Raw genomic sequence first — 57671 nt, 5'->3', positions numbered from 1 at the left:
CTTTACTCTGGACTATCTTACAGCCCCTCTGCCAACCCTTTGCGACAAGTGTTAGATGCAATTGGTTCTGAATTACCATGCGTAACCTACGATACTTGGGGTTGTTGTGTACCAGAAGGTGATTTTGATACGTCGGTTGGTGCCGAGCAATTTTGTGAAGTGCTGATGAGATTCTGTGGTGATGATGCTGTTACTGAATGGCAAGAACTCCAGCGCATTATGGAACCATTTGCTAGTGCAGCAACTTCCATACCACCAGCCGCATTACGCTTTGATTTTGGTGCAGCTAGAACTGTGGGCCCATTTATCCCATCTCTGACAAAAAATCTGGCGAATATAATTAAGCTGACGGGCCCCTTCAGCCGGATTATGGATGGGGTTGTTAAAGATCCTTTTACCCGAAACTGGCTGAATTTGCTGTGTTTCCTACTTTCTGGATTACCCGCAGATGGCACTAGTGCAGCAGAGGTAGGATTTATGTTTGCAGACTGGTATCGCCCAGATGCAATACTTGAATATCCCATTGGTGGTAGTGGTGCTTTAGTTGACACCCTTGTACAAGGATTAGAGCGTCACGGGGGGAAGTTGATTCTAGGCGCTCATGTGGAAGAAGTGGTTGTAGAAGGTAATCGCGCGGTGGGTGTGCGTCTTGGCGATCGCTCCGAAATTCGAGCGCGGCGGGCAGTGATTTCTAATGCATCGGTTTGGGACACACTGAAGTTACTACCAGAAAAGGCAATACCCAAAAAGTACCGCAGCAAACGACAGGCGACACCTGAGTGTGATAGCTTTATGCATCTACATTTGGGCATTGATGCTCAAGGATTACAATCAAATTTGCGGTGTCATTACATCGTGGTTAATAACTGGGAATTGGGCATAACAGCACCTCAGAATGTTGTAGTGATCTCCATCCCTTCAGTTCTCGATCCATCCTTAGCACCAGCAGGTAAGCACGTGATTCATGTGTATACACCTGGTAATGAGCCGTATGCTATCTGGCAGGGAATGGATAGAAGGAGTCAGGAATATGCCGAACAAAAGCGATCGCGTGCAGAAGTAATGTGGCAAGCGCTACAACGGATCATTCCAGATATTCGCTCTCGTTGCGAAGTCACGCTTGTTGGTACACCGTTAACGCACGAGCGTTATCTCCGCCGTCACCAGGGTTCCTATGGCCCGGCAATTCAGGCTGGAAGTGGTATGTTTCCTGGCCCCGGCACACCTCTACCAGGGCTGATGTGCTGTGGAGACTCGACATTTCCCGGTATTGGTTTACCAGCAGTCGCCGCCAGTGGGCTGATTGCTGCGAATACCCTTGCACCGGTTGATAAGCATTTAGCCATGCTTCAAGATATCAAGTGTATTTAATTTTTCGAGGATAAAATCTAGTTGCCAAGAGAGCCGCACCCACTGCCAAAACTGCTAGCACACTATCAGATTCGGGTACGGCAGCAACTTGAGCATCAATTCGTGCAGTTCCAGCAAATAAACCTGTCAAGTCCGGGTTTCCTAGTATTTTGGCAAACTCTGGAGAAACCAGCAATTTAACATCAGGGATAGTTAAATTTTTACCATCAAATGCCACAGGTTCTGAAAGACTCAAATCAAACAAAATTGTATCTAAAGAAAATGTGTCTCTTAAAACAAATCCGCTAGCATCTTTGATAGTACGTCCCGGAGCAAAACCTATTGAAAACTCACCAACAGTAATTTGATTATTGAAAGTAACAGTACCAGTTTGCTCGATTGTACCTGAAAGCGGAGTAAAACCGCCCTGATCACTGAACGTGAAGTTGGTGGCTGAGTCGATGTTGAAGCCAACCAAATAATTGCTAGGAATTGGTGCGACTGTATGATTACTGCCTGTCAAGGTTAGCCCGATATTTCTAAGAATATCCTCGTGATCGTGATCAATACTGGTGACTCCGAATATTACTTTAAAAGTTGCAGCTTCTACCTCTATGGGTGCAATTAATATAAAAGCTGCTGTTGTACAATCAAGAATCCCTGCAAATTTAGAAAACCGCATAGATACCCCTTATATTTTTAGTTTATTTTATCGAAAGAATGCTCTTTATTAATTTAAAAGCTAAGTATTACCACTAAAGAAATACTCTCAAAACATAAAAGAATACTTTTTAAATTTTATATTTAGCAAAAGCTAAGTTAATAGCAAAACTTAAATTGTCTAGTTACAAAGACAAATTTAAGTAGATGGGTAAAAATAAAGATCACTGCTTATGATAGAGCAGAAAATATGAGGCATAAGGCATTAAACATAAAACACGAGAAAAATATAGTTACGTTTAATTATGTCCAATGCTAAAACCTCGTTTCCAACCTCTGGCTATAAATGCTACTCATTGGCTGCTGCCGCTAGTCTTGAGGCGGCAGTTCCCCCATTAGGGACTTGCATTATTCCAAATTATTTGTACATTTTTAGGGGGCGTACAGCTAGCTGTACGCCCCTACTGAAAAGTTGTTGCTTTACAAGCTTGTTCTAATCCACCAGCTTATTTTCTCCAAATTAGGATCTATTTCCTGCCAAAAGCTGGCTGATGAGTCTGCTTCTCTTGCGGCTGCCAGTATTTGATTTATACTGTCGAAGTTTTTTTGAATTAAATGCTTATCTAATTTAGGAATATCTAATTTAAAATATTTTAGACGATTGGGTAACTCTACTTTTTCTTTTGGCGGCAAGTGAGAAATCCGATCAACTTGTTCTATAATTTTGTCTATTGATGCAATTACTTCTTTCAGGCTCGGCTTTTTAGTTTGTAATTGTAAATCTTTTTCTTCAAAGGCTTCTTCTTGATTACCTAACTTTACTATCACTATTTTGACAAAGAAAATATTGTAATCAACTTCAATAACTTCACCCACTTGATTATAATATTTTCCAGTTTTATTTATAAGTACTATGTCACCTTTCTCAATTTTGTCTTTCATAATTTATACAGCGCTGAATTAAATTGCTAAATAATCTCCTCTACAGAAAATACTACTCTAAAGCCACAAACCCTCAGTCCACCGTCTGACTCATTCCAGCTACGGCTAGCGCTGCGACACAGTTCTGCATTGAAACTCCAAGAACCACCGCGTAACACTCGGCGATTAATATCACCGCCAACTTCCCAGGCTGTTCCATCTGAGGGTGCGTCGCTGTAATTGTTGTGCCACGAATCAGCGCACCATTCCCAAACTAGCCCGTGCATATCATACAATCCAAAGGCGTTGGCAACTTCAAAACTACCGACGTTTGTTGTTTCTTTACGAAATTTGCTTTTTGGTTCGATAGTGCAACTGACTAACTCAGAGGTAATGGCTTCACCAAAGTGGAAAGATGTTGTTGTTCCAGCCCGACAAGCATATTCCCATTCAGCTTCACTCGGTAAACGATATTCGCGCCCAGTTTTTTCTGATATTCTAAGACAGAATTCTACAGCTTCATGCCAGGATACATTTTCTACTGGTCTATCTAAACCTTTGAATTTTGATGGATTGGGATTTAAAGCTTGTTTGACTTTGGGTAAAGCGGCTACTATTCTCCACTGTGCTTGAGTTACGGGAAACTTGCCCATAAAAAATGGTTCGACGGTAACTTTGTGTCGAGGGCGTTCGTCAGCATCTCCTTCAAACTCTGGTGAACCCATCATGTAAGTACCACCAGGAATCGATACCATTTCTAATGTGACAGATTTACCCAATTCTTCGGCAAAGAAGTTTGCATTACAACTCATGCGGTTTACTTCTCTACCACTTGTGTCTACTGTTACTACGTCAAATTCAAAGGTTTCTAACGGCGGTAATGGTACTATTACTTTTTGTGGTAGCGGCGGTAATATGGGTTGAGACATCGAAACAATTTTAAGGGCAACAGGTTCAATGTTCAATGTTGCAAACTTCAAATCATTAATAACTTCTACTGCTGTTTGATATCTTTCACTCGCTAGATGTTTTAATAATTTATCTAAAATTTTTCCTAAGTCGTCGCTGATAGTAATACCTTTTTCTTGTAAACGTTCACGCCACAACCACTTAGCATTCATGGCATCATAAATAGGATCAGTAATCTGTCCAGAAGCATCCTGCAATGGCAAACATCGAGTTAAAAGACGCACACAAGTTACACCTAAAGCATACAAATCACTGCCGTGACAAGCAAATCCAGCCATTTGTTCTGTTGGAGCATAACCAAGGGTATAAATTACTGTCGCTTGTCTTCCTAAACTAGTTTGTGTTACCTGTTTAGCACCGCCAAAGTCAATTAATACGGGTTTTTCATCACTTGCACGGCGGATAATATTTTCTGGTTTAATATCCCGATGAATGACATTATGAGTATGAATGAATTGCAGTACTGGTAATAAATCAGTTAAAAGTTTCCAAATTTGTTTTTCACTATATATTTGTTGTTGAACTTCCTGTAAGAGAGTTTTTCCTTGAATAAATTCTTGTACGAGATATAAACTAGCACCTTGTTCAAAATAAGCTAGTAATCTGGGAATTTGGGTATGATTTTCTCCCAGTTCATACAACCGAAAAGCCTCTTCTTTGAAAAACTCCGCTGCTTTGGTACGTTGTCCTGTTCCCTGAAACTGCGGGAAAAATTGCTTGATGACGCAAGGCGCGTTTAGTCTGTCTACATCTTCTGTAGCATAGGTTCTACTAAATCCACCTTCACCTAGAAGTCTCAATACACGGTAACGGTTTCTTAGAAGTTTGCCAAAGTTGCTTTGTCCGCAACTCACGCAAAATCTATTGCTATCAGAGTTGAATGGATTTGAGCAATTGGGATTTTGGCAGATTTGCATAATGAGGTGAAAATAGCATCTTCTCCAAAGTTAGCCCCAATATTATCTAATTGAAAACAGTTATGTAGAGAAGCGAACACGGAAGTTTATTTATGTGCTTAAATTTCCTTCCATAGGAAGGTAGAAATATAAATAAATCCTAATATTGTGGCGTTTTAAAATATTAGTAAATATGAATACATCAGTACAACAGATGTAGAGGCGTTACATCGCAACGTCTCTTTTAATATAGCTTTTGTTTCTCACCTAAAAAGTTCATGGAGAACCAACTGGTTCATAATGTTTATTACTAATTGCGATTTTTATTTTCAGCTTTTATTCTCTCCAGAAAGGCGAATTAATTCAGCTACAAGAGCCGCGATCGCAGATACTGTAATCAACATTACACTTAATGCGTTAATATCCGGCTTGACTCCTGTTCTAATGCGGCTAAAAATCTCCATTGGCAAGGTGTTAGAACCGCTACCAGCAGTAAAACTGGCAATGAGAAAGTCATCTAAGCTGAGAACAAAGGCTAAAAGACAACCAGCTACAATCCCAGGCATCAATTGAGGTAATAATACTTCAATGAAAGCTTGCATTGGTGTAGCACCTAAATCTAGTGCTGCTTCTTCTAAGTGAGGATCTAAATTGGTAAGCCGTGAACTAACTACAAGTCCAACATAAGCAAGACAAAATACGATATGGGCTGCAACTATCGTCCATAAACTCAAAGGGATGGCAAAGGCTGCTAGACATACTAGGGTAGCGACTGCGATCGCAATATCGGGAATAATCAATGGTAGGTAAGCAACACCCCGATACAATTTCTTACCAGGAAATTGGTAACGCGCCAACCCAACCGCCATCAAAGTTCCCAGCACTGCTGAAATCCCGACTGCACAACCAGCAACTATCATACTGTTTTGCAAAGCTGATAAAATGCGATCGTCACTGAATAACTTGCGATACCAATCGAGAGTAAAGCCTTGCCAAGTTGCACTGTAAGGTGATTGATTAAAGCTATAAAAGCTAAGTACTAGTATGGGCAGGTACATGAACACAAACATGAGCAGTGAGAAAACCGCCTGCCATGAGACACGCGGTTTTTTGATAGATGGAGAGATATTCACGTTTATATATTGATTTTTATCTGATAGCAACAAAACATATCATATTTAATGTAATAAGTCAATAACTTGAAGGCGGCAGATCAAAAGAGGTAAGGGGGCGGGGGCAGGGGAAAAAAGATAGTCGTCAAGTCACTCAAAGTCGCAGTTAATGTTTTCTTGGGTAGCGATCGCCTCTATAGTGTTAATTGCTGTTGTATGACTTTGAGCAATATGTTTTGCACCTTCTTTACCGTGCATTTGCTCCAGTTCGTGGTAACGATAACTTAGCACATTCGATACGTGTGCTGTTGTTCTGGCTGTTTGACCACCACCAATGAGACCATCATCCAGTACGATCACTGATTTACCTGCACGGGTTAACATATAGGCAGTTGACATCCCTGCTATCCCAGCACCAATAACGCAGACATCTGCATAAGTATTTTCGGTAAGCACGAGTTTATCTGGGACTTCTGCCGTTGTCATCCAAATAGAAATTGTTTTACCAGAGTCGTTTTGCATATTTTTTTAGAGTCTCAAGCCAAATTTAGCTGCTGGAACAAATGATTTAGAACTGTTATATAGCAACAACTTGTGCATTACAAAAACCACTTTTGGTAATAAATATCTACTAATTTTTTACCCAACATCTAGCGAAAGAAAGAGTTTAAGGCTGAATATCTCTGTAATCATGAATGCGGACAATTTTTGAGCCACTTAATAACTGATATGCCGCAATATTTCGGAAAACTACCCACTACTAACCAACCTTGGACAACCATCGGCAACGTAAAATCTGTAACGTGGGACAATAATATTATTAATTTCGACTGTGACAACTCACGCCTTACTATCAGCGTACTTGCTCCCAATTTAATCCGGGTGCGTTTTGCACTAACTGGGCAATTTATGCCCCGCCGTTCTTGGGCAGTGACGCTAGATGATGCAGAATGGGTAACAACACCTTTTACAGTACAGGAAACTGAAGCAACGGTAGAAATTGAAACAGCACAGATTCGGGTGTGCGTCCAGCGAGAAAAGTGTCGCATTGCTTGTTTTGACAAAAATAATCGTCCGTTCGCCCAAGATGCAGAGATGGGTATAGGTTGGCGGATGGGCGCAACTGCAGGGTGGAAAGAAATTGTCGCCGACGAACATTTCTATGGCTTTGGTGAACGTACAGGTTTTCTGGATAAACTCAGCGAGGTAAAAACCAACTGGACAACGGATGCCTTAGATTATGATGCACTTACTGATGAAATGTACCAAGCAATTCCATTCTTTATGGCTTTGCGCCCAGAGTTAGGCTATGGCATCTTTTTCAACACTACTTTTTGGAGTCAGTTCGATATTGGTGCTGAACAACCAGGTATTTGGAAGATGGAGACTCGTGGCGGTGAATTGGATTATTACATTATCTATGGCCCCGAACCTGCCCAAATTTTGGAGACTTACACCCAGCTAACTGGGAGAATGCCATTACCGCCGAAATGGGCGCTAGGTTATCATCAATGTCGCTGGAGTTATCAATCAGAAACCGTTGTGCGGGAACTGGCACAACAATTTCGTCAGCGTCGCATTCCTTGTGATGTTATTCACTTGGATATTGACTATATGCAGGGTTATCGAGTGTTTACTTGGAGTAAACAGCGCTTCTCCAATTCGGCAAAACTTATTAGTGATTTAGCAAAGGATGGTTTCAAAACAGTTACAATCATTGATCCTGGCGTGAAGTATGAACCAGAAGGCAATTATGATGTTTTTGACCAAGGAATAGAAAACGACTATTTTGTGCGGAAAGCTGATGGTACGTTGTTCCACGGCTACGTTTGGCCTGAGAAAGCCGTTTTTCCTGACTTTTTACGTCCTGATGTGTGTAACTGGTGGGCTGATTTACACAAGAGCCTAACTGATATTGGGGTGGCAGGCATTTGGAATGATATGAATGAACCTGCCATAAACGATCGCCCTTTCGGCGATGAAGGTGAAAAGATTTGGTTTCCGCTTGATGCACCGCAGGGGGGAGGGGAGGCAGGGAGCAGGGAGCAGGGAGCAGAGGGGAATGTTCCTGTGTCCTCTTCTACTCATACGGAAGTGCATAATTTGTATGGGTTGATGATGGCTAAAGCTTGTTATGAGGGGTTGGAACGGCATCGAGGTTCAGAGCGATCATTTGTGTTAACGCGATCGGGTTATGCTGGTGTGCAACGCTGGTCTTCGGTATGGATGGGAGATAACCAATCGTTGTGGGAGCATTTAGAAATGTCTCTGCCGATGCTTTGTAACATGGGACTTTCGGGCGTGGCGTTTGTAGGTTGCGATATTGGCGGGTTTGCTGGTAACGCTACAGGTGAATTATTCGCTCGGTGGATGCAGGTAGGAATGCTCTACCCATTAATGCGCGGTCACTCGGCCATGTCTACTGCTCGTCATGAACCTTGGGTATTTGGCGATCGCGTTGAAAATATCTGTAGAGAATATATTAATTTACGCTACCAATTACTTCCCTACATCTATAATCTTTTTTGGGAAGCGGTAACAACAGGCGCACCAATTTTAAGACCATTATTGTACCATTTCCCTAATGATCCGAAAACTTATAGCCTCTACGATCAAGTATTACTAGGTGCGTCGCTGATGGCTGCGCCAATTTATCGCCCTGGAGTTGAGCATCGAGCTGTCTACTTACCTGCTGGCACTTGGTATGATTGGTGGAGTGGTGAGAGTTATGAAGGCCCGATTCACATTCTTGCTCATGCACCACTGGAAAGAATGCCATTGTATGTCCGTAGCGGTGCGATCGTTCCCATGCAACCTGTCAGGCAATATGTTGATCAAGCCCCACTCGACGAGATGAAATTACGGATTTGGCCTGGTAATAAGGAATATCAGCTATTTGAAGATGATGGGCACACAAACGATCAAGATAAACATTTCTCGCTAACAAATATAAGCGTATTTACAGAGGCAAACCAAACAATAGTGGAAATTGGAGCGAGAGTTGGGGAATGGACACCTTCACCACGTGAAGTGATTGTAGAACTTGTTGGTGTTGGAGAGCAACGTTTCCAAGATGATGGTAAGCAACGTAGCCTGCAATTCTGAAATATTCACAAAGATGGTTTTTTAACCAACATGATTTCTAATTCTCAATTCTGCAACACAAAATATGCATAAAGATAGATGAGAAGTAAGTCAATGCGAAACATACAATACGAAAGATAGAGATGATTAAATCGTAAAAAAACCGTAGTTGAATACGCTAGATAGATGCGGTTAGAGAACGCTTAATGTTAAATATTAACCGCTTGCGGCTGCAAGATATATTTAAAATCCCTACAAATTCACTTGTGGCAAAAGTCGCAGGTGTGATCGCTGTTTTTGTTGGCAGCTTGGTACTAGTTGGTTGGTGTTTTGGCATTGAAGTTCTTAAGCGCGGCTTCCCTGATAGCCTTGCCACAATGAAAGTCAACACAGCGCTGTGTTTTGTGCTGTGTGGTATATCGCTGTGGCTGTTTTCAACAATTCAAAATGACGTTCCCGAACTCGCTTTAAGCGTTGGCGCAGCCTCTCGTAGACAAGCCATGTCATTGGCAAAGACTCTCTTAGAGAAGGCTTACGCCGCGCTAACAAAATTATTCCCCGACTTTCCCACTCTTTTAATCTCTAGGGTCTGTGCAATAGCTGTCACTACAATTGCTGCGCTCACACTCTGTCAATATCTGTTTGGCTGGAATCTGGGTATTGACGAGCTAATTTTTCGTGATTCGCCAACTAGTATGGCGACAGCGCATCCGGGGCGAATGGGGGTGAACACAGCACTGAACTTTGTGCTGGTTAGCGTCGCCTTACAACTTCTGGTTCATCCAAAAAACCACCGCAGTTATTGGTATGCTCAGATTATCGTACTGATCGCTACTTTAATTTCCTTTCAAGCGCTCATGGGCTATGCCTACAAAGTGAAAGCTCTCTACGGGCTTGCCCCGTATACAACATCAATGGCTTTACATACAGCTATGTTGTTCAGCTTACTAAATATAGGAATTCTGTGGGCGCGGGCAGAACAAGGGTTAATGAGGGTAATTACAAGTGATACCTACGGCGGGTTACTTGCTCGTCGTTTATTAATTGCCGCGATCGCAGTACCTTTTGTATTGGGGTGGATAATCGTTGAAGGTCAACGAGCAGAAAAATACAGCCCGGCGTTTGCAGTGTCGCTGTTTGCGATCATCGTGATTGTGATTTTTACGATTTTGATTTGGCAAAGTGCCAGGGTTATTGAACGCCTCAGCGAACAGCGCGATCTTGCCCAGGAAGCACTTAGAACTCAGGAAGCTAAACTGGGAAGTTTTGTAGATTCTAACGAAGCAGAACAGCAAAAATTAGTATCGCTGGTAGAAAATAGCTCTGATTTTATCGGCATCGCTACCCTTGAGGGTCAATTACTCTACATAAATGATGCAGGTCAAAAGCTGGTAGGCTTTGCAAGCCTTGATGAAGTGAGGCAAAAAGCAGTACTAGATTACGCCATGCCCAAAGACAAACCCTATTTTCAAGAATATATACTGCCGACTGTGCTATTACAAGGGCGCTGGCAGGGAGAATTCTGCTTTCGGCATCTTCAAACAGGTCAACCAATACCAGTTGATTACAATATCTTCACTGTTACCGACAACAACACAGGTCAGCCAATTGCCTTAGCAACTGTAACTCGCAACATCAGCGAACAAAAACTGGCTAAGGAAAAAATCTTACAACTAAACAAGGATCTACAGCGCCGCATTACTGAGTTACAAACATTGTTGGAGGTAATTCCCATTGGAATAGGCATTGCCGAAGATCCAGAATGCCAAAATATCAAGGTTAACCCTGCTTTTGCCAAGCAGTTAGGGATATTACCAGATACAAATGCCTCCCTCAGTGCTCCCTTGGACGAAAAACCGACAAGCTTTAAAGTCTACCGCCACGGAAGAGAACTGTCAGCAGAAGAACTCCCAATGCAATATTCTGCTGCTCATGGTGCCGAAGTTCTAGATTGTGAACTGGAGGTTATCCATGAAAATGGAAAAATTGTCAATCTGTTGGAGTATGTTGCACCCTTGTTTGATGAAGAGGGTAAAACTAGAGGAAGCGTTGGTGCATTTTTAGATATTACGGAGCGCAAACAAACAGAGGAAGCACTCTTGAATCAGCAAAAATGGCTGGAGGATGTGTTAAATCTGATGCCAAGACCATTGCTGTTTATCGAACCAGGAACGGCGCGGGTAACTTTTGCCAATCGCTCTGCTAACGAATTAGCTGGGGGCGAATTTCCCAAAGGTGTGCCAGCCGAGGAGTATCACACAGTTTATCATTATACAGATGCGGCTGGCGATCGCATCCCCAATGAACAAATGCCAGGAGTGCGGGTTGCCCTTGGCGAACGCCTGAATGGATTGGAGGTAGACTGGCACACTCCATCTGGTGTGCGCTCTCTACTCATATTTGCTGATACCTTACCAGCAATACACGGTCATCCGGCTACCTGTATCTTGGTGTTCCAAGAGATTAGCAACCTCAAACAGGCAGAAAAAGCCCTCTCGTTAGGTTACAAAAGGCTAAAGCTACTATTTGACACAGCCAACGATTTACTATCAAGCCAGGAACCAGTACTGCTAATCGATAGCGTCTACCGAAAACTAAGAGAGCAAATAGGAATAGAAGTTTATTTGAACTATCTGGTTGAGCATAACTCTCAAGTAATGCGGTTGGGGTCTTCCAGTGGTATTTCTCCAGAGGTGGCAAAGGAAATTGAGTCGTTGGCATTTGGTCAAGGGGTTTCTGGTAATGTAGCGCTCTCACGCCATTCCATAGCTCTAGAGAATGTGCAACAATCCACTGACTCACACACAGAATTCATTCGCTCTTTAGGCATTACTGCTTATTATGCCTACCCATTGATCGCCCAAGGGCGCTTGCTAGGTACTCTTTCTTTTGGCAGTCGCACTCGGTTAAGCTTCACCGAGAATCAAAAGGGGATGATGCAAGCAGTATGCGACCAAATAGCGATCGCAATGGAACGAGCTAGTTTAATTGCTTCTTTGCAACAACAAACCGAGCAGTTGCAAGAAGCTAACCGCATGAAAGATGAGTTTCTGGGAATATTGTCTCACGAATTGCGATCGCCCCTCAATGCCATCCTTGGCTGGGCGCAGTTAATGAAACGAAGCAAGCTTAGTGAAACCCAAATGGCTAGGGCTACGGAGACAATTGAGCGCAATGTTAAGCTGCAAACCCAGCTAATTGAAGACCTACTGGATATATCGCGGATGATGAGAGGCAAGTTACACCTTAATGTCCGTACTTGTCATTTGGTTCCGATGATTGAGTCAGCTATTGAAACTGTTAGCCTCGCCGCCCAATCTAAAGAAATCGATTTAAGATTTTCCCTGATTCCTTCCAAAGAAACGCGAAATGCGCCACCGGGGATACTCCCCGTGGTCACTTTCGCGCAAAATTCAGATTTGGGATTAGAAATCAATCACGAAAAGATAGAATCTCCAGAAGTAAAATCCCAAACTAGTCAGCACTCAGAGGACAATTTGCTTGGTGGAAATTCTCAATTCTTAGTTTCCGGGGATTTCGAGCGCTTGCAACAAATAATCTGGAATCTGCTATCCAATGCCATCAAATTCACACCCAGAGGAGGACGGGTAGAGGTGCAATTGTCTGTAGTGACTGACCAAGAAAAACAACAGACAACCGATAAATATGCTCAAATTCAGGTAATTGACACAGGCATTGGTATCAGCCCTGATTTCCTTCCTTATGTCTTTGATCGCTTTCGTCAAGCTGATAGTTCTAGCACTAGAACCTATGGTGGATTAGGACTAGGATTAGCGATCGTGCGTAATTTAGTAGAATTACATGGCGGTACTATCCACGCAAATAGTCCAGGTAAAGAGCAAGGAGCAACGTTTACAGTCAAGCTACCACTTTTGAAAAGTCCTCCCCTCCCAGCCTTGCAGCCTCTCCCCCTGCCCTCTCCTCTTCCCTCCCTATCCCTCCTTGGCGTGCGCGTACTGGTTGTAGATGACCAAACCGATACCCGTGACTTCATCACTACAGTCCTCGAACAGTGCCAAGCCGAAGTTCAGGCTGTAGCATCAGTTCAAGAGGCATTGCAGGTAATTACACAGTGGAAACCAGATGTTCTAGTCAGTGACATCGCTATGCCCGATGAGGATGGTTATTCTTTAATCCGCAAAGTGCGATCGCAACCACCAGAACTAGGAGGAAATATTCCAGCCGCAGCGTTAACAGCCTATGCTAGGGCAGAGGATCGGATGCGAGCTATACAAGAAGGTTATCAGCTACATTTACCTAAACCTATTGAGGCAGCTGAGTTAACTACAGTAGTTGCCAGACTTGCTGGACGGACTTAGAGAAAATGGGGCATGGGGCATTGTCCTTTTTCCTAATATCAAAATTTATACAAAATTCCCATTGTTTCCTAATTACTAAAAAGCAGTTTTTCTTTGTAATTTAGCGTAGTTGGTGGATACCTGCATTGTCAAAATACTTAGGTGTATATTTTTATTTCAGCATGAATAATTGTTGTCTTTTGGAGCGATCGCTATTTAGTAGAAGTGGCTTCAATAAGCAAGATAATGGCTTCACCTTAAAAAAGCCCGCTCTTTTCCTCCTTTAATCCATGTTAACGGTATCAAGAGTACAGGCGGAAATAAGCAGACCATCGAAAATCCATAAATAGCTTATTCCATAATACTTTTGAATTTTGAATTTTGACTTTCGCCTTGCGGTACTAGAGGGGATAACTTATTTAAAGCTGATTGGAAGTAAATTCCGAAATAGGCAATTGTAGAGTTGTATTTAAATTATGTAATTTAATTTAATCCAAATAAACTACATAAATGGCAAATTGAGTATTTCAAAGAAAAAGTCTTAACAACAGTTGTAGTTGCTGCCATTAGCATGATTTATCTTTAATATTCAGCCAATTTATTTAGATAATCATGCAAAAAATAGATAGTGCATTTTTCAAACGCCATAAAGCTAACTAATAAACAGTATTTTATACATTACAGTTTTTATTATGATCGCTATAAACAAGACATTATTAAAAACATTAGCTGAACCACAAAAGCTAGAAAGTATTGACTTATATGAATCGAAGCGAGCTGATTTTTTACAAGAAGTAATTGAAGGTTTAGAAGACGGTATATTAATTTTAAACCACACTGGTGAAGTAGTTCATGCTAATGCATCTGCTCGTCGCCTTTGTTGTAAATTTAATCAAGGCAACTTCAACCAAAATTTTGTACCACCAGCCATCTGGAAGCTTTGTGAATCATTGTTCAATAACCGAGATTTGTTCTCTGACAAATTACTAATTTTGTCGGATGAGATTGTGCTTGATAAGTCAAATATTTTCCGGATTAGGGTGAGACTGCTAGATTTAGATGGGTTTGAAGTACCTTGTTTATTGGTGACTATAGAAAATCAATATGAATCTGTGCAAAATGTAGCACTCACTGAAGTTAAAAAATTTGATCTGACACCGCGAGAAGCTGAAATTTGGTTTCTCTATAGAAGCAACTACAGCTACAAAGAAATTGCCACTAAGCTTTACATCACCATAAACACTGTAAAAAAGCACATGAAAAATATTCACACCAAGCGCCAAGCAAATATGTCTTATGATTGAATGGTAGTATGGTATCGAAAAATTCAGAATCAATGAGTGAGAAATTCAAAAGAGCTACTCACTCATTGAATACCACTAAATATGCATCTTTAGTGGTGGTTTTAAAGCCCTGGTTCAGACGTTTTCTTGTTCAAAATTCATCGTTTTATTCTTCCTTGATAAAATTCATTTGTAAAATGCAATAAATTATTAGTCATTAACCTAATATTCAAAAACAAGTATTTTATGAATCAATACTCACAACGTTTGGTAAAAAAGCAATACTACACCTACTATCTCTTCTTTTAATGCAAGTGGTTTTAGGCCATTTTTACTACGGAGATTCAGGACTTTTTTGTAGACGTAATAAGGTATTGTAAACCTGCCGTTTTAAGATATCGTTATTTTGTAATTCTATAGTAATTTTGTTGAACTGCTCAAATTTCAACCCATTAACTTGGACAATTTCTTGAGCGTGCTTACAGTAATTAACTGCGATATCTTGAGCCTTCTTTGGAAGACCACTTATGCTGTTAGGATCGTTACAAACAATCTGGGGAATTTCTCCATTGCCAATAAGTTTTTTAATTTCTTCAAAGGCGTTTTGGCGAGCTGGCTCCATTGCTAGCACGGCTTGAGCATAGCTGTCGATTTCAGTATTGTTAACTATTGGTGGTGGAGTTTGACCATAAGCTTTTGAACTCAATGAAAACGCGTTAGAAATTACACTCACAGTCGCGATCGCGCCGAAAAAGAATGATTGGGAAAGGATTCGTTTTCGGCTATATCGGGGAAACAAATCAGAATTTTTTTTCATATAGTGTGTGACAGAGAACTACATCAGGGATATTATAAGGACTTTGAATTATTTTCGGAGTTGGAAGTTCCAGCAACTGTTCAATTCATCAAGCTTTTATATTTGATTGTCAGCTTCCTCGGCAAACTTGGCAAAGTTCAATTACTTTAGTCTGGAGTGTTAGCATTTCTGATGCTCCTTGCTTGAGACTGACTTCTAACTCCAGTAGTAGGGGTAAGCAAGAAATTAACTGTTGCACAGAAAGAAGCTTGATTTCTTGCTGTAAAAAGTAGATCCGTTTGGGATTACCGATATCAGCAGCAATAGCGATCGCTTGTTGATTGCGCTCACCACTTTCTATCATAATCTTCACCCAGAGCCAGGTGCGAAATTGTCCAATCAGCGTGGCAACTATCCGTAATCCCGGCTCGGAAGCATTGTTCAGATCCGCCAAGGTTGTCAAAGCTTTAGCTGTATCTCCTGTTCTAATTGCTGCTGCTAATTGTAAACTATTTTGAGTAGTATTTCTTACTAACTTCGTAACAGTATCTGGATCTAAAGGTTTGTTACTACCTTGGGCATATAGCCGCAGTTTTTCTAACTCATTATAAAGAAGACGTGTATCATTTCCTACAGATTCTGCTAATAAGTGGGCAGTATTGGCAGTTAGTTTCACGCCCACAGTCTGAGCTGCTTGATTAACAGATTGCACTAGCAATTCGGTTTTCCAAGGCGGAATGAGGGGAAATTCTCGGAATTCGGTGGCAAATTGTTTTAACAATTTCGTGGATTTGAGGCGTTCATCTGGCTTATTGCGGCTGGTGAGCAATAAAAATGAGTTTTCGGGAATGACTGGTAGCGATCGCCCCAGTTCCGCTAAAACATTCTCTGGACAGTGCTGGCACAAGGTAGTATTTATCAGCCATACCAAGCGTCCACCAGCCCCAAAAGTGGGTGTCATGACCTGATTTAACCCCTGGATAGCAGCATCAGCTTGATCTGGCGTGAATGAAGTGTAATTAAAACTTATCCAGTCGGGATCGAGAACGCGATCGCGCAGCATAGCGATCGCCTTTTCCATAGCAAAATCATCCTCACCCCAGTAAACATAAATTGGCATAGACTAACCTCGTATATTAGGAAATGGGGCATTGGACATCGGGCATTGGGCATTAGTTATTCTTCTTGTCTCCCTCATCTCCCCCTGCCTCCCCTGCTCCCTCATCTCCCCCTGCTCCCTGCTCCCCTGCCTCTTCCCCACTCCCAAAAATTAAATACTTTTGAAATCATTCTGTTAATCAAGGTAATTTTCCCTAAAATCTATCAAGTGAGAGCATGAGGCTATGAAGATTGGACGACAACTATCAAACTTACTTAAATCGGTTAGCAAGGCTGACGCTGCCAGAAGCCTACAGATCCCAAGTCCAGCATATCCAGGAATCTTCTAAATTTCAGCCGCATTCTGGGTTGAGACAAGCAGTGTCCTTTCCTGGCTATACGCTAATTACCCCGCCGGCAGAAGAAGAATCACAAAACTCTGCTTTCTATGCCAAATTACAGGCTTACCAACAGGAACTTTTACAGTTGCCTGTAAACCGTGATTTGATTGTGCCTCTAACTCCTGCGAGCTTTCATCTGACTTTAGCAGATTTAATTTGGGATAATGCTTATCTTGATGCCTGCGAAAAAAATCCCAAATTTGACGAGGAGTTACACTCTTGTTTAGCTGGAATGTTTCAGCAATATCAACAATTGATGACAAATAGGAGTCATCCGATTAAATGGCAAATGCTGGGACTGATACTGATGCCAAGAGCTATAGCCGTTTGTTTAGTACCTCAAGATGAACGCTGCTACGAGGAAATTATTAAATTTCGGCGAACAATTTATCAAAATCCCAAGTTGATTGCTTTGGGTATTGAGCAGCATTATCATTTTACAGCCCATGTTACATTAGCCTACTTTGGGGAGGTTTCATCTGACTTAGACCGCACAAGTTTTAGCACGATGCTTTCTCAGTTGAATGAACAATGGCTGTTAAATTTGCCAGAATTTTTGATCAATCGCGTTGAATTGCGAAAGTTCGACAATATGACACGCTATTATCGTGAACCAGACTGGCCGATTTTAGATTTTTAATTCATTAGTTAGTAGTCAGTAGTCAGTAGTTTTCACTCGCTGACCACTGACTACTGATTATTAATTATGTCTGTGGTAATGTATTGCAGCCGCAAGGAAGCATAAAAAGACGAACAACGGCAGTAAGTTTTTATTTCAACGCATATTTTAGCGAGGTTAAATATATCAAAGTATGTATATTAGCTAGCTATAGAAAAGGGTATTCACTAAAAAATATAAGCAGGAAAAAGTGGTTTTTGTACTTTTATAGCTTGTCAATTTTCATCATAATAACCTTTAAGAGGAGCTTTAAATCGGTCAAATAACAGCGTATAAAAAGTATTTAAATTGGGTTTTATCGCCAAAAATAACGTTTTAACTCATAATTATTTACTCTAGCGATAGCTGCCTTATCTTATAAATTATAAATTTTTAATTCCTGTTCGCTCCATAGTAACAGTTTGAATATTTTATAAATTTAATACATTGATAATTGCTATTTAGATAGCTCCGTACTACTATTATTTTGGCTAAGAAATTTATCAATTTTAATTAATCTATAATTAACTTTTAATTAACCTTTGATTAACTTATTCACTAACTGCCAAGGTTATATTCTTGACTATGGACAACCGGGTTATTCACTAGATTTTTAACTTGAAAAATAGTTATTTTTTGAGGCGAATTAGCGGAAATTTAATGTCCAATCAACTAGTAATCTTTTTATGAACAAGATGAACTTTAAGCTTAATAGCCTGACAGTATTAGGTATAGTCTCATTGGTAGCCGCCTCCTTTGGTATATCAATATCTGCGGTTCATTCCCAAAGCGTCAGCACAGTTACGGTTGATGGTTCTAGCACCGTTTTCCCAATTACGGAAGCAGCAGCAGAAGACTTTCAAAAGGCGCAAAGAGGCAAAGTTAGAGTTACAGTAGGCGTTTCTGGTACTGGCGGCGGCTTCAAAAAGTTCTGTCGTGGCGAGACAGATATCTCTGGTGCATCTCGTCCCATCCTACAAAAAGAAATCGATGCTTGCAAAGCTGCTGGCATTCGTTATGTCGAACTACCAGTAGCTTATGATGCTTTAACAGTAGTAGTTCACCCCCAAAACTCCTGGGCGAAAAATCTCACAGTTGCCGAATTGAAGAAAATTTGGGAGCCTGGAGCACAAGGTAAGGTCAATAACTGGAATCAGGTTCGTAATGGATTCCCCAATGCACCTCTGAAATTGTTTGGCCCTGGTGCAAACTCTGGAACTTTCGACTACTTTACTGAGGCTGTTGTTGGCAAATCGAAGTCTAGCCGGGGTGACTTTACTGCAAGCGAAGATGACAACGTACTTGTACAAGGTGTTAGCCGTAATAAGAACGCCCTTGGTTACTTCGGTTATGCCTATTATGCAGAAAACAAAAATAAATTGAAGGCAGTGCCAATCAACGGCGTATTGCCCTCAGAAGCAACAGTTAAAAATGGCTCTTACAATCCACTATCTCGCCCCATTTTTATCTATGTCAGTTCCAAGTCTATTGACAAACCAGAAGTAAAGCAGTTTGTGCAATTTTACTTGCAGAATGCAGCTAAATTTTCTCAAGAAGTAAAATACATTGCCCTGCCAGCATCAGCATACACTACCGCTCAGAATCACTTCAATAAGAAGAGATATGGCACTATTTTTGGTGGTCAAGAATCAGTTGGACTGAAGATTGAAGAATTATTAAGCCGTGAAGCTAGAGAATAAGCCTAATTGTGAATTTTGAATTAGTTCAAAATCTGCAATTTATCAAAGGGAGGTGTACCACCTCTCTTTGTCTATTTAAATTCATCATCTCAGGAGCGATCGCATTTCAGCATGAGTAGTGCAAAACAAACTCAAATTTCTCGAAAGCTAGCGCGTGATTTGCAAGAACGGGCTATTGAGTCTGTCTTATTTCTAGCAGCACTCTCTTCTGTGGCAACTACAATAGCCATTCTCGGTATTTTAGTTTACGAGTCTATAATATTTTTTCAAAAAGTATCTTTATGGGAATTCCTTACAGATACACAGTGGACACCTTTATTTGACGATAAGCATTACGGAATTTTACCGTTGGTAACAGGAACATTAGTTACTACATTAGTTGCTTTATTAGTAGCAGTACCGCTAGGTACGATTATTGCTATTTACCTGAGTGAATTTGCTTTACCCATCGTTCGGGAAATTGTCAAGCCAGCTTTAGAATTGCTGGCGGGTATCCCTACAGTAGTTTACGGTTATTTTGCCCTCTTATTTATCACACCCCTATTGCAGGTAATTCTGCCAGATTTACCTGGTTTTAATATGTTAAGTGCGGGGCTAGTCATCGGTATTATGATTATTCCTTATGTCAGTTCCCTGAGCGAAGATGCCATGCGTACAGTACCCGCACATTTACGCGAGGCTTCTTATGCAATGGGGGCTACCCGCTTCCAGACAGCTTTGCGAGTTATATTACCAGCTTCTATTTCTGGTATTTCTGCCGCTTACATTTTGGGAATTTCTCGTGCGATCGGTGAAACGATGATAGTAGCTATTGCTGCGGGTGGCCAACCAAACCTGACCCTTAACCCGATGGAACCAGCCGCTACAATGACAGCCTACATTGTATCGGTAAGTCTCGGTGACCTGCCTCATGGCAGCCTGGAATATCAGACTATCTTTGCAGTTGGACTCACGTTAGTGCTAATGACTTTAGTCTTCAACATCATTGGTTATTTTCTCATCAAGCGCTATCGAGAAATTTATTGATATGACAACTCTCAATATTCAAGAAGTCCGTAAGACTATTAACCGCAATAAGCGATCGCAACATATTTTCAACGTTATAGGACTGTTGTCAATGCTGATTGGCATTGTCACATTGCTGGCACTATTATTGGATCTAATTACCGATGGTTTCCCACGTCTTTCATGGCAATTTTTGACTTCGTTTCCCAGTCGTAGGGCAGAAGAAGCGGGCATCCTCTCAGGTTGGGTGGGAACGCTTTTGGTTATGTTTGTAACGTCTTTAGTAGCTATACCGATGGGTATAGCTTCAGGGATTTACTTAGAAGAGTATGCCCGAAAAAATTGGTTGTCTGATTTAATCGAAATTAATGTCACCAATTTAGCTGGCGTTCCCTCGATTATTTACGGACTTTTGGCTTTGGGTGTGTTTGTTTATGGATTAAACCTTGGTCGAAGCATTATTACTGCTGGGTTTACCTTGGCGTTATTAGTTTTACCAGTGGTGATCGTTTCTACCCGTGAGGCTCTGCGTGCTATACCAAATAGCATCCGTGAAGCTGCTTATGCGGCAGGGGCTTCTAAGTGGCAAATGATTTGGGATCATATTCTGCCTTACTCAACAGGCACAATTCTCACTGGTATTATTGTTGCCTTAGCACGAGCTATTGGTGAAACTGCACCTCTAATTACCATTGGTGCGCTTACCTTTATAGCCTTCTTACCAGAACCACCAATTACTGAGCAGTTTCCCTATATATCCTTATCTTGGTTACTTGCTCCGTTCACAGTTATGCCCATTCAAATGTTTGATTGGGTATCTCGTCCCCAAGCTGAGTTTCAGGTGAACGCAGCAGCAGCAGGTATTGTTCTAATTGCCATTACTTTGGCCATGAACGCTGTGGCAATTTATATCCGCTATCGTTTACGCAAAAAAATCAAATGGTAGAAATTGCATCATCAACCTTAGAAAAATCGATTAAAGCTTCGGTTAATTACTTGAATTTCTACTACGGTGGAACAGTTCACGCTCTCAAAGACATTAATATGTCAGTGGGTGACAAACAAGTAACGGCGCTGATTGGCCCTTCTGGATGTGGTAAAACCACCCTGTTACGTTGTTTTAATCGAATGCACGACCTCTACCCCGGAAATAGCTATAAAGGGGAAATCACCCTCAAACCAGATGGGATAAACCTCCTCGGTAATAAAGTTGACCCAATTGAGGTACGGATGCGGATTAGTATGGTGTTTCAAAGACCCAATCCTTTTCCTAAGTCAATTTATGAAAATGTGGCTTATGGTCTGAAGGTACGGGGTGAATCAAAACGTGCAGTCCTTGATGAGAAAGTAGAGAAAGCTTTGCATGATGCAGCTTTGTGGAATGAAGTAAAAGATCGCCTAAATGACTTAGCTTTTAACCTTTCTGGTGGTCAACAGCAGAGGTTGTGCATCGCCCGCGCTTTGGCGACTGACCCTGAAATTGTTCTATTTGATGAGCCAACATCAGCCTTAGACCCGATAGCTACCGCCAGCATTGAAGAGTTAATTAATCAATTGAAAGAAACGGTGACGATTTTGATTGTGACTCACAATATGCAGCAGGCAGCTCGTGTTTCTGATTACACGGCGTTTATGTATTTAGGTGAATTGATAGAATTTGATCAGACAAAAAAGATTTTTAATCACCCCTCAAAGCAACAGACAGCAGACTATGTGAATGGTCGTTTTGGATAAGAATATTTTCTATAAAAGTAAAAAACTTGCTATATCTGGTTTCCCGGATGCTTGTCACTCCTTCAGGCGATGCCTACGACGGGCAAAGCCAACGCGTTTTGCGAAAATAGAAGAAGTTTAGCTAAGAATGATAATCATTTAAAAGTTGAGAAAAAGCGCTTGTCGATAGCAAGCGCTTTATTTTTTATTTTTGTAGTAAATTTAATAATTATTAGAGTTTTTAGGTATTTAGAGGTTGTTTGAAAAGTAGCTAGCTGTAATTTTAGGTGCTTGTTGATCCCCCCTAACCCCCCTTAAAAAGGGGGGAACCGGAATTAAAGTCCCCCTTTTTAAGGGGGATTTAGGGGGATCTAGAACGTTTTGCTACCAACAAGAGGACTTTTCAAACATCCTCTTAGTGAGTCTGTAGTGTTGAAGATATAACAAAAACTTAAAACATAAACTCTAGAAGCATTTTCAACCCATATTCCCTACCTTAAACTGGTACACTGTAGAGAAAGTTTGCCTTACCTGTATTTACCTATCAGATTTTGCCAGTTCGGAGACTTACTTTAACCCAGACATACCTTCCAAAAACTATAAATAGTTATTAAATTTTACATATTGTTATACAATTCTTTTTAATAAAAAAGCACAAAACTTCAATTCAATAAGTTATCCTAGCTAAATACAAGATTCTTATCGACATACTAAAGTTAATATTGTAGTAACTATATTGAACGATAAAAATATCCACTTAGCTCTTTTTAAAATATTTTCAATAATTCTATAAAGTTAAATCTAAACTATAAATGACAATGTACCAATGCGATTAAAACATAGATTTAAGAGTCGTGAGGCATTGATTTTAACAACTAATGTTTTTAATGAGGATATACTAATGTAACGATCAAATAAAGCAGGCTTACAAAGTATATATAACAACTACAAAAATGAGATAAAACTTTGCTTTTTAAAATACCCTTGATCTTTACCGATAATCTTTTTATGAATTTGTTCAGAAAGCTTAAGGCATAAAGACAGGATAAGTAAGGGTAAAAAATTTTCTACTTTCTCTCTTAATCCAAAGTTATTAGTCAATGTAAGTAAAATGAGTAGAGAAAGGTTGTAAAAAATGAATTTTGGGACACAACCTTATATAAAAATATAGTAACTGTTTATTTGCTGCATGGCTACTACGTAACTATGTAATTTATATGAACATCTACTTTTCAGATTAACATAGTGAAACAGCGTTGCTGATTTGTACTGTTTTACTGAATCAAGTTTTGTTTCACACGTTTTAGGAATATGAGTAAACTAATTCCAGCCATCAGAGTCAAAAACTTCAGCTTCTCTTACGACGCTCAAAAGATAGTTGAAGGCGTGTCAATGGATATTTACCAAAACCAAGTCACGGCAATTATTGGTTCTAGTGGTTGTGGCAAGTCTACTTTTCTTAAATCGTTAAATCGCATGAGTGAATTAGAAGGAGATGTGAAGGTTGAAGGAAAAGTAGAATTTTTTGGGCAGAGTATTTATGAGCGTCGTGTCAACATCAATCGTTTACGCCGCCAAGTCAGTATGGTTTTTCCCAAGCCGAATCTTTTTCCCATGAGCGTTTACGATAACGTTGCTTATGGAGTGAAATTAGTTGGATGGCATCCGAAAGTAGAATTAGATGGAATCGTTGAATCTGCCATCAAAGCTGCCGAACTTTGGGATGAAGTCAAAAATAAGCTGCACAAATCTGCTTTAGAACTTTCTGGTGGTCAACAACAAAGATTATGTATTGCTCGTGCTTTAGCAGTCAAACCTAATGTTTTGTTGATGGATGAACCTTGTTCAGGTCTTGATCCTGTTGGTAGCATGAAAGTTGAGCATCTAATCCATAACTTGCGCTCTGAGTTGACAATTGTGATTGTTACTCACAATATGCAGCAAGTTACTCGCCTATCTGATTTTACGGCTTTTTTTCATAATAATGAAAATCGTATTACTCAAATGGTTGAATTTGGTACTACAAGTAAAATCTTTACTAACCCTGTGGATTCTCGCACCCGTGACTACGTTTTTGCCCGCGTTAGTTGAAGTGTTTCTAAAATTCTAGCTACTCAGAGGGTTGCTAGATAGTCTTGCGGAAATTAGGGATTAAATTTAATTTCCGCTTGTTTTGAGTTTTTCCTGTGTTGGGCAATGCAGACTGACATTGACAGTCTTTTTTTATACTATATACTTAAAGAAAAGTATCTGCCTAGACCACCTGAATCATAAGATGAAATGTCCTCTGTGCGAATCTACTTCATATTATAAAAATGGTCGTCGCAATGACCAGCAGAATTACCTCTGCAAAAATTGTGGCAAACAATTCCTTGAGACTGCATTACCTGATTCCCTGGAAGGGGACTTGCTAGCTAACAGCAATGGACATACTAAACTATCTATGACTGATGCGGCGGAACTTTCTTTAGTAAAAAACCTGCCAGAAGAAAAAATCACAGAGAAAGGTCTTGGCTCTTTTAATTTTAAATTAGCTGAAGAACTGTTGCAAATGATATTATCGCCTGATTGGTTAGAATCTTCTGTATTCAGCCAATTACTCTTGAAAATTCAGCAAAACAATGAAATTAACCATAAGTTAGAAACAGGAATATCTCTTCTGATTTTGGATGCAGAAAACTTAAAATTAGATATTAATTCAGAATTATTTTTAGCCAGCATTTGTGAATATTCACTCCAAGGTAAAATTGCATTTGCTAACTGGAAAAATCCCAGTATTGGGAAGCAAGATATTGAACTATATAATCGTGGTTATCAACTTCTCCATGTCCCTGAAGGTAAAAATAGTGCTGATGCAAAAATGATTGCATTCGGTGCTTGTGTATTACGCTCTTATCTAGCCCTGTCAAGGTGACTTTTTTGTCTGGGTTAAAAGCTTGGCAGTCGAGATATGTGGATGACGAGGGTCATACTGAGGGACTCTTTCCATAAGCCCTCGCATCATCACACTCAACGGACTTTCTTCGACAAATCGCTCAAAAATTGTACCCAGCATTTTCATATTCCTCCGATGCAACAACTGAGTATCCATGTGTCCGCTCATTTGGACAGCGATCGCACTCCGATAATTATCCGGCTATTTGTCACCTTGACAGGGCTACGCTCTTATCCAACACTGAAAGAAATATTTGTCTGTTCTAACGATGGAATTTTAAACCATCTTTGTAACGAACTCCAAAATCAAGGATTAATTGTCTATTGGGTACGTAGACAAGGACAAAATTTGCATATAGACAACCGGAATACTGGCAAATCAACTCATTATTCTTTGCCAATGGCAACAAAAGTTACATCTTTTGAAAAAGTGATTGATTCACTTCAAGATTTAATTAAAACTGAAGAAGAATCAATCAATGCTAAATTAAACACTTTAGTAGATGTTGCAACTTTATTTCAAGAAAGATGCGAGATTAATATTAAACATAATTTAAATCAACCAGAAAAAGACAAATCAATAGCTGTTGTAGATAACTCATTTACTGAATCTATTAAAGACCAAGAAAATTTGACGGAAATCTCTAATGGAAAAATATTAGATAAATTATTATTGAAAATTATTCAAGATATACAAAATAAGTCTCCTAAAAATAAATTATCTGTGTCCACATTAGGGACAGAGATACGGAAAATTACCGGAGAATCTCCTAATTCAATTATTGAAAAATTAAACTTAGGTTCTAGTTTTCTTAAATATCTAAAATCATCTCCCACATTTACATTAAAGCCGAATGGCAAAGAATACGAGGTAACAGCACTATTCTGCGAGTAAATACTTGCTGAATGTTTACGTACAACCTGAGCTTGTAATTCAGTATTATGTAAAAAGATATAAAGAAATGTAAATATTATAATGCAGTATAAAGTCGTTGTTATTGTCGGTGCTACTGGTGGTATTGGTTCAGCGTTAACACACAAACTTGCGTCTACTGGAGTTCGGTTGGTACTGGCTGCCAGAGATGCGGTTCGTTTAACAACATTGGCAAATGATTTACCAGGTCAAGTTTTGAGCGTTCCCACCGATATTACTGACCCACAACAGGTAGATACTTTGATAGAAAAGACGATCGCTGAGTTTGGTCAAATCGATATTTTAGTAAATGCCGCCGGTGTCGGTATACTCAAGCCTTACAACAGCCTGGAACCTGCTGATTTAGACAAGATGTTAGATGTCAACTTGAAAGGCAGCTTTTACACCACTCAAGCGGCTGCTGAAGAGATGCAAAAACGCAAGTCTGGTCACATCTGTAACGTGGTTGGAATTCTGGGCAAGCATTCGATGGGAATGGCAGCAGCTTATTCTGCTTCTAAGTTTGGTGTTGTCGGTTTCAGCAAATGCATGGCAGAGGAACTCAAGCGTTTTGGTATCAAGTTCACGCTATTCTACTTTGGTGGGGTAGATTCTCCTTTCTAGGATAACGTCAACCTAAAAGTAGACCGGAAAAAAATGCTTAGTGCTGAAACTGCTGCCAATGCGATTTTCTTTGCCCTTTCTGCTGAACCGCAAGCTGTGCCAATGGAAATTAACATTCAGCCTGATAGTCATTTGTTTTTTTAAAGTGGGAGTCAGCCTACATATCTCTTGCCTGGGAAAGACCTGAAAATTTAGCAAAAAAGGCAAAATTTACAGAGATATAAGCTGTTATGCTGGATTTTCAGTATCTATGAAAATTGATCACGTTCATTTCTATGTAGAAGACGCGAAAGTATGGCGGGATTGGTTTGTACACCATCTTGGTTTTCAACCAGTAACCGATCGCATTAGTTCATTTCACACTTGTACAGAAGTGGTGAAAAGTGGTGCTGTTTGCTTTTTTCTGTCTTCACCACTGTTACCTACAAGTCCAGTAGCTGAGTTTTTGCGTCAATATCCACCTGGTGTGGCAGATGTCGCTTTTGCTGTAGAAGATGTAGAAAGCGCGATCGCACTAGCTCAAAAACACGGTGCTACAATCCTCCAACCTACCCAAGAACGCCAGGTGGGTACAGCATTCCTCAAGTGTGGCAAAATTGCCGCCTGGGGTGGACTAACTCATACATTAATCGAAAGGTCATTGGTCATTTGTCCGTCGTCATTTGTAACTAACACCAATGACAAAAGACAAATGACAAATGACAACACTTTTACCGCCATTGATCACATAGTGTTAAACGTGGCAGTTGGTGAATTGGAAAATGCTGTGGCTTGGTATGAAAATATCCTAGATTTTCAGCCCCAGCAAGCTTTTAAAATTAAAACCAATCGTTCTGCTTTACACAGTCAAGTGATGGTTTCGCACAATGGCAGTGTCCAATTGCCAATTAATGAACCAGCTTCCAAAAATTCCCAAATTCAGGAATTTTTAGATGTCAATCGCGGGCCGGGAATTCAACATATTGCCTTACGAACGACTAATCTTGTAAGTGCGATCGCTAAATTCCGTGCCAGTGGTTTATCCTTACTCTCAGTTCCCCAAAGCTATTACTCGCAGCTAAAACAGCGTCCAAGACTGCCTTTATCACTTTTAGAACTAGAAGCGATCGCTCAACAAGAAATTCTCGTAGACTGGCAAGAATATAGTCCCGTAGAGTCATCACACGCCGCACCGCTACTACTGCAAATTTTCACACAGCCGATTTTTGAACAGCCAACATTTTTCTTTGAGTTTATTGAACGCCGTTACCAAGCTCAAGGTTTTGGTGAAGGTAACTTTCGCGCCTTATTTGAAGCTATTGAAAGCGAACAAATCAAACGCGGTACGCTGCAATAAAATGCTGATACTAAATTTATCTCTCAAAAAATAGCCATACATCTGAGATAAACTTAATAAAAATTAACTTTTACCGCCGATGCTAAGACTTATTACTGACTTCGACGGCCCAATTATTGATGTTTCCGATCGGTACTACCGTGCTTATCAATTCTGTTTAGAGAAAACTCGCCGCCCAGATCAAGTAGTGCAAGAACTTCCGAAAGCGGAATTTTGGCAGTTAAAGCGATCGCGCGTTCCCGAAAAACAAATTGCCTTGAATTCTGGGTTAGACGAAGCCCAAGCCCAAGAATTTGCCCAGTTGCGGCGGCAAACTGTGCATACAGAACCCTACTTTGACTATGACACCCTCGCGCCTGGTGCTGTGGATGCACTGTTAAAAATTCAACAAGCTGGAATTGATTTGGCAGTAATGACCATGCGCCGAGTTGAGGAACTAGATTATGCCTTCAAAAAACACGATTTAGGAAGATTTTTCCCAGAAAACCGTTGTTATTGCTTGAGTAATGACTACGTCAAAACTCGTGATATTGAAGATAAGCCCTTGTTGATGGCTAGGGCATTAAAAGAACTGCCCCCGGCTACTGATACCTGGATGGTGGGAGATACGGAAGCCGACATCACCGCAGCTAAAAATTATGGGATTAAGGTGATGGCTGTGGAATCTGGCATCCGCGATCGCACCCAATTGGAACTTTACCACCCCGATTTAATCGTTAAGGATTTCAGCACTGCTGTAGATTTAGTCTTAAAACCTAAACAATTTGTCTAGAAAAGCTTTCTAGCTGCAACAAATTGAATTAATCGGTATTCGGGCTGCCAATTAAAATAGGAGCCAGAATAACTATTCTGACTCCTGACTCTCAAATTTTAAGAAGAACACACATAAACCATGTCTTCTTTTATAGAAACTTAGTTGCGGGCAGGGTTTACCGTAGAAAACTACTAACCAACCACAACAATATAAACGTTAGTACACTAGAAAACTGATTCGATGACAAATTGAGAAACGATATTTGTGGTAAGAGCCAGCTAGCAACTAGTCCCCCAGCAATTAACCCAATGATTAAACTGACCAGGGTGAACAAAACTGCTCGGCCAAATTTGTTTTCCTTGCGATTAAGGAAGTAAATACTGGTGCCTACCCCAACTACCAATGCTAACTGCAAAACCTGATCGCCTCCCTCTGGGTAAAACACACTGATAGAACTCAAACCAAGAAACCAAGCTCCTGGTAATAGTATATCGGCAGGTGAAGGCTTATCCAGCATCCGTTGCAGCCATGCAGGTGACTGCTCACGAGGGGTTGGACTTTCTTTAGGAAGCGATTGCACTCGCAACTCTGGAAACCGGATACGTTCAGGGACTTTAATTTTACCTTCCTGGCGCATCCGTAAGCGATCCATTAAAATCGCATCGTAAGCCGCTTCAATTACTTCTAAATGCTTGGCATCACCATTATGTTGCTCGAATAGGCGATTACGAGCATCCTGAATTTCATCGAAGGTAGCTTCTTCTGATACCCCAAGTTTTTCGTAGGGATTTTGATCGCTCATGGGAGTTTGTTACTTCAGCCTCAGTCAGCGGCAGTCTTTTGTCAAATAAAAAACAGCTTTAGGTTTTATTTTAATCGAAACTAAAGTTTCGACCTATTTTGTGCCCTAACAGGATAGTAGCACGGCTTAGTTTAATCGACTTTGTAATTTCAACTATAGTAACTTTAACATATCGCCAGAACTCCGTGTATACCCTCATGTCGTTGCTTAATTCTGGCTCTAATCTAGAATTTGACCAGGGAGTACTGAAAACACATAGTTTTTATGAAAAAATCAACTTTACTGTTTCAAATTTGGCAACTTACTGTGCCCTAATAGAGTTTTTTTTAATTATACTGAATAATCGCTTGTGGTATATATCCGCATATCGATTTAAAATTGAAACGTTTTAAGTTACCACCTAACTGGGATCAAGAACGTGTCTTGGTGTCAAGAACTATTGCGGCTAAAGTCAGAGCGCCTATATACTATGGCTAACATAAGTTTAGCGTTCTCGTTTCCCACAATCCTGATTAGAGTATTTATTTTGGAATAATCAGGAATCTTATACCGTAGCCATGTAGATTCTTAGTTAGTCCCTAAGTGGCAACTGCGTTTTTACGCAACCCTCATGTTAATCTTACGAATTTTTGTGCAAAGAAATGGTCATGGCTCCTGCCAAGATTCTTGTAGTTGACGACGATCCTGCAGTTCGGAATTTAATCCAACGCTTTCTGATTAAGCAGAACTATCAGGTAGAGGCTGCCGAAGATGGAAAGACAGCCTTAACTCTATTTGAGCAATTTAACCCTGATTTGGTAATTCTAGATGTGAATTTACCAGATGTAACTGGGTTTAACCTCTGCCAAGAGATGCAAAGTCGTAATGGTGTTTTTGTTCTGATGTTGACTAGCCGTGCTGACGAAGCTGACAAAATTCGCGGCTTTGCTAAAGGTGCTGATGACTATCTCACCAAGCCTTTTGGGCTGGGAGAGTTAGAAGTCAGAGTCGGAGCTATTTTAAGGCGTCAACGAGTGATCACTACTGCCGAGCAGAAACGCTTGGTATTTGAAAAACTGATGATTGATCCAGTGCGACGGGAGGTGGCACTTAATAACCAATCAGTACCTTTAACTGCTCTGGAATTTGATTTGTTGCATTTTTTAGCCAGTCATCCAGGTCGAGTTTGGCGGCGTGCGGAGCTAATCCAAGAGGTATGGGACTATGAATATGTCGGCGACCAACGGGTTGTAGATGTCCATATCGGTCAAATCCGCAAGAAGATTGAAATTGATGCTAGTCAGCCAGCATTAATTCAAACTGTACGTGGCGTAGGGTATAAGTTTGAATCTCCTGCTCACCCCCAGCAATTGGAAGCCAAATCCTAAGTTTATAGTCTAGAGTTTTTTAACTCTTGACTATTGACTCTTGGGGGAGCCATCAGTGAATTTATTTGGCTTTAGTAAAAGACAAATTAAGACAATTAAAATAGATAAATTTTCCTCAAATACAGACCAAGCAGTTATTTGAGATATTTATCCTTTTAAGTCAGTGGACAGGGGAGAGAGTTCGCTGGAAAATATTTTTGCATCAGACTATTTTGTTAAATACAACGCTGCTTAGGTTGGAGTTCATAGAGGCGTATATCTGTGCGCCTCTATGAACGTGTTTGGTATTTGTATCCAAAAGAAAACCGTTATACAACAAGTATTAACGGTTAGCCAATATATTCAAATTTTGCCTCAATTCTAAATCTTGCGCTATTACCAACTAGTTTTGGCAACAAGAAAAATTATTGAAACCTTTTTAAGGATCAGAATTTACTGATCTTTTTTGTTGTAATATTGCCCCGATATGGCCGATCACTTTAGATCAAAATTCCATTGATGGGGCACGGTTTGCCGTGCCCATATTAAGGCATGATCCAAAGTAACGCCGTTCATACCAGTACCTATGGGGTGTCTAGTAGATTAGCTGTTGCGGGTGAATCAATGCTGGGCATTTTTACTGTGGAGTGGTGGAACAAAGTCTCTAGATAGACTCGGGCAGCGCGGCGATCGCTATCTCCATTTTGGAGTAAAAACAATGATAGTGCCGCCGTTAATACCCTATTTTCATCCCAATCGGGATGGGTTTCTAAGTAGTTTTTTAAGGATTCGTGGAGTGTTTCGGGAATTTCTGTAAAGATGCTAACCGTTGATTTCATGAGATTTTCCTCCTATGAGGATAATCAAGAGGGACAAGTTGCTTGCGGTAAAGCGGCTTAGAGCTACTTCACACGCTCTTTCACGAGTCCGCCAATCTGCGCCCACATCTGTTGGTAATATATTTTACACATTTGATGCCAACGGTTGAACGAACTACAAAAGCAAGCCGAATCATTGTGCGCCAAGAGGGGGTGGGTTTGTCAATGCTGCGAAATGTTAAAAACGAGTGTATAAAAAATAAATGCGAACGGAATAATCAGTGTTTGATGCTATTTTTCGTTACTTTACTTTACAAGAACTCAGTCCATTAACTTCCTTTCCACTGTTAATCAATAATCCCCAACAAGAGAGTAAGAAGCTCATTAGCTCGTAGAGCGTCTGTGGAAAACTGCTAAAATCCCTGTGGAAACCCTGTGGAATGAGTCAGGAAAATAGCAGCCAATAATAAGAATTACAAAAATGTCATCAAGTCATGACATTTAACCTCATGAAATTAGCTTCTCAATCTCCTGTATCATCGTGGCTGCCCTCAATACATCCCCAAGTCTGGATTTTCGCAATTGGTAGATTTCTTTCGGAAGTCGGCACAGGCTTTACCTTGTTTTACGCCCCGATCTTTTTTGTCAATCAACTCGGTTTATCTGCAACCAGTGTTGGGGTAGCCTTCGGTAGCGCCTCGATTTCCGGCATTGTGGGGAGGATTGTAGGTGGTTCTTTGGCTGATTCTGAACATTGGGGTCGCCGCCGCACTTTGTTGCTTGCCACGGCGATTTCAGCAAGTGGTTCTCTAGTGTTAGCTGCAACCAATAATTTTACTATTTTGGTAATTGGTAGCTTGATTAGCGGCTTAGGGATAGGTTTCTATTGGCCGGCGGCTGAATCTGTTGTTGCTGATGCTAGCCAAATTGACAATCGCCGCGAAACTTTTGCAATCGCCCGACTAGCTGATAATCTTGGGTTAGCGATCGGAATTGTGCTTGCTGGGTTTTTGATTGCGATAATTGGAAGTTATCGGTGGCTATTTGTCATTGATGCCATCTCCTTTCTCGTATTTTTTGGAGTTGTCTATGTGGGAATTAGTAAAACCGAACAACAGCAGATAAAGGAATCTGAAAAGACAGCATATATTGCTTCTTGGATAGCAGTATTAAGCGATAGGCGTTTCCTGGTGTACGTAGCAGTTAATATATTTTTCACAATTTATATTTCTCAAATCCACAGCACCCTGCCGCTTTACTTCAAAAACTTTGTCTTTGTAGAAAGTACTGCCAAGGGATTTACTGAAACTACCATTAGCGGACTATTTGCTTGGCATCTGGTGTTCGCAATTATTTGTCAGTTGCCTGTCACCAGCATTTTAAAACGCTGCTCACACACACTGGCGCTCACTGTTTCCGCTATTTTCTGGGCAATTGGTTTTGCTGTGATTTGGGTAAGCGGCACAGCTCCATCTCACCATCTAGTTTGGGTAGTTTTGGCATTGGGAATATTTGCTGTGGCGATTGTCTCCTATACCCCATCTGCTGCCTCTTTAGTCACTGAGTTAGCCCCGGAAAATCAACGCGGCGTTTATTTCTCCATCAATGCTTTGTGCTGGGCTGTTGGCTCTTTTATTGGTCATCCCTTGGGTGGCTGGGCATTAGACCAACCACAAACTGTTACCAATAGTTTATGGCTAGGCTTTATTTTGAGTGTGGCGATCGCTGTAGCCATTTTACAGTACCTCAATCGAATTTTGACTGATTAACTACCAAAATGGTATTATGCTTATATTTAACAATTTTTTAGGGAGTTAAATCACAGTGGTACGTTGATACAACAAACAAATCATTATAAGTCGCTGCGATCGGGCTAAAAGTCCGATAATTTTTGATTTTTTGTTTGTTGTGATTGCGTTAGGATTTACTGTGAATATTCCTTCCTCGTATCTCGAAAAAATTCGTACTGTCTATCCCAATATCTCAATTGAGCATCTTGACTTTAATCAAGATGGAATGGTTAACGATATAGTAATTGTTAATCATGAGCTTGTATGCCGCTTTGCCAAAGATGACTGGGCAAAACAGGTGCTTTCTCATGAAGCTAAGGTGTTGGAAGTAGTGCAAAATTATGTTGAACTGCGAGTTCCGCACTTTGAACACCTGGAAGAAGGTTTTGCTAGCTACAGATTTATTAGAGGTGAACCGCTATCTCGTAACACCTTGCTGAAACTTAGTGATGTATCACAAGTGCATATCATCTCCCAATTAGCCAGATTTCATCAGCAATTGCACAGCATTCCAAATGAAGTTTTAGTTAATGCTGGGGTGTCTTCTTCTGGTGCAGAGCGTTCTCGTGAAGATTGGTTACAATTGTATGAACAAGTTCAGGAAACCCTTTTTCCTCACCTATGGCGTCATCAGCAAACTTGGATACACGAACTTTTTGCGCCCGTAGTTACAGGTGAACTTGACCTCACCTATACACCCGTACTGATCGACGGCGATAAGCCAGTGTATCACATTCTGTTTGACCCGATCTCAGAAAGTATTAGTGGTCTGATTGATTTTGGCACGGCTGGTTTGGGAGATGCAGCTTGTGATATCGCCGTGCAACTTGGTAATTACGGAGAAAGTATTGTGCGCCGTATGGAAAGCGACTATCCTTTGTTACCGGATGTCATCGACAGGGCGCGTTTCTGGGTAGGGACACTTGAACTTCAGTGGGCTTTGGCTGGAGTAAAGTTTAATCATATCTCATTGTCGTTGGCACATATTGGTTTAGCCAGAGAGGTTCAACCTTTAGGTACAGGGTTAAGTTAACCTGTCATAGCCAATAACAAAGGGAACGCTATTTTAGTCTGGCAATTGGCAAAGCTGGTGAATCAAGTGTTTTTATTGCCGCCGTTCTTGGAGCTTGCGATATACAGATTTCAAATCAACTTTATGATGAGCTAAGGCAACCAAAGTATGATATAGCAGATCGGCTACTTCACCTGCGATCGCATCTGCTTCATCATCCTTAAAAGCCATTACCACCTCGGCAGTTTCCTCACCAATCTTTTTCAAAATTTTATTATCGCCACCTGCGAATAGTTTACAGGTGTAGGAGCTTTCTGTCGGATTATCGCGGCGATCGCATATTATTTGAAACAATTGCGACAATGTATCCCCTGGTGGTGGGGCAATTTTTCCTTCTATTTGGTGAAAGCAACTACGTTCTCCAGTGTGACAGGCAATATCTCCTAATTGCTCTACACCTATGAGTAGCGCATCACTATCACAGTCATAACGGATACTCTGCACTTTTTGAATATGCCCAGAAGTCGCCCCCTTGTGCCAAAACTTTTGCCGGGAACGGCTCCAAAACCAAGTTTCTTCAGTTTCTAAAGTTTTTTGTAATGACTCCTGATTCATCCACGCCATCATTAGGACAGTACCATCCAAATAATCTTGGACTATTGCAGGCACTAAACCCCGTTCATCGTAGCGAATTTCCTCAACAGGGATGGCGTAATGCAGTGAGCGTGAATCGTTAGAAGACATACCAGCTAGTTTGCTCTAATAAGAATAATTCATGGATTCACGATACCATTCTGAATAGGGCCGCTGGCATATTTTTTGAATTTAACTATCTTATTTACCTCTAAACAAGAACATTCCGTTCCATAGCAGACTGCATCTTTACAGCACTCAAAGCGACTTTGTGAGCTTTTGAGGCTTCACCATACCAATGGATCGCCGAATTAAAAGCTGCTCGGTAAAGATCCTGGTATGCTTCAGATAATCGAGTTTGAATATCTAGAGGCAAGTCTTTATTCGAGTTGTATAACATATTATTATTTTTTGGTTCAGCTATTTATATAGGATAGAAATTCTAAGTAATTTTTGACACTATCCTAAGATAGAGCTTTTTATTGCCCACTGTTAGGAGAGAACCTTGGTAAATACCACAATTAAAACAACAAAATCACAAGAAGTCTTCGCTGCTGCTCAAAACCTCATGCCCGGAGGAGTCAGTTCTCCGGTTCGTGCCTTTAAATCTGTGGGTGGACAACCCATCGTTTTTGATCGTGTAAAAGGCGCATATATTTGGGATGTAGATGGCAATCAATACATAGACTATGTAGGTACTTGGGGCCCAGCTATTTGCGGTCATGCTCATCCAGAAGTAATTGCAGCCTTGCATGAAGCTTTAGAAAAAGGCACGAGTTTCGGCGCTCCCTCAGTATTAGAAAATGTTTTGGCAGAAATGGTTATTGATGCCGTTCCTAGCATTGAAATGGTCAGATTTGTCAACTCTGGAACTGAAGCCTGTATGGGAGTTTTGCGGCTGATGCGGGCTTTCACAAAACGAGATAAAATTATCAAGTTTGAAGGCTGCTACCACGGACACGCCGATACGTTTCTAGTGAAAGCAGGCTCTGGTGTTGCCACACTTGGCTTGCCAGACTCACCAGGAGTTCCCAAAGCGGCAACTAGCGCCACTCTAACCGCGCCTTTCAATGACCTAGAATCCGTCAAAGCCTTGTTTGAAGAAAACCGCGACGAGATTGCTGGTGTCATTCTTGAGCCAGTTGTCGGCAATGCTGGGTTTATTGTACCTGACGCTGGATTTTTAGAAGGATTACGGGAACTGACTCACGAGCATGGAGCGTTATTGGTATTTGACGAGGTGATGACAGGCTTCCGCATTGCTTACGGTGGCGCTCAAGAAAAATTTGGTGTGACTCCCGATTTAACGACCTTGGGTAAGGTGATTGGTGGTGGTTTGCCAGTAGGAGCTTATGGCGGTCGCCGAGATATTATGTCAATGGTTGCGCCCGCAGGCCCCGTATATCAAGCTGGGACTCTTTCTGGTAATCCTTTGGCGATGACTGCTGGTATTAAGACTTTAGAATTGCTGCAAAAGCCAGGTACTTATGAGTATCTTGACCGGATTACTAAAAAGCTAGCAGATGGTTTGCTGCAAATTGCCAAAGAAACTGGTCATGCGGCTTGCGGTGGTCAAATCAGCGCGATGTTTGGATTATTCTTTACCTCTGGCCCAGTTAATAACTACGAAGACGCGAAAAAGTCTGATACAGCTAAATTCGGACGCTTCCATCGGGGTATGTTAGAGCGTGGCATTTACTTAGCACCTTCTCAATTTGAAGCTGGGTTTACGTCTTTTGCTCACACTGAAGAAGATATTGAGCAAACTTTAGCCGTTGCACGGGATGTAATGTCTAGTCTGTAATACGAACTTAGTAAAAGTAGGGGAGCCAATGCGTTGACTAGAGAACTGCGAGCCGAGGCTTCCTCTGCTCAAAACTTCTCTTCCCTTCTCTACCCGAGGTTTAGCTTGATTCTTTGCTATAGCAACTGGCGTTGTGTTAGCTGAAAGTACGCACCTTGAATGGTGCGTTACGCTTTCAGCTAATGCACTCTAGATATTAACAGCCACAGCCTCCGTGACTACAGCCTTTAATAGTTTTATGACCTTCAGCACACCCTTGGGAGCAATAGTGTTTGCCGTCTTCTTTAATAGCATCCTCAAGTGAAACGATACATAGGCAAGTCGGACAGGCGCATTTCATTTGGGTTACGGTTGTCATAACTTTCTCCATTTCCTGTTGAGATTACTTTAACAATACATGAATTGTTTCTGTCTGGTATGCGTCATATAAAGACTTATTATTTAGGCTGAGGCGAGAGCAAGGGCACGCAAAGAGATTTTAATGAAAAGTGATTAGCCGAACTTAATATCAATCTGCTCTAATTCGTAGGCGGGGTTGCTAATTTAACTCACTTTATTACAAAAAAACCGTCCAAAATAACATCTGAACGGAATTTTTTACTATTAATATTTTATGCCAACCTAGTCCGCTACAGGTTGTACTGATACCGAAAAACTACAAGTCAGGAGGTAAAATCACTTGATCAATTGCGTGGATTACACCATTGCTGGCTGTGATATCTGCCTGTGTCACCCTAGCATCGTTGATAGTTACACCAGTAGCAGGATCAACTTTAACGTTGATTGCGCCGCCTTCAAGGCTTTTAACTTCGCCTGACTTCAAATCAGTGGACAATACCTTACCAGGTACTACATGGTAAGTCAAAATCTTGAGCAATACTTCTTTGTTGTCTGGTTTTAGCAATTCTTGCAAAGCATCTGGTGGCAACTTAGCAAAAGCTGCATCAGTGGGTGCAAAAATAGTTAAGTTATCTTTGCCTTGTAAAGCTCCAGTCAATCCTGCTGCTTTCAAAGCCTTAGTTAAGGTGGTAAAAGAAGCGTTTGACTCTGCCAACCCTAATAAGTTTTTACCTTGAGTGTCGGTTGAACCTGGGGTTGATGGAGTTGTAGGAAGTGTCTGGGTAGGTTGAGTTCCCGGAGTGCCGGGTGTTGGTTCACTAGGTGTAACACTACCACCACGGTTATAGGGAGGCTCATTGAAAATACTTGGTCTGGGATTTAGCGTTCCACTACTCTGCTGCGCTACTTGTTGACCCTTGGTATTGCTTTTTTCTATTAGGGAAGCGTTTGCTTGAAGGCGTTGACCCTGATTATAAGGGGCTTCTTTGAAAATACTGGGGTTAGGATTTAGTGCGGATTTCGCATCGGATGGTAAAGTAATGAGAAGGCTGAAACTTGTAAATCCTGCTATGCCTGCCAACGTGGTCAGCAATTTGCTGTAATTTGTCTTCATAAATTTTGTTTGTCTTTTTGTCCACACATTACATAAAGATTTATAACATTTTGCTATGCACAAAATCTAACCGAAGAGGAAAGTAAAATTATTCATCCGATGAGTTTGTGTTTATGAGGTTAAATATCTAACCTCGATTCAGGCTTAACAAGGATCAAATATACTTAGCATATATTTCATGTAAATTGAGTAAATTTTCTCCATTACACCAAAAGGAGTTAAAAAGCCTGGCTTGGTGTAGCGTAAACTCTTAGAAAATCGAAAAATATATTTACAAGTTATGAGTTACAACAAGCTTTGTTAAGCTCATCTCACCCCTAAAAGGGGATGGTATTTCGCGTTGACTGTTAACTGTTAATCGTCATACCGTCTCTTTGTGAAACTGCATATATTTATCCCCCGGCTACGCCGTCCCCCCTTGTCAAGCAGGGCTGTTTCATTCCATTTCAAACAGGATTTGTCAAGATGGTTAGCGAGAAAATTGTAAGTAAGCGTGACGATGAGATGAACATTTAATCACTTAAATATCAGTAAAATAGTTTATTTCCTCGGCACGCTGGTAACAAAATAACCAATTTTTAATTGCTAGAACCCTTGATTTTTAAAGCTCTTTAGGGAATGAAACAGCCCTGCCCTTGTCAAGGGAGGACTGATTATGGGCATCTTCATACAGAATTGGTATCGACAGTCAACGCATCGGGTCGTATAATGACAAAATTACCAATTTAGTACTCAGGAAAACTCCAGAAAGTAAATAACTAAATTTATTACGTAGGCTAACAGTTAGAGAAATTAGAGTAACTACTGAATGCTCAGGACTGAGCGGTTAAATTTGTTTATGTAGGCTCAATTATTTAATTATTTGATATTTTAATCACTCAGAAAATAATATTTTTTTAATCGATAATTTTGCCAAAAATCATATATAAGTTCAATTTTAATGTCAATTAGATTAACTACAAACAACTAATGTAAAGAAAAATTACCTTAACTAAAGATACAATTGTAAAGTTAAGAAGTTGACTAGTTACAAGGTATACAAGATGCTGGAATTATACCAATGGGAACTATCTCAGTACTCAGAGAAAGTACGCCTAATTCTAGATTTTAAAGGACTAGATTATCGCAAAATAGAAGTTACGCCTGGGATTGGACAAGTAGAACTGTTCCGGCTGACTGGTCAAAGACAAGTTCCGGTATTAAAGGATCGGAACAAGTATATTGTGGATTCTACGGAAATAGCTAAGTATTTAGACTTAGAGTATCCCGATCGCCCAATAATACCGCAAGATCCCAAAAAACGGGGTTTAACTTTATTAATAGAAGAATGGGCTGATGAATCCATAGGCATCAAAGGTCGCAAAGCACTATTTGCTGCCATAAGTCAAGACCAAAATTTCCGTAAATCTTTATTACCTACCTCAACACCAGATATATTTAAAAGTTTGGTTGGAGGAGTACCCACTGATTTACTGACAATGTTCGGTTTTGGAGTAGGTTATAGCCCTGATGTTATTCAGTCAGCGATCGCATCCTTAAAACAAGACTTGGAAGCAGTAACGTTATTATTGGCAGATAGTCCTTATTTAACTGGAGATGAACCGACTTTAGCTGACTTAGCAGTAGCTGGCTTATCGATATTGCTCAAGTTCCCCTCTGGTCCCTATCTAGATTTACCAGCTTCTCTCAGAGGTAAAGGATTACCAATCTTTGCAGAGAATATAAATTATGAACCATTCTTTACCTGGCGCGATCGCCTTTATGCCCAATTCCGTAAACCATTAATCAGTACTACTCCACCAACCGGAAGTGCGCCAACTTCGATTCAAATTGATTAGGTAATGGCGCATTGGGCATAAGGCATAGGGCATTGGGGGAGAATAACTAATGACAAATGACAAATGACCAATGACTAATCAGATGAATTCGGTACAGCCATTAGGTTCGGTTATTCAAGGTTCTCTAACTGAAGGCTTAGAAGTACGATTGCATCCCGACATTTCTGTAGAAGATATGCGGGTGGGTAAGTTTCTTGTTGTGCAAGGGATGCGATCGCGCTTTTTTTGTATGCTGACAGATGTAGCATTGGGAGCTGCTAATGCCCGAATTATTGCTAATCCCCCTAGTTGGGAAGACACTTTTTTACGAGATGTTTTAGCCGGAAGTGGAACATACGGTACTATCAACCTCGCGCCGATGTTGATGTTCACTCCCGAAACTGAAGAATCTTTTTCTCCAACAAATGGCAAATCAACAAATCCCTTCCTCCCATCAGTGACGGGTTTGGCTTCATTTGTGCCGCAAACCAGTACTACGATGGAATTGTTGCCTGTTAAAACTATTCCTAGCCACTTTAGTCAAGTTTACGAAGCAAGTGTTGAAGATTTTCGTCGGGTATTTGGTTGGGAAGATGACCCCCAAAGGCGCAATTTTTCCATCGGCAAACCTTTGGATATGGATGTGCCCGTTTGTATTGATTTAAATCGCTTCGTAGAACGGAGTAATGGGGTTTTTGGCAAATCTGGTACAGGGAAATCTTTTCTAACACGGTTACTTTTAGCTGGCGTTATCCGTAAAAGTGCGGCAGTAAACTTAATTTTTGATATGCACTCTGAGTATGGCTGGGAAGCCGTTGCAGAAGGGAAGAACGTAAACACAGTTAAGGGTTTAAAACAACTTTTTCCGAGCAAAGTAGAAGTTTACACCCTCGACCCGGAATCGACAAAGCGCCGGGGGGTGCGTGATGCTCAAGAACTTTATTTGAGTTATGAGCAAATAGAAGTTGAAGATATTAAGTTATGTAGCCGAGATTTAGGACTCTCTGACGCAGCCTTAGATAACGCCAATATTCTATATAGCGAGTTTGGCAAGTCTTGGATTGTCCAGTTGCTGAACATGACTAACGAAGAAATCGAAATGTTCTGCGACGAGAAGCGGGGACACAAAGGCTCGATTATGGCATTACAGCGCAAACTCTTGCGGATGGATAGCTTGAAGTATATGCGAGCCGTTTGCCCCCAGAATTATATTAGTAAAATTGTCCAGTGTCTGGAAGCTGGGAAGAATGTTGTGATAGAATTTGGTTCCCAGTCCAATATGCTCTCTTATATGTTGGTGACGAATATGATCACCCGACGTATCCACGAGCATTACGTCAAGAAAGCAGATAAATTCCTGCAAAGCAAAAATCCTAGCGATCGCCCCACGCCATTGATGATTACCATTGAAGAGGCGCATCGTTTCTTAGACCCAGGAGTAGTACAAAGTACTATCTTTGGGACTATTGCCCGCGAATTGCGGAAATATTTCGTCACACTTTTGGTAGTTGATCAACGTCCATCGGGTATTGATAATGAAGTTATGTCTCAGATTGGGACTCGTATTACTGCTTTGCTGAATGACGAAAAAGACATTGACGCAATTTTTACAGGTGTATCTGGTGGTGGTGGACTGCGATCGGTATTGGCAAAGCTAGACTCTAAGCAACAAGCTTTAATTTTGGGTCATGCTGTTCCTATGCCAGTAGTAGTACGTACCCGTCCTTACGACGCAACTTTTTACGAAGAAATTGGTGAACCAGCCTGGGAAGAAAAACCTGACGCAGAAGTATTCGCTGCTGCTGAACTAGCCAAAGCTGACCTGGGATTCTAGATAGTCATTTGTCAGTTGTCCTATGTCCTTTGCAAATGACTAATGACAAATCCCTAATTCGTAACATCCCTCCATTATCGCGGGAAATTAAGTTCGGTTATCCGGCTAGTTTTGGGCAACAGAAGAAGGGTTTTTAGCGTCACTATAGATATAGTCAGTAATTTCAAGGAAGTTTAATTTTTTTTTGCAAATCGGCAATTTTGAATTATAATTAAAGATTTCATCTTAAAAAACTTTACTATTTGCCTGATTTATCGTACTATAAAGTAAATGGAACTCATATCGACTTCGGATTTGCAGTTGCTATAAGTAACTGCCTAAAAGAAGAATTATCCAAAACAACCAGCGTGCTTATATAAAGATTGAAAATTTAGGGAAGGTAGGGGAACCTATCATTGGGAGTTTACCGTCTGAACAACGGCTAGATCAATTGATAATTACTTTTGATAGCTCCCGATATTTCGTGATAGATGTACTACCTTTCTCCCATCGATTTTAGTAAGAAAACATACATTGTGTTTACGGAGTAGAGGATAACACATCAATGCCTACTGTCAACACCCAAACGGAAAACCTCAATACCAAATTCACGGCTGATATGGTGCGAACCTATCTGCGAGAAATTGGTCGTGTACCACTGCTAACCCGTGAACAAGAGATTGTCTATGGGAAGCAGGTGCAACAAATGATGAAGTTCATCGACGCTAAAGAAGCTTTGGCGAAGAAACTGCACCGCGAACCGGATATGTCAGAGTGGGCTGACCACGTCCAACAGTCGGAAACCGAGATCCAACAAACGGTAGCGCAAGGGAAGCGGGCGAAGCAAAAAATGATCGAAGCGAATTTGCGCTTGGTCGTTGCTATTGCTAAGAAATATCAAAAGCGGAATATGGAGTTTCTGGATTTAATCCAGGAAGGAACACTAGGATTAGAGCGGGGTGTGGAGAAATTTGACCCAATGAGGGGTTATAAGTTCTCAACCTATGCTTACTGGTGGATTCGCCAAGCGATTACTCGTGCGATCGCTCAACAAGGCCGCACCATCCGCTTACCGATCCACATTACCGAAAAACTGAATAAAATCAAAAAAGTGCAGCGCGAGTTGGCTCAAACCTTGGGGCGATCGCCTACTCCAGCCGAAATTGCCAAAGAACTGGAAATAGAACCTGCTCAGATTCGCGAGTACCTGAACATGGCGCGTCAACCAGTATCCTTGGATGTTAAAGTTGGCGACAACCAGGATACCGAGTTGCAAGAAATGCTCGAAGATGACGGCCCATCACCAGAGTATTACACCAACCAGGAATTCTTACGCCAAGACTTGAACAACCTGCTAGCAGAACTAACCCCGCAACAGCGACAAGTTTTAGCCCTGCGCTTTGGTTTAGAAGATGGTAATGAAATGTCATTGGCGAAAGTGGGTGAGAGATTGAATCTCAGCCGTGAACGCGTCCGCCAGTTAGAGCATCAAGCTTTGGCTCATCTGCGTCGCCGTCGTGCCAATGTTAAAGAATACGTTGCTAGTTAAAATGAGAGACGCGAAATGCCGCGTCTTTCCACCACCTTGGTGATGCGCCTCCTGAATTCAGGGGGCTATTTTTTTATGCTGATAACCTAATTACCTTAGGTCGAATGCGATCGCATTGTCACCGGATGCAAGCCCATCATTGAATTACCAAAATCTGGCAAGACTCTAAAATAAAAGCATAAAGGCACATACTATGGTAGATAGTATATATGAATATTTCCTTTACTCCAGAATTAGAGCAATTTATCCAAAGTCAAGTTGCCAGTGGTAAGTATGCCTCCACAGAGGAAGTGATTGTTGCGGGTATTAAACTGCTGGAGGAAACTGAATCTATTTATAAGGGTAGATTTGAAGAATTGCGACGAGAAATTATGGTTGGGGTCGAAGCTTCGGAACGTGGGGAAGTTATTGACGGAGAAACAGTTTTTCATCAACTAGAACAGAAGTTACAGCAACGTCGTCAGCAGACTAGTGAATGAGCAATATTTGTAGATTTACTGCTCCTGCAAGTCGGGATATTGAGAGCATTATTGATTATGTTGCTGACAACAGTAGTTTTGATGCTGCGGAGCGTTTGCTCAATAAAATTAACCAAAAGTGCAGTAATTTAGCAAATTTTCCCAATATGGGACGCAAGCGTAATGAACTTTTACCTTTGTTACGTAGCTTTCCTGTAGATGATTATCTGATTTTTTATCGTGCGATCGCAGGCGGGATTGAAATTTTACGGATAGTTAGCGGTTATCGCAATTTAGATGCACTTTTTGATGAGGAGTAACAACACGCTGCAAAATCTAAACCTACTCAAAATTATAAATAGCCTTTAAGCGCGATCGCACAATAATTTCAGATTTTTACGGATAGTAATTGTGTTGGGATGATTTACCCCTAAACTAAGTTCAGTAATTTCTAAAGCCTTTTGATACAGGGGTTCTGCTTCCAAGTACCGTCCTTGGGAGTCGTAGAGTCCCGCTAGGTTGTTGAGACTTTGTGCGACAGATGGATGTTTTTCACCCAGCAGCTTGCGCCTGAGTGCCAAAGCTTGGATCAAAAGGGGTTCGGCTTCGCTGTATCTGCCTTGGGAGTTGTAGAGTCCCGCTAGGTTGTTGAGACTTTGTGCGACATCTGGATGTTCTTCACCCAGCAGCTTGCGCGTGAGTGCCAAAGCTTGCATGAAAAGGGGTTCGGCTTCGCTGTATCTGCCTTGGGAGTCGTAGAGATACGCTAAGTTATTGAGGCTAGTGGCGACAAATGGATGTTCTTCACCCAGCAGCTTGCGCGTGAGTGCCAAAGCTTGCATGAAAAGGGGTTCGGCTTCACTGTATCTGCCTTGGGAGTCGTAGAGTCCCGCTAGGTTATTGAGGCTAAGGGGACAGATGGATGTTCTTCTCCCAGCAGCCGTTGAAAAAGTGACAAGGCTGTTTTAAACAGTGGTTCTGCTTCCGAGTAACGTCCTTGGGAATGGGAAATCCAAACTGATCGTTTCTGGGTAGAGGGATAATTTTATCCAAACCCCCACAACCCATCAAAATTACAACTTAATTTGGTCACAATATTTACACTATTTCAACCCTTATTCAATCTGACGCACTTTCACGTTTAGGCGCAGTTTCCCTCGATCTACGGAACTACCTGCAAGTGCCAGAATTACTTTGACTGTAAGACTATTACTCATAATCAAGTAAAAAAGTTATCATCAAGACTCAGTACTGAGTTAAGGAGCAATCCTTTTCTATGAAAGCAACAAGGGAGCGATGCCTAGGGCGGGCTACGTCTACGCAGAAATTGGCGTTAGGAAGAAATTATAGCAAAGACAAGGGCTAAACTTGCTGAAAGACCGATGAAATCAGCATTTTTATCACCTGAAAAATCTCAAAGGCAAGATGTCAAAAAATTAAATATTAATTGAGAGCAGTTAATTTATGATTAACCTCACCCGATGGGATGAATCTATTGGATGAAGAATAAATACTCTAAGTGATGGTAATCTAAGGTTATTGAATTCAATTAAATAAAAACTTTAGTTTTTGACAGTTTTCTTTTTTGGACAATAGTAATATAAATCGTTAGCAAAGTCTTTGGCAATTAAGACTTGGTTATGATTTAAGCAAGTTATAGAGAACTTAGTTAGTTTTTTAACAGGAGAAGTAGGGTGCTTAACAACCTTCATCAGTTATTATCTCCCCGTCAGTGGGGAATTTCCCTCGCGGGCTTAGGCTTACTTCTCGGTTTGGGCTTTATAGCCAAGCAGACTCAAGTAGTATCGGTTACAGGTTCTTCATTTTCATCGGCTCAGATTGACAAACCCAGCGAAAACTCTCTTTTGTCGCAGCTAAGAAGAGTTCGAGAGCAGAGAAGTCAACTCAATGCGGCTTCTGGAGATAGAGGTTTTTTTGGTCATAAGAGCGGAAAAACATTACCTACAACCACAGCGTTGGTTCCAGGTTCTCAAGGAGCTACAAAAGGTGCGGAAGTTTTACCAAAAGCGAATTTTCCTGTAAAAGATGGGATTTATCTTTATGGCCAATCCCCAAAATCAAACCAACTAGGTCAAGGTTACATCATATTTCAAAAGCAACAGGGTAAGGTAACTGGTGCATTGTATATGCCCCAATCAGAGTTTAATTGTTTTCAGGGTACACTCAACCCCTCAGGAGAGTTGGCGATGACGGTTAATGGTTCGTCAAATGAAGCCAGTTATCCTCGGTCGAATCAGGTAGCTGCAAGCAATAGACCATCTAAAGTCAGTGAAGATGAGTTCAGCAGTTATGCTTACTCGGTGGCTCTGCAAGACTTTTATCAGTTAAATTCCATTACAGCTAGCGATCGCCGCACGTTACAAATGTGCAAGTAATCTTTAAGTTAATACTCAATTCCTGGTTGCGCTTTAACACCTTGATCGCGGAAAGGATGCTTAACTAGGGTCATTTCGGTTACGAGATCAGCACGTTCAATTAAAGCAGCAGGTGCGCCTCTACCTGTGAGGATTACGTGCTTATCGGCTGGTTTTTGCGCCAACCCGGCTAAAACATCCTCTACTTCTAAGTAAGACATTTTGAGGGCGATATTGATTTCGTCTAATAATACCAGATGAAAGTCTGGGTTGCGAATATATTCTAATGATTTCTCCCATGCGGCGCTAGCTTTATCGAGATCGCGATCGCGGTCTTGAGTTTCCCAGGTGAAGCCTTCGCCCATTGCGTGAAATTCTATCTGGTCTTCCCAATAGCTAAAAACCCTTTTTTCTGAAGGTTCCCAGCTACCTTTGATAAATTGGACGATCGCTACTTTATACCCGTGACCAAGCGATCGTAATACCATCCCCAAAGCCGCAGTGGTTTTACCTTTACCATTACCAGTATTTACAATAATTAATCCTTTTTCAGGTACAGCTTGTGCTATGCGTTGATCCTGCACTTCTTTGCGTCGCTGCATCTTTTTGCGATACTGTTCATCAGTCAGAGATGAAGACATGACTTCATCAATCAAGCGCCCAATTTCTTGGTCTGGGTTTAATTCTTCTGGTGTATCGTTTTTCATTAATCTTGTGTGCAAATAACTGTTAAAACTTTCGAGAATGAACTGAGATTCAGTGTGTTCTCGGATTTTCCTTAAATTACATACTTGAATATGTCCAGTAATATTTTTCTGTAAAATATTGATACCGTGTTAGCTTTTTTAACATCATTGGCAGACAACTAAGTAAAATTCTATGATATACAAACTAAGGTGATAATTTGAGTTCAATATTGCTATTTTAAATAATTTAATAGGTTTTTTAAATGACTTTACTAATAAATTTTTATAAAAAGGCGTCGGGAAAACCCACTCTTTTTAAAGACGGAATGATAAACGCCTTTTTAGGCCGTTAACGGTTGATGGTTAACAGTTAATAGTCTTTCGTGCTATCTCATTCCTTTTTAGGGGTGGGATGAGCTTAACACTTTATTACTTGTTTACAAAGTTACATTAATTTTATCAGGGGTACTTCTTTATAAATCTAGTTACTAAAATAGTATAATTACTGTCCTTCATCTTCTTCATATTCATCCTCACTCCAATACTGTTGAGGTGCATTTCCGTGAACTTCTAAAATCTTTGGTTTTTTAATTTTATTATCAGGCGGATTAATTGCTTCTAACTGCACATCAAATTTCCAGTTGTCGCCAAAATCATAAAGATAAGTCATTTTAGAACCGGGTTCTAAAGACAAGTTACCAATGTGCACTTGATCTGCAAATGGGGGTGTTTCCATGTACGGATGACCGATTTTGATTATACGACCGAAATGGTCTTTATAACTAAACTCATATAAATGGTCGTAGTCAAAATCAAAAGCATCAAGAATTATCTCTGCTAGCCAGCCTAATGGTTTTTTCGCTGGGATAGCAATGCGTCTCCAAGCTTGAAAAATAGACACTTTAAAAATATAAATACCATCAGTGAAGCCTTGCTTTGGAATAAACAAATTATGTTTCCATTCTGGGAAAAATAATTGAAAATGCGACTGTAATTTTCCAAAAGTCACATTAACATCATCCTGTAATTCTCCTCGTATCCCCAGTGGAAATAGTAATTGTAACAGAGCATCACCAAATGGCAAACGTTGTAAGCTAGCAATGCGCCACCCCTTGCCTTCTTGCGGCTTTCCCTGCTTAATAGATAACAACCCAAATAACTCTAAAAGGGCAACATTATGCAGACCGGGGTAATAACTAATATCGTGTTGGTGTTCATATTTAGGAAATTTTAAACCTTTATCTGAGATACGGGGCCAAAGTTGAATGCATCTAAATAAATTTCCGAATGAGTCTTGATGCTCACCCAAAATTTCGTTATTTCCCCAAATCAACCAGGCTTCTAATAAATTGAAATAGCGTTCTGTTAGGTTCAGATTTGACCATGATTCTAAAGCGGCTGCGTCTAATACTAAAATTTGCTTCTTACCTTGAGAGCTAATTTGGGCTATCCCAGAACTGCGTAATAACAGATATAGCCCATTAATGTAGGGGTATGATTTCTGTACGGGACGTTTAAGTTTTGTTTCAATTGGGTGACTTAAGCGAGAATTAAGTTCTGATAGTACTTTCAAGGGTAGAAGGTTATTAACACTACTAACTTCCACTCCATTTGGCTCTAAGAAATCTATCAGGGTTTGAAAATCCCGCAAAATTGTACCGGGTTGATTTTCGTCAATGTTGAGTTCTTGTAGAAGTTGTTGTTGTGACTCTGTTAAGGAAGGCAGTTCAGGATTGAGTGTGCGTTCTAGCCGCGCAAATAAATCTTCCATAAATAAAAATTATAAATTTGAAATTCACAATTTAACCTTCCGTAAAATCCTGTTCTCTTGATACTATGATTCCAGCAGTTACCCTAGTAAACCTTAACCTGCTAAGTGTAACAGTAGGTCTATCAAGACCGTAAGCTTAATGAAATCGGAATGATAATATTTTCACCTTCTAGTTGATAATCCCAAGGATTTTATATGAATAGTAACACTCGTCTACAGATGATTTTAGCTGATACACCTATTGATATAGTATTACCTGCGATCGCTCAACTAAATCTACCTAACTGGTGGTTAGCTGGGGGTGCAGTTAGAAACACTGTTTGGTCTTCAATTTTTGGCCATGAGTGTGGGTTAGGTATTAAAGATTTTGATATTGCATTCTTTGATGTAGAAGGGAACCGTTCTGAAGAACTAGCAGCAAAGGCTACTCTCACAGAACAATTTCCTGATGATCAGTTTGATGTCAAAAATCAAGCTAGTTTTGCTCGGTGGCGGCTTGGTAGCAGAACCTACACTAGTACAGAGGATGGCATCACAGATTGGCTGCACACTGCTACTGCTGTTGGAGTTCGATTAGATACACAAGGTCAATGGCAATTTTTCACTCCCTACGGATTAGATGACCTGTTTGGTGGCATTATTCGAGCTACGCCAGCACATACTCATAACCTAAATGCCCACAATAAAGCTTCTGGGTTTTTACGGAGGTGTCCTTATCTGCGGTTAGCTTAAAAGTTACATTCGATTTTTATTCTGTTTGATGTATGAGTAAAGAAGTTCGCGATGGCTTTGAGGATTTACAATTAAACATGGACTATTACCGCCACTTTCATTATTTACAATAACGACAGTAATACCAGCTTTTGGACAAACTCCTAAACAACTGCTGCTAACTACTCGAAATTCACCCCATAATCCCTCAAATTTCAGATGAGATTTCAACCAATTCTCTAAGTCTTCGGAAGCCGTTGAGCCTAATCGCTCGTTTGTACATTGTGAACACACTAGTACCAAACCAGACTCCCATCGGGGAGAAACGCTGGGAATAGAAGTATCTAACGAGCGAAAATTTGTTAGGGGCGATGTCTGCGGCGGGCTTTGCCTACGCTGCCGAGAATTGGATGCAAAGCTCTTGAGGATACGTTGGAGTAATGTTTTAATACGCTGGATCAGTTTTTTCATGGACGACCCTATTTCTCTGAATAAAAAGACCTCTCCCTGGTTTTACTACGTAAAACCGTCCCTCTCCGAGTCGGAGAGGGAGAGAGTTGAACTAAAGTTCAAGTTATGGAGAGGTTTGTCGAACTTACCTTGAACAGGATAATGTAAATTTCCCGTTTGATCTGTTCTGCTAGATCATCTAGTTCCAACAAGAATCAGCGCTTCTGAGCAATTTGCTGCAAGTATGTAATTAGCTGTTCTCCAGCAGTGTCAATGTGTCGTTTTAGTAATCTAACAGCAGCTTTTGTATCCTGCTTTTGACAAGCATCTAAAAGTTGATAGTGTTCTTTTTGCGATCGCTCTTGGTAATCCATCTGCGCTAATTGTACGCGAACATAGCGATCGCAATTAACGTGTAAAGTTTTAATCATCGCTAGCAATCGAGGACGTTCAGCAGTGGCGTACAGCGTCGCATGAAATTCCCAGTTGAGTTTTGCCAACACACCTGCATCAGTTGCTTGATCTGTCGCTGACAAAATCACAGCAGCTTTTTCTATATCTGTTTCCCTGAACTTGGGTATTGCCAATTGCATCGCTTTCACTTCCAAGGCGCTGCGAATTTCACAAATTTCTTGCGCCTCTTGTGCTGTCAACACCGATACGATCGCACCACGATTTAGATGCAGTGTCACTAATCCTTCTGCTTCTAGCTGCTTCAAGGCTTCGCGCACGGGAATGCGACTAACGCCAAACTGAGTGGCAATTTCATCCTGTCTCAGAGATTGTCCTTCCTGAAAAATGCCCCGGAGAATCGCTTCCTGCAAAGCATCGGCAATTAAATCTGGGGTACTGCGTTGTTGTTGCAGCACATTCGCTGCTAAGTCATTTAAGTTCATATTGAATATTGTATACAAAATCCGAAAGATTGTATACAATATCCAAAGTAAGTTTTTTCAACATCCCTTCAATACCACGGGAGACATTTATGAGCATCGCATCTCAACCAGACCGAGTTATCATCTTCGACACTACGCTACGCGATGGCGAACAGTCACCGGGCGCAACCCTCAATGTAGAAGAAAAATTAGCGATCGCTCATCAACTAGCTCTCCTTGGTGTCGATGTGATTGAAGCCGGTTTTGCCGTCGCTAGTCCGGGAGATTTTCAAGCTGTTAAAACCATTGCGGAACAAGTCGGAATACCCGGTGGGCCAATCATTTGCAGTTTAGCTAGAGCCATTCGCCAAGATATTCACGCCGCCGCCGAAGCCTTGAAGGGCGCGGCTCGTCCCAGAATCCATACAATGATTTCTACCTCTGATATTCACCTGAAATATCAGTTGAAAAAGTCTCGTAGCGAAGTATTAGCGATCGCATCAGAAATGATTGCTTATGCCAAGTCGTTTGTAGACGATGTAGAATTTTCGCCAATGGATGCCAGTCGTACTGAACCAGAGTTTCTTTATGAAGTTTTGGAGATGGCGATCGCAGCAGGTGCAACTACAATTAATATTCCTGATACCGTTGGTTACTGCACACCCAAAGAAATCGGAACTTTGATTCAGGGAATTCGAGAACACGTTCCTAATATCGATGGGGTGATTCTATCCATTCATACCCAAAATGATTTGGGTTTGGCAACAGCTAACGCTTTGGCAGCAATTGAATATGGTGTGCGTCAGGTTGAATGTACCATTAATGGCATTGGAGAACGAGCAGGTAATGCCGCATTGGAAGAAATTGTGATGGCGTTGCAGGTTCGCAAACCATTTTTCAATCCTTATTTTGGTCGTCCAATTGAATCAGATGCACCCCTGACTAATATTAAGACTCAGGAGATTTACAAAACCTCATCCTTGGTTTCCCAATTAACCGGAATGCTGATTCAGCCCAATAAGGCGATCGTGGGAGCAAACGCTTTCGCACATGAGTCTGGTATTCACCAAGATGGGATCATCAAACATCGCCAAACTTATGAAATTATGGAAGCTGCTGCGATCGGTTTGCCAGAAAATCGCATTGTTTTGGGCAAGCACTCTGGACGAAATGCCTTCCGTACCAAGCTTAAGGAATTGGGTTTTGAATTGAATGAGGCGGATTTGAATAAAGCCTTCAATCGATTTAAAGAAGTTGCCGATAAGAAAAAAGAAATCTCAGATTGGGACTTAGAAGCGATCGTTCGAGATGAAATGCAGATTCAAGTAGAAAGTGGCTTTCAAATCGAACATGTCCAGGTAATCTGTGGTGACTGCACTTGTCCAACTGCAACTATCACAATTGTTACCCCCGATGGCAAAATCCTCACTGATGCGAGTGTAGGCACTGGCCCAGTGGATGCAGTGTATCAAGCAATCAATCAATTAGTAGAAATACCCAATCAACTGATTGAGTTTTCCGTCCAATCTGTGACTGGAGGAATTGATGCATTGGGAACAGTTACAGTTCGCTTGAAGCATCAGGAGCGAATATTCTCTGGACAAGCATCTGATACTGATATTGTGGTAGCCGCCGCTTACGCTCATATAAACGCTCTAAATCGCCTTTATCATTACTTGCAAACGCAAACTGAGAGATCCCATTTGTATGAGACAGACTCTGCTGTTGTATCTGGGTAGATTAAGAAACTTGTTATGAAAGAGGATGAACCGACGGCTCCAATGGACATAGGCTGCTTCAGGTTACTGCTGAGACAGTACTTGGAGGCTCCGTCGGTGAGGTGATTGATCTCTAACTGCTCACGTATCATCACGATTTGACTCCCATTGCGTCGTTTTCTGTGCCAAGCTGAGAAATGCTCTGATTACTGGAGAGGAATTATGCTGCCGCCAAGCAAGATAAAGTCCGGTCTTAGGTGTCTGCTCTTGTAAAGGTCTGTAAATGACTCCGCTTCTGTGGAAATTTTGCAAGGAGGCGGGAACGAAAGCGATGCCCAGTCCTGCTGCAACTAAGCCGATGATAGTTTGCATCTGAACTGCCTCCTGAGCGACTTTCGGACGAAATCCAGCTTGTTGACAAATGTTAATAATTTACTCGTAAAAGATGGGTCCCATATTGGCAGGAAATAGGATAAATAATTCATCTGCCAAAGCGGAGAGAGACACTTTGACCTGGGCAGAGAGCGGATGGGTTTGTGGCAACGCCAATACCAATGATTCTTGCAAAACGCATTCCATACTTAGCCCTGGCTCGATGATGGCAGAACGAACAATGCCGACATCAACCTGTTTGTGATGCAGGGCTTGAATTTGTTGAGCAGTCGTCAGTTCATGCAATCGCAGTTCTACAGCAGGAAACTGTTCTCGAAAGACACTTAAAATATCTGGCAGTACGGTATACGTTGCAGATCCGACAAACCCGATCGCCAACCGTCCAACCTCACCCCGCCCTATCCGTTGTGTCACTTTGATCGCCTGTTCGAGTTGCGCTAACACCAGATAGGAGCGCTCTAAAAACACTTTGCCTGCTTCAGTAAGCTGCACTTGCCGCTTCGTTCTCTCAAACAGCTTGACTCCTAGTTCATCTTCCAAACCGCGAATCTGCTGACTGAGCGGGGGTTGGGAAATGTGCAACCGCTTTGCTGCTCGGCTAAAGTGTAGTTCCTCAGCCACCGCGATGAAGTAGTGCAGATGCCGTAGTTCTATCACACTTATATGTCTAACCTATTAATCTTAGTCAAATATATATTGGACAGTCCGATGGCTGTCTCCTATCGTAAGAAATATGAGGCGCGTCTCATCGGTTTTGTATTGGAGAAAACCAATGAACTCAGACAAAAATCGTGTTACTCCTAAAGTTTGGCTAATTACAGGATGCTCAACAGGATTCGGACATGCCCTAGCAGAAGCGGTGTTGAAGAAGGGCGACTACCTGCTTGCTACTGCTCGCGAACCAGAGCAACTTCGCGCATTGATTCAGCACTATCCAGAGAGCGCAAAGGCTGTACGTCTGGATGTAACACTGTCCCAAGAGATACAAGCAGCGGTTGATGCGGCAATTGGTAATAGTTGGGTAGCTAAACTCTGAGCTAGCCATTAGACGGTGCATACGTCCACTAAGATTCAGAATTTAAGTCAGGAGAAAACTAAGTGATTCGACTCGACGATCGAGTAGCTGTTATTACTGGAAGCGGGCGAGGTTTGGGGGAAGCCTATGCCCGCCTGCTTGCGGAAAGAGGAACGCGAGTCGTTATACATGACGCAGGCGTTAACAAAGATGGAACCGGATTCGATCCGAGCGTGGCGGCTGATGCCGCAAGAAGAATTCAAGAAGCAGGCGGGATTGCGTTCCCGAGCGACGTAATCCTCGATAGTAGAGATAACTGCCAAAGTCTAGTGGAGACTACGCTCTTGAAGTTTGGTCGCCTCGACATCTTGGTTCACAATGCGGGATGGGTCGCCTATCAGTCAGTACAAGAACTGACACCTGATTTTCTACAGCGCGCCATCAACATTAATTTAGAGGCACCAATATGGCTGGCTCAAGCTGCCTTTCCGATTATGAAGCGACAAAACTACGGACGGATTGTGCTTACGACTTCGGATAGAGCTATTTATAAGCAATATGCACTCAGTGGTCTCGCTCCTTATGCTATGGGAAAAATGGCACAGATAGGTCTGATGAATGTGCTGGCGGTTGAAGGCAAAGAGCATGGAATTCTCGTTAATGCGATTTCGCCGGTAGCCAAAACGCGGATGTGGAACGTACAAGATGAGCCTCTTGATTTGCGACCCGATCAAGTAGCCCCCGGAGTGTTATATCTCGCTTCTCCAGAATGCCGAGAGTCTGGATTTATATTAAGGGCAAGCAATGGTCAATTCAGAGCCGTGCGCTGGATCGAGCGAGATAACGTGGACTATCCATTAAACCTTGCCGCTGTTGAAAGTTCTACTGCGGAGGATTTGGCTACTCGCTGGCAGGAGATTGCTGCGGATGTTGCGTTTTAAGGACTGGGCTTGTACCTCCATATCGTCTGTAGGGAAACAATCGAAAAAATGCTTCCTCAAAACCCTGAGCCTATTTTATTAACGCAAATTTTTGCCAAGCTCACTTCTTCGGGACGTATTCATCCCATTTCCACAGGCATTGAACCCTTGTAAATTGGCTAAGGTATTGTAAATCTCTCTTCCTTTAAGGAGAGAGACTTTGAATTTTCCCCCTTCCCGACAGGCTACGGGGTTAGGTTTTCATGGATTTTTCCACATAAACGTGAAAAGTCAGAGTAGAGATACGAAAGCACTTCATACCGCAATGCTTTCGCATTTCTACACACCTAAAATTCTCCCTTGGCAAAAAAACTTGACAGCGAAGTGCTTTAATAGTACATTTGTATTATTAAAGCACTTAAGTGTTGCATAAAACTTTAAACTCCCGACTAAGCCAACAGGAGAGTAAAAAATTAATGAAGCTATCTAAGGTAGACTTGAGCAGTTTAGTAGCGATCGCTCACTCTGATGGATATTTGAAGAACAAGCAATCGCTATGTTACTAGTTAGCTCATCAATGGCGATCGCTATAGGCTACGATCGCGACGAACACATTTTGCAAGTTGAGTTTCAAAGTGGAGCTGTTTATCAGTACTTAAGCGTAGACGAGGATACTTGGGAAGATTTACATTCCTCTGACTCAATTGGTAGCTTTTTCAACGAAGAGATTAAAGGTAGATATGGCTGCGATCGTCTAGATCATGCAGATTATACTATTGACTAATAATTGCATATAGGGTTTTCAATACTTATTTTGCCCAAAAGTATTAGTAAGAGCAACTAAACATACACCAGCAGGGTTTTGTTCAGAGACAATAGAAAAAGCCCATATAATACCAACCCAGTTATGACGACTACATTTGCCTCTGCTGTTAAACCAAGAGCCGAAGATAGTTTTGCCATTACCTTTGCACCATTGTCTCTTGAAGAAATCTATGCCAAGTCTGACGATCCAGCTAACGGTGCTGTGGTTGTGATGAGTGGCATGGTTCGCAATCAAACTGATGGTAAGCCAGTAATTGCTCTAGAGTATCAAGCTTACGAACCTATGGCATTGCAGATATTTTATCAAATTGCTGCTGATATTCGCTTATCCATATCTGATGTGAATCGGGTAGTGATTCATCATCGCATTGGACGTTTGCAAGTTGGAGAAATTAGCGTTTTAGTAGCAATAGGTTGTCCTCATCGGAGTGAGGCATTTGAAGCTTGCCAATATGCCATTGATACCCTTAAACATAATGCCCCCATTTGGAAAAAAGAGTGGTATAGCGAGCTAGATGGTAAACTATCTAGCACTTGGGTAAGTATTGGTGCTTGTGAACAGTCAGGAGAAAATTGTTAAAATTCCCGAAGTGGTTGCCTATGCCCGTGTTTCGTCTAGGTAACAGGCAGAAAATTCCGCTGCCTTAGATCAGCCAATAGCTCGTTTTAAGGCGGCAGGAGCACAATTAGTATTAACTACTACTTAATCTGGACGTGAAGGCAAAAAAGACCAATTACCTCTCATCAGACATAACAAAAACCTCACGAGTAAGGTGAGGTTGATTTTTTGAAATTTTGGCATATTCCTTTAGTTTCTCAGTTTTGAGAGAAAATTATAGCGTGGAGATCGCATTGCATCAGCTATGTGCTTTGTTGGTTTACCTTGTTAACTTTGGGGGTTGATAAGAGATTCAGACTGCCGTCTGCGTTTGAGCAGCAGCGAGGTACCCAAAACACCTAGGAGCGCAATACTCAACGATGGCTCTGGTACTGCCTGTGTTTGACGCGATTGGATGTATGTAGATAAACCACTGAGATTATCAGTATTAATCAGATCGACATTAGCATCATAGAGGGGCCCCCAAACACTGGGTGCATCAATAGGCAGATTCCAGAAGCGCAGGATTTTGTTCTCACTATGTACCTGAGCCACGATATTGTCTAGGGCTGCCTTGGTGTCATCAGGGATGGTGCCAAGACCGTCCCAAGCTAGTGAGCCATTAAAGAAAGTGTTCCAGTTACCACTGATTAAGGGGATGAACTCAGGTGCGATGTCTTTGCCTATGTCGTCAGCACGACCATCATAGGCGGCGTAGCGCAAATCCTGAGAGAGCATATAATCTCGTGGTCGATTACCTGAGATGATGACATTAACCGCTCCCTTTTGTGTGTCGTAGCCACCAGAGACGTTTTTGGTGTAAGTAGTGAACAGTCCGGGATTGTCTACTGCATACCTGGTTAGAACATTGTGTAGGCGCTCGTAGGTTGAAACACCCTCACTTTTAATGTCAACCAACAAAAGTAGGGGTGTACCATCGGCGTAAATACCACCGTTGTTTACCTGACTCGCCAAGTTTTGCAATGGTGTCAGGTATAAATCCTCAATCGTTGGCAGTGTCGTGGGTTCAGTCACTGGATCGTGGGCAACGCGCAACTGTGTGCCGTAGAGCCAGATATCAGCCTCAACACTAATGAAACCGTTGTGGAGGGCATCGAAGAGTGGGTACTCGTGTTCATAGTCGTTATGAGCGTGGGTGCGTGGTACAGACTCATAGAGCGGACTTACAACTGTAGTATCGGCATAGGCTTGACCGACATAAGAACTTGCTGCGATGACACCAACAGCCAATGTGCGAATGAGACTTTTCATGGCATATCTTCCCTAAAGTCTCTCTCAAAATAATTGGCTTTTATCTTAGAGCGAGTTAAGCTTTGGTAATCTTTTTATTAAAAAGTTAGGTACTGCCGTAGGCGATCGCATTTCTGGATCTAATCATTGAAATCTTAGATCCCATCTTCCGCACTTCAAAAAGTATTATAAATAATACAAAAATAGTTACTAAGAATATTCATACTATTAAGTATTAATACTGGTAATAGTTATTGGCTGG

Annotated in this window: 47 protein-coding genes and 5 pseudogenes (1 of these 52 running past the window's edge); 31 read left to right on the top strand and 21 right to left on the bottom strand. The window is 41.3% G+C overall.

The annotated features are described in order from the left end of the window. Window positions 1–1371 carry the 3' portion of an NAD(P)/FAD-dependent oxidoreductase gene (locus tag H6G26_RS21780; RefSeq protein WP_190731239.1) on the top strand. It extends 171 nt beyond the left edge of the window, so 1371 of the gene's 1542 nt are visible here — the last part of the coding sequence; the start codon falls outside the window, past its left edge; the stop codon is at window positions 1369–1371. On the opposite strand, the gene H6G26_RS21775 is transcribed toward H6G26_RS21780, so the two are convergent. The 5 genes from H6G26_RS21775 to H6G26_RS21755 all read right to left on the bottom strand — a co-directional run bounded on the left by H6G26_RS21775 (window position 1358) and on the right by H6G26_RS21755 (window position 6430). Further along, complete coding sequence (locus tag H6G26_RS21775; protein ID WP_190731238.1) at window positions 1358–2032, bottom strand: hypothetical protein; 675 nt, start codon at window positions 2030–2032, stop codon at window positions 1358–1360. The genes H6G26_RS21780 and H6G26_RS21775 overlap by 14 nt on opposite strands. Before the next feature lie 458 nt (window positions 2033–2490). Continuing rightward, entirely contained in the window at window positions 2491–2952 is a 462-nt protein-coding gene (locus tag H6G26_RS21770) for a hypothetical protein (protein ID WP_190731237.1), read from the bottom strand. Between the two features lie 26 nt (window positions 2953–2978). Beyond that, the gene (locus H6G26_RS21765) at window positions 2979–4817 is read right to left on the bottom strand and encodes a bifunctional serine/threonine-protein kinase/formylglycine-generating enzyme family protein (RefSeq protein WP_190731236.1); all 1839 of its coding nucleotides are present in this window, start codon (window positions 4815–4817) and stop codon (window positions 2979–2981) included. Between the two features lie 308 nt (window positions 4818–5125). After that, window positions 5126–5929, bottom strand: a complete 804-nt coding sequence (locus tag H6G26_RS21760; protein WP_190731235.1) for an ABC transporter permease subunit — start codon at window positions 5927–5929, stop codon at window positions 5126–5128. Between the two features lie 129 nt (window positions 5930–6058). Beyond that, entirely contained in the window at window positions 6059–6430 is a 372-nt protein-coding gene (locus tag H6G26_RS21755) for an FAD-binding oxidoreductase (protein ID WP_190731234.1), read from the bottom strand. A 207-nt stretch (window positions 6431–6637) separates the two neighbouring features. Here H6G26_RS21755 and H6G26_RS21750 point away from each other — a divergent pair, with 207 nt between their 5' ends. The 3 genes from H6G26_RS21750 to H6G26_RS21740 all read left to right on the top strand — a co-directional run bounded on the left by H6G26_RS21750 (window position 6638) and on the right by H6G26_RS21740 (window position 14615). After that, window positions 6638–9013 carry a glycoside hydrolase family 31 protein gene (locus H6G26_RS21750; protein ID WP_190731250.1) on the top strand — a complete coding sequence of 792 codons (2376 nt, stop codon included), beginning with the start codon at window positions 6638–6640 and terminating at the stop codon, window positions 9011–9013. 185 nt (window positions 9014–9198) lie between these two features. Then, window positions 9199–13332: an ATP-binding protein gene (locus H6G26_RS21745; protein ID WP_190731233.1), complete on the top strand. Its 4134-nt coding sequence runs from the start codon at window positions 9199–9201 to the stop codon at window positions 13330–13332. Between the two features lie 671 nt (window positions 13333–14003). Next, window positions 14004–14615: a LuxR C-terminal-related transcriptional regulator gene (locus H6G26_RS21740; RefSeq protein ID WP_190731232.1), complete on the top strand. Its 612-nt coding sequence runs from the start codon at window positions 14004–14006 to the stop codon at window positions 14613–14615. Between the two features lie 313 nt (window positions 14616–14928). On the opposite strand, the gene H6G26_RS21735 is transcribed toward H6G26_RS21740, so the two are convergent. Both H6G26_RS21735 and holA read right to left on the bottom strand, forming a co-directional pair. Continuing rightward, window positions 14929–15411: a DUF4168 domain-containing protein gene (locus H6G26_RS21735; RefSeq protein WP_190731231.1), complete on the bottom strand. Its 483-nt coding sequence runs from the start codon at window positions 15409–15411 to the stop codon at window positions 14929–14931. Window positions 15412–15520: 109 nt separating this feature from the next. Further along, window positions 15521–16510 (bottom strand): DNA polymerase III subunit delta, encoded by a 990-nt coding sequence (holA, locus tag H6G26_RS21730; protein ID WP_190731230.1) that lies wholly within the window; start codon window positions 16508–16510, stop codon window positions 15521–15523. 230 nt (window positions 16511–16740) lie between these two features. Between holA and H6G26_RS21725 the strand changes: the two genes are divergently transcribed. The 7 genes from H6G26_RS21725 (at window position 16741) to H6G26_RS21695 (ending at window position 24879) form a co-directional block, all read left to right on the top strand. Continuing rightward, complete coding sequence (locus H6G26_RS21725) at window positions 16741–17529, top strand: DUF1868 domain-containing protein (protein WP_190731229.1); 789 nt, start codon at window positions 16741–16743, stop codon at window positions 17527–17529. A gap of 704 nt (window positions 17530–18233) precedes the next feature. Then, window positions 18234–19247 carry a PstS family phosphate ABC transporter substrate-binding protein gene (locus H6G26_RS21720; protein WP_190731228.1) on the top strand — a complete coding sequence of 338 codons (1014 nt, stop codon included), beginning with the start codon at window positions 18234–18236 and terminating at the stop codon, window positions 19245–19247. Between the two features lie 111 nt (window positions 19248–19358). Next, window positions 19359–20273 carry a phosphate ABC transporter permease subunit PstC gene (pstC, locus tag H6G26_RS21715; protein WP_190731227.1) on the top strand — a complete coding sequence of 305 codons (915 nt, stop codon included), beginning with the start codon at window positions 19359–19361 and terminating at the stop codon, window positions 20271–20273. Window position 20274: 1 nt separating this feature from the next. Further along, the gene (pstA, locus tag H6G26_RS21710) at window positions 20275–21198 is read left to right on the top strand and encodes a phosphate ABC transporter permease PstA (protein ID WP_190731226.1); all 924 of its coding nucleotides are present in this window, start codon (window positions 20275–20277) and stop codon (window positions 21196–21198) included. Continuing rightward, a complete protein-coding gene (gene pstB / locus H6G26_RS21705; RefSeq protein WP_190731225.1) occupies window positions 21192–21986 on the top strand; it encodes a phosphate ABC transporter ATP-binding protein PstB in 795 nt (264 codons plus the stop codon). Before pstA ends, pstB begins: the two co-directional genes overlap by 7 nt. Before the next feature lie 1290 nt (window positions 21987–23276). Continuing rightward, entirely contained in the window at window positions 23277–24056 is a 780-nt protein-coding gene (locus tag H6G26_RS21700) for a phosphate ABC transporter ATP-binding protein (RefSeq protein ID WP_190731224.1), read from the top strand. A 352-nt stretch (window positions 24057–24408) separates the two neighbouring features. Next, window positions 24409–24879: a hypothetical protein gene (locus H6G26_RS21695; protein ID WP_206757552.1), complete on the top strand. Its 471-nt coding sequence runs from the start codon at window positions 24409–24411 to the stop codon at window positions 24877–24879. Here H6G26_RS21695 and H6G26_RS21690 read toward each other — a convergent pair. Continuing rightward, window positions 24871–25020 carry a hypothetical protein gene (locus tag H6G26_RS21690; RefSeq protein WP_190731222.1) on the bottom strand — a complete coding sequence of 50 codons (150 nt, stop codon included), beginning with the start codon at window positions 25018–25020 and terminating at the stop codon, window positions 24871–24873. The genes H6G26_RS21695 and H6G26_RS21690 overlap by 9 nt on opposite strands. A 36-nt stretch (window positions 25021–25056) precedes the next feature. Here H6G26_RS21690 and H6G26_RS21685 point away from each other — a divergent pair, with 36 nt between their 5' ends. From H6G26_RS21685 to H6G26_RS21670, 4 genes and pseudogenes are all read left to right on the top strand, one after another. Continuing rightward, window positions 25057–25794, top strand: coding sequence for a hypothetical protein (locus H6G26_RS21685; protein ID WP_206757551.1), 738 nt, complete (start codon window positions 25057–25059; stop codon window positions 25792–25794). Window positions 25795–25875: 81 nt separating this feature from the next. Further along, window positions 25876–26580, top strand: a pseudogene (locus H6G26_RS21680) (SDR family oxidoreductase). Window positions 26581–26686: 106 nt separating this feature from the next. Further along, window positions 26687–27772 carry a 4-hydroxyphenylpyruvate dioxygenase gene (hppD, locus tag H6G26_RS21675; RefSeq protein WP_190731220.1) on the top strand — a complete coding sequence of 362 codons (1086 nt, stop codon included), beginning with the start codon at window positions 26687–26689 and terminating at the stop codon, window positions 27770–27772. A gap of 79 nt (window positions 27773–27851) precedes the next feature. Continuing rightward, complete coding sequence (locus tag H6G26_RS21670; protein ID WP_190731219.1) at window positions 27852–28544, top strand: HAD family hydrolase; 693 nt, start codon at window positions 27852–27854, stop codon at window positions 28542–28544. Window positions 28545–28701: 157 nt separating this feature from the next. Here the strand turns inward: H6G26_RS21670 and H6G26_RS21665 are convergent, their stop codons facing one another. Next, entirely contained in the window at window positions 28702–29328 is a 627-nt protein-coding gene (locus H6G26_RS21665; RefSeq protein ID WP_190731218.1) for a CPP1-like family protein, read from the bottom strand. 647 nt (window positions 29329–29975) lie between these two features. Between H6G26_RS21665 and H6G26_RS21660 the strand changes: the two genes are divergently transcribed. After that, window positions 29976–30695, top strand: coding sequence for a response regulator transcription factor (locus H6G26_RS21660; protein ID WP_190731217.1), 720 nt, complete (start codon window positions 29976–29978; stop codon window positions 30693–30695). Window positions 30696–31321: 626 nt separating this feature from the next. Here H6G26_RS21660 and H6G26_RS21655 read toward each other — a convergent pair. Further along, a pseudogene (locus tag H6G26_RS21655) lies at window positions 31322–31513 on the bottom strand (DUF2811 domain-containing protein); the annotation flags it as partial. Window positions 31514–32001: 488 nt separating this feature from the next. Between H6G26_RS21655 and H6G26_RS21650 the strand changes: the two are divergent. Next, complete coding sequence (locus H6G26_RS21650) at window positions 32002–33261, top strand: MFS transporter (RefSeq protein WP_242053825.1); 1260 nt, start codon at window positions 32002–32004, stop codon at window positions 33259–33261. Window positions 33262–33421: 160 nt separating this feature from the next. Next, window positions 33422–34315 (top strand): phosphotransferase, encoded by an 894-nt coding sequence (locus H6G26_RS21645; RefSeq protein WP_347242491.1) that lies wholly within the window; start codon window positions 33422–33424, stop codon window positions 34313–34315. A 72-nt stretch (window positions 34316–34387) separates the two neighbouring features. On the opposite strand, the gene hisIE is transcribed toward H6G26_RS21645, so the two are convergent. Then, complete coding sequence (gene hisIE / locus H6G26_RS21640) at window positions 34388–35038, bottom strand: bifunctional phosphoribosyl-AMP cyclohydrolase/phosphoribosyl-ATP diphosphatase HisIE (RefSeq protein ID WP_190731213.1); 651 nt, start codon at window positions 35036–35038, stop codon at window positions 34388–34390. 100 nt (window positions 35039–35138) lie between these two features. Next, window positions 35139–35327 (bottom strand): ChaB family protein, encoded by a 189-nt coding sequence (locus H6G26_RS21635; RefSeq protein WP_100899632.1) that lies wholly within the window; start codon window positions 35325–35327, stop codon window positions 35139–35141. 105 nt (window positions 35328–35432) lie between these two features. On the opposite strand from H6G26_RS21635, the gene hemL reads away from it, so the two are divergent. Further along, on the top strand, window positions 35433–36731 hold the full coding sequence (gene hemL / locus H6G26_RS21630; protein WP_190731212.1) for a glutamate-1-semialdehyde 2,1-aminomutase: 1299 nt from the start codon (window positions 35433–35435) through the stop codon (window positions 36729–36731). A 196-nt stretch (window positions 36732–36927) separates the two neighbouring features. Here hemL and H6G26_RS21625 read toward each other — a convergent pair whose 3' ends face one another. Together H6G26_RS21625 and H6G26_RS21620 are read right to left on the bottom strand one after the other, a co-directional pair. Beyond that, window positions 36928–37089, bottom strand: coding sequence for a metallothionein (locus H6G26_RS21625; protein WP_100903011.1), 162 nt, complete (start codon window positions 37087–37089; stop codon window positions 36928–36930). Between the two features lie 297 nt (window positions 37090–37386). Continuing rightward, window positions 37387–38184, bottom strand: coding sequence for a fasciclin domain-containing protein (locus H6G26_RS21620; protein ID WP_190731211.1), 798 nt, complete (start codon window positions 38182–38184; stop codon window positions 37387–37389). 1043 nt (window positions 38185–39227) lie between these two features. On the opposite strand from H6G26_RS21620, the gene H6G26_RS21615 reads away from it, so the two are divergent. The 5 genes from H6G26_RS21615 to H6G26_RS21595 all read left to right on the top strand — a co-directional run bounded on the left by H6G26_RS21615 (window position 39228) and on the right by H6G26_RS21595 (window position 44141). Next, window positions 39228–40022 (top strand): glutathione S-transferase family protein, encoded by a 795-nt coding sequence (locus H6G26_RS21615; protein WP_190731210.1) that lies wholly within the window; start codon window positions 39228–39230, stop codon window positions 40020–40022. A gap of 82 nt (window positions 40023–40104) precedes the next feature. Further along, on the top strand, window positions 40105–41835 hold the full coding sequence (locus H6G26_RS21610) for an ATP-binding protein (RefSeq protein WP_190731249.1): 1731 nt from the start codon (window positions 40105–40107) through the stop codon (window positions 41833–41835). A 544-nt stretch (window positions 41836–42379) separates the two neighbouring features. After that, window positions 42380–43363 carry an RNA polymerase sigma factor, RpoD/SigA family gene (locus tag H6G26_RS21605; RefSeq protein WP_190731209.1) on the top strand — a complete coding sequence of 328 codons (984 nt, stop codon included), beginning with the start codon at window positions 42380–42382 and terminating at the stop codon, window positions 43361–43363. A 209-nt stretch (window positions 43364–43572) separates the two neighbouring features. Continuing rightward, on the top strand, window positions 43573–43842 hold the full coding sequence (locus tag H6G26_RS21600; RefSeq protein ID WP_190731208.1) for a type II toxin-antitoxin system ParD family antitoxin: 270 nt from the start codon (window positions 43573–43575) through the stop codon (window positions 43840–43842). Beyond that, a complete protein-coding gene (locus tag H6G26_RS21595; RefSeq protein ID WP_190731207.1) occupies window positions 43839–44141 on the top strand; it encodes a type II toxin-antitoxin system RelE/ParE family toxin in 303 nt (100 codons plus the stop codon). Before H6G26_RS21600 ends, H6G26_RS21595 begins: the two co-directional genes overlap by 4 nt. Before the next feature lie 45 nt (window positions 44142–44186). On the opposite strand, the pseudogene H6G26_RS21590 reads toward H6G26_RS21595, so the two are convergent. Continuing rightward, window positions 44187–44827 (bottom strand): annotated as a pseudogene (locus tag H6G26_RS21590) (tetratricopeptide repeat-containing protein); the annotation flags it as partial. A 688-nt stretch (window positions 44828–45515) separates the two neighbouring features. Between H6G26_RS21590 and H6G26_RS21585 the strand changes: the two are divergent. Continuing rightward, window positions 45516–46217: a hypothetical protein gene (locus tag H6G26_RS21585; protein ID WP_190731206.1), complete on the top strand. Its 702-nt coding sequence runs from the start codon at window positions 45516–45518 to the stop codon at window positions 46215–46217. A gap of 8 nt (window positions 46218–46225) precedes the next feature. On the opposite strand, the gene cobO is transcribed toward H6G26_RS21585, so the two are convergent. Then, a complete protein-coding gene (cobO, locus tag H6G26_RS21580) occupies window positions 46226–46903 on the bottom strand; it encodes a cob(I)yrinic acid a,c-diamide adenosyltransferase (protein WP_190731205.1) in 678 nt (225 codons plus the stop codon). A 481-nt stretch (window positions 46904–47384) separates the two neighbouring features. Then, complete coding sequence (locus tag H6G26_RS21575; RefSeq protein WP_190731204.1) at window positions 47385–48653, bottom strand: plasmid pRiA4b ORF-3 family protein; 1269 nt, start codon at window positions 48651–48653, stop codon at window positions 47385–47387. 195 nt (window positions 48654–48848) lie between these two features. On the opposite strand from H6G26_RS21575, the gene H6G26_RS21570 reads away from it, so the two are divergent. Then, window positions 48849–49385 (top strand): nucleotidyltransferase family protein, encoded by a 537-nt coding sequence (locus tag H6G26_RS21570; protein WP_190731203.1) that lies wholly within the window; start codon window positions 48849–48851, stop codon window positions 49383–49385. A 3-nt stretch (window positions 49386–49388) separates the two neighbouring features. On the opposite strand, the gene H6G26_RS21565 is transcribed toward H6G26_RS21570, so the two are convergent. Both H6G26_RS21565 and H6G26_RS21560 read right to left on the bottom strand, forming a co-directional pair. Continuing rightward, the gene (locus H6G26_RS21565) at window positions 49389–49835 is read right to left on the bottom strand and encodes a (2Fe-2S) ferredoxin domain-containing protein (RefSeq protein ID WP_190731202.1); all 447 of its coding nucleotides are present in this window, start codon (window positions 49833–49835) and stop codon (window positions 49389–49391) included. A gap of 194 nt (window positions 49836–50029) precedes the next feature. After that, complete coding sequence (locus H6G26_RS21560) at window positions 50030–50710, bottom strand: GntR family transcriptional regulator (protein WP_190731201.1); 681 nt, start codon at window positions 50708–50710, stop codon at window positions 50030–50032. Window positions 50711–50805: 95 nt separating this feature from the next. Between H6G26_RS21560 and H6G26_RS21555 the strand changes: the two genes are divergently transcribed. Further along, window positions 50806–52428 (top strand): 2-isopropylmalate synthase, encoded by a 1623-nt coding sequence (locus H6G26_RS21555; protein WP_347242492.1) that lies wholly within the window; start codon window positions 50806–50808, stop codon window positions 52426–52428. 120 nt (window positions 52429–52548) lie between these two features. Here the strand turns inward: H6G26_RS21555 and H6G26_RS21550 are convergent. After that, window positions 52549–53454: pseudogene (locus tag H6G26_RS21550) on the bottom strand (LysR substrate-binding domain-containing protein). 118 nt (window positions 53455–53572) lie between these two features. Here H6G26_RS21550 and H6G26_RS21545 point away from each other — a divergent pair. The 4 genes and pseudogenes from H6G26_RS21545 (at window position 53573) to H6G26_RS21530 (ending at window position 56140) form a co-directional block, all read left to right on the top strand. Further along, window positions 53573–53836 carry an SDR family NAD(P)-dependent oxidoreductase gene (locus H6G26_RS21545; protein ID WP_242053824.1) on the top strand — a complete coding sequence of 88 codons (264 nt, stop codon included), beginning with the start codon at window positions 53573–53575 and terminating at the stop codon, window positions 53834–53836. A 62-nt stretch (window positions 53837–53898) separates the two neighbouring features. After that, entirely contained in the window at window positions 53899–54756 is an 858-nt protein-coding gene (locus H6G26_RS21540; protein WP_190731199.1) for an SDR family NAD(P)-dependent oxidoreductase, read from the top strand. Window positions 54757–55211: 455 nt separating this feature from the next. After that, window positions 55212–55519 (top strand): annotated as a pseudogene (locus tag H6G26_RS21535) (KTSC domain-containing protein). Between the two features lie 123 nt (window positions 55520–55642). After that, window positions 55643–56140, top strand: coding sequence for a molybdenum cofactor biosynthesis protein MoaE (locus tag H6G26_RS21530; RefSeq protein ID WP_190731198.1), 498 nt, complete (start codon window positions 55643–55645; stop codon window positions 56138–56140). A 306-nt stretch (window positions 56141–56446) separates the two neighbouring features. Here the strand turns inward: H6G26_RS21530 and H6G26_RS21525 are convergent, their stop codons facing one another. Beyond that, window positions 56447–57430 carry a PEP-CTERM sorting domain-containing protein gene (locus tag H6G26_RS21525; protein ID WP_190731197.1) on the bottom strand — a complete coding sequence of 328 codons (984 nt, stop codon included), beginning with the start codon at window positions 57428–57430 and terminating at the stop codon, window positions 56447–56449. Window positions 57431–57671 lie beyond the last annotated feature (241 nt).

Source organism: Nostoc sp. FACHB-888 (assembly GCF_014696655.1).
Classification (GTDB): domain Bacteria; phylum Cyanobacteriota; class Cyanobacteriia; order Cyanobacteriales; family Nostocaceae; genus Nostoc.
Note: the sequence above shows the minus strand (reverse complement) of the source record. Positions and strands in the feature narration are given on the sequence as shown.

Bases quoted from the DNA above. Each gene is read 5' to 3' on its own strand.
- H6G26_RS21525 (WP_190731197.1), bottom strand. From the start codon at position 57,430: ATGAAAAGTCTCATTCGCACATTGGCTGTTGGTGTCATCGCAGCAAGT.
- H6G26_RS21720 (WP_190731228.1), top strand. From the start codon at position 18,234: ATGAACAAGATGAACTTTAAGCTTAATAGCCTGACAGTATTAGGTATA.
- H6G26_RS21660 (WP_190731217.1), top strand. From the start codon at position 29,976: ATGGCTCCTGCCAAGATTCTTGTAGTTGACGACGATCCTGCAGTTCGG.
- H6G26_RS21700 (WP_190731224.1), top strand. From the start codon at position 23,277: ATGAGTAAACTAATTCCAGCCATCAGAGTCAAAAACTTCAGCTTCTCT.
- hisIE (WP_190731213.1), bottom strand. From the start codon at position 35,038: ATGTCTTCTAACGATTCACGCTCACTGCATTACGCCATCCCTGTTGAG.
- H6G26_RS21695 (WP_206757552.1), top strand. From the start codon at position 24,409: ATGACTGATGCGGCGGAACTTTCTTTAGTAAAAAACCTGCCAGAAGAA.
- H6G26_RS21635 (WP_100899632.1), bottom strand. From the start codon at position 35,327: ATGTTATACAACTCGAATAAAGACTTGCCTCTAGATATTCAAACTCGA.
- H6G26_RS21650 (WP_242053825.1), top strand. From the start codon at position 32,002: ATGAAATTAGCTTCTCAATCTCCTGTATCATCGTGGCTGCCCTCAATA.
- H6G26_RS21565 (WP_190731202.1), bottom strand. From the start codon at position 49,835: ATGAAAAAACTGATCCAGCGTATTAAAACATTACTCCAACGTATCCTC.
- H6G26_RS21570 (WP_190731203.1), top strand. From the start codon at position 48,849: ATGAATAGTAACACTCGTCTACAGATGATTTTAGCTGATACACCTATT.
- H6G26_RS21745 (WP_190731233.1), top strand. From the start codon at position 9,199: ATGTTAAATATTAACCGCTTGCGGCTGCAAGATATATTTAAAATCCCT.
- H6G26_RS21575 (WP_190731204.1), bottom strand. From the start codon at position 48,653: ATGGAAGATTTATTTGCGCGGCTAGAACGCACACTCAATCCTGAACTG.
- H6G26_RS21620 (WP_190731211.1), bottom strand. From the start codon at position 38,184: ATGAAGACAAATTACAGCAAATTGCTGACCACGTTGGCAGGCATAGCA.
- pstB (WP_190731225.1), top strand. From the start codon at position 21,192: ATGGTAGAAATTGCATCATCAACCTTAGAAAAATCGATTAAAGCTTCG.
- H6G26_RS21615 (WP_190731210.1), top strand. From the start codon at position 39,228: ATGCTGGAATTATACCAATGGGAACTATCTCAGTACTCAGAGAAAGTA.
- H6G26_RS21605 (WP_190731209.1), top strand. From the start codon at position 42,380: ATGCCTACTGTCAACACCCAAACGGAAAACCTCAATACCAAATTCACG.
- H6G26_RS21560 (WP_190731201.1), bottom strand. From the start codon at position 50,710: ATGAACTTAAATGACTTAGCAGCGAATGTGCTGCAACAACAACGCAGT.
- pstA (WP_190731226.1), top strand. From the start codon at position 20,275: ATGACAACTCTCAATATTCAAGAAGTCCGTAAGACTATTAACCGCAAT.
- H6G26_RS21625 (WP_100903011.1), bottom strand. From the start codon at position 37,089: ATGACAACCGTAACCCAAATGAAATGCGCCTGTCCGACTTGCCTATGT.
- hppD (WP_190731220.1), top strand. From the start codon at position 26,687: ATGAAAATTGATCACGTTCATTTCTATGTAGAAGACGCGAAAGTATGG.
- H6G26_RS21530 (WP_190731198.1), top strand. From the start codon at position 55,643: ATGACGACTACATTTGCCTCTGCTGTTAAACCAAGAGCCGAAGATAGT.
- H6G26_RS21735 (WP_190731231.1), bottom strand. From the start codon at position 15,411: ATGAAAAAAAATTCTGATTTGTTTCCCCGATATAGCCGAAAACGAATC.
- pstC (WP_190731227.1), top strand. From the start codon at position 19,359: ATGAGTAGTGCAAAACAAACTCAAATTTCTCGAAAGCTAGCGCGTGAT.
- H6G26_RS21665 (WP_190731218.1), bottom strand. From the start codon at position 29,328: ATGAGCGATCAAAATCCCTACGAAAAACTTGGGGTATCAGAAGAAGCT.
- cobO (WP_190731205.1), bottom strand. From the start codon at position 46,903: ATGAAAAACGATACACCAGAAGAATTAAACCCAGACCAAGAAATTGGG.
- H6G26_RS21690 (WP_190731222.1), bottom strand. From the start codon at position 25,020: ATGCTGGGTACAATTTTTGAGCGATTTGTCGAAGAAAGTCCGTTGAGT.
- H6G26_RS21755 (WP_190731234.1), bottom strand. From the start codon at position 6,430: ATGCAAAACGACTCTGGTAAAACAATTTCTATTTGGATGACAACGGCA.
- H6G26_RS21770 (WP_190731237.1), bottom strand. From the start codon at position 2,952: ATGAAAGACAAAATTGAGAAAGGTGACATAGTACTTATAAATAAAACT.
- H6G26_RS21595 (WP_190731207.1), top strand. From the start codon at position 43,839: ATGAGCAATATTTGTAGATTTACTGCTCCTGCAAGTCGGGATATTGAG.
- H6G26_RS21600 (WP_190731208.1), top strand. From the start codon at position 43,573: ATGAATATTTCCTTTACTCCAGAATTAGAGCAATTTATCCAAAGTCAA.
- H6G26_RS21610 (WP_190731249.1), top strand. From the start codon at position 40,105: ATGAATTCGGTACAGCCATTAGGTTCGGTTATTCAAGGTTCTCTAACT.
- H6G26_RS21670 (WP_190731219.1), top strand. From the start codon at position 27,852: ATGCTAAGACTTATTACTGACTTCGACGGCCCAATTATTGATGTTTCC.
- H6G26_RS21545 (WP_242053824.1), top strand. From the start codon at position 53,573: ATGAACTCAGACAAAAATCGTGTTACTCCTAAAGTTTGGCTAATTACA.
- H6G26_RS21775 (WP_190731238.1), bottom strand. From the start codon at position 2,032: ATGCGGTTTTCTAAATTTGCAGGGATTCTTGATTGTACAACAGCAGCT.
- H6G26_RS21740 (WP_190731232.1), top strand. From the start codon at position 14,004: ATGATCGCTATAAACAAGACATTATTAAAAACATTAGCTGAACCACAA.
- holA (WP_190731230.1), bottom strand. From the start codon at position 16,510: ATGCCAATTTATGTTTACTGGGGTGAGGATGATTTTGCTATGGAAAAG.
- H6G26_RS21750 (WP_190731250.1), top strand. From the start codon at position 6,638: ATGCCGCAATATTTCGGAAAACTACCCACTACTAACCAACCTTGGACA.
- H6G26_RS21765 (WP_190731236.1), bottom strand. From the start codon at position 4,817: ATGCAAATCTGCCAAAATCCCAATTGCTCAAATCCATTCAACTCTGAT.